General features: G+C 69.1%; 62 protein-coding genes and 1 tRNA gene (1 of these 63 only partly in view). 23 read left to right on the top strand and 40 right to left on the bottom strand.

Going from position 1 to position 53,852, the window contains the following annotated elements; translation table 11 throughout:
* Positions 1-815, bottom strand: the 5' portion of a protein-coding gene (gene miaB / locus ACWEKR_RS02235; RefSeq protein ID WP_452352886.1) for a tRNA (N6-isopentenyl adenosine(37)-C2)-methylthiotransferase MiaB. 739 nt of this gene lie to the left of the window's left edge; only the first 815 of its 1,554 coding nucleotides appear in the window; its start codon is at positions 813-815; the stop codon falls past the left edge of the window.
* Between the two features lie 260 nt (positions 816-1,075).
* Between miaB and ACWEKR_RS02230 the strand changes: the two genes are divergently transcribed.
* The 7 genes from ACWEKR_RS02230 to ACWEKR_RS02200 all read left to right on the top strand — a co-directional run bounded on the left by ACWEKR_RS02230 (position 1,076) and on the right by ACWEKR_RS02200 (position 5,927).
* Positions 1,076-1,804, top strand: coding sequence for an amino acid ABC transporter ATP-binding protein (locus ACWEKR_RS02230; protein ID WP_452353089.1), 729 nt, complete (start codon positions 1,076-1,078; stop codon positions 1,802-1,804).
* Between the two features lie 50 nt (positions 1,805-1,854).
* The gene (locus tag ACWEKR_RS02225; RefSeq protein WP_452352885.1) at positions 1,855-2,697 is read left to right on the top strand and encodes a glutamate ABC transporter substrate-binding protein; all 843 of its coding nucleotides are present in this window, start codon (positions 1,855-1,857) and stop codon (positions 2,695-2,697) included.
* Between the two features lie 88 nt (positions 2,698-2,785).
* The gene (locus tag ACWEKR_RS02220) at positions 2,786-3,466 is read left to right on the top strand and encodes an amino acid ABC transporter permease (RefSeq protein ID WP_452352884.1); all 681 of its coding nucleotides are present in this window, start codon (positions 2,786-2,788) and stop codon (positions 3,464-3,466) included.
* Positions 3,463-4,356 carry an amino acid ABC transporter permease gene (locus tag ACWEKR_RS02215; RefSeq protein WP_452352883.1) on the top strand — a complete coding sequence of 298 codons (894 nt, stop codon included), beginning with the start codon at positions 3,463-3,465 and terminating at the stop codon, positions 4,354-4,356. The genes ACWEKR_RS02220 and ACWEKR_RS02215 overlap by 4 nt, the downstream gene beginning before the upstream one ends.
* Before the next feature lie 295 nt (positions 4,357-4,651).
* Positions 4,652-4,879 carry a hypothetical protein gene (locus ACWEKR_RS02210; protein ID WP_452352882.1) on the top strand — a complete coding sequence of 76 codons (228 nt, stop codon included), beginning with the start codon at positions 4,652-4,654 and terminating at the stop codon, positions 4,877-4,879.
* Between the two features lie 255 nt (positions 4,880-5,134).
* Positions 5,135-5,470, top strand: a complete 336-nt coding sequence (locus tag ACWEKR_RS02205) for a hypothetical protein (protein ID WP_452352881.1) — start codon at positions 5,135-5,137, stop codon at positions 5,468-5,470.
* A gap of 334 nt (positions 5,471-5,804) precedes the next feature.
* The gene (locus ACWEKR_RS02200) at positions 5,805-5,927 is read left to right on the top strand and encodes a hypothetical protein (protein ID WP_452352880.1); all 123 of its coding nucleotides are present in this window, start codon (positions 5,805-5,807) and stop codon (positions 5,925-5,927) included.
* 45 nt (positions 5,928-5,972) lie between these two features.
* On the opposite strand, the gene recX is transcribed toward ACWEKR_RS02200, so the two are convergent.
* The 3 genes from recX to ACWEKR_RS02185 form a co-directional block, all read right to left on the bottom strand.
* On the bottom strand, positions 5,973-6,491 hold the full coding sequence (gene recX / locus ACWEKR_RS02195; RefSeq protein WP_452352879.1) for a recombination regulator RecX: 519 nt from the start codon (positions 6,489-6,491) through the stop codon (positions 5,973-5,975).
* Positions 6,492-6,822: 331 nt separating this feature from the next.
* Positions 6,823-7,866: a recombinase RecA gene (gene recA, locus ACWEKR_RS02190; RefSeq protein WP_043728224.1), complete on the bottom strand. Its 1,044-nt coding sequence runs from the start codon at positions 7,864-7,866 to the stop codon at positions 6,823-6,825.
* Positions 7,867-8,025: 159 nt separating this feature from the next.
* Positions 8,026-8,529, bottom strand: coding sequence for an Lrp/AsnC family transcriptional regulator (locus ACWEKR_RS02185; RefSeq protein ID WP_452352878.1), 504 nt, complete (start codon positions 8,527-8,529; stop codon positions 8,026-8,028).
* 108 nt (positions 8,530-8,637) lie between these two features.
* On the opposite strand from ACWEKR_RS02185, the gene ACWEKR_RS02180 reads away from it, so the two are divergent.
* Positions 8,638-10,047, top strand: coding sequence for an MFS transporter (locus ACWEKR_RS02180; RefSeq protein ID WP_452352877.1), 1,410 nt, complete (start codon positions 8,638-8,640; stop codon positions 10,045-10,047).
* Positions 10,048-10,124: 77 nt separating this feature from the next.
* Here the strand turns inward: ACWEKR_RS02180 and ACWEKR_RS02175 are convergent, their stop codons facing one another.
* The 3 genes from ACWEKR_RS02175 to ACWEKR_RS02165 all read right to left on the bottom strand — a co-directional run bounded on the left by ACWEKR_RS02175 (position 10,125) and on the right by ACWEKR_RS02165 (position 11,980).
* Complete coding sequence (locus tag ACWEKR_RS02175; protein ID WP_452352876.1) at positions 10,125-10,574, bottom strand: nuclear transport factor 2 family protein; 450 nt, start codon at positions 10,572-10,574, stop codon at positions 10,125-10,127.
* Positions 10,575-10,599: 25 nt separating this feature from the next.
* The gene (locus ACWEKR_RS02170; protein WP_452353088.1) at positions 10,600-11,442 is read right to left on the bottom strand and encodes a pyridoxamine 5'-phosphate oxidase family protein; all 843 of its coding nucleotides are present in this window, start codon (positions 11,440-11,442) and stop codon (positions 10,600-10,602) included.
* Positions 11,443-11,518: 76 nt separating this feature from the next.
* Complete coding sequence (locus tag ACWEKR_RS02165; protein WP_452352875.1) at positions 11,519-11,980, bottom strand: VOC family protein; 462 nt, start codon at positions 11,978-11,980, stop codon at positions 11,519-11,521.
* 156 nt (positions 11,981-12,136) lie between these two features.
* On the opposite strand from ACWEKR_RS02165, the gene ACWEKR_RS02160 reads away from it, so the two are divergent.
* Positions 12,137-12,652, top strand: coding sequence for a CGNR zinc finger domain-containing protein (locus ACWEKR_RS02160; RefSeq protein ID WP_452352874.1), 516 nt, complete (start codon positions 12,137-12,139; stop codon positions 12,650-12,652).
* 3 nt (positions 12,653-12,655) lie between these two features.
* Here ACWEKR_RS02160 and ACWEKR_RS02155 read toward each other — a convergent pair whose 3' ends face one another.
* The 4 genes from ACWEKR_RS02155 to ACWEKR_RS02140 all read right to left on the bottom strand — a co-directional run bounded on the left by ACWEKR_RS02155 (position 12,656) and on the right by ACWEKR_RS02140 (position 15,562).
* Entirely contained in the window at positions 12,656-13,900 is a 1,245-nt protein-coding gene (locus ACWEKR_RS02155; protein WP_452352873.1) for an APH(3') family aminoglycoside O-phosphotransferase, read from the bottom strand.
* Positions 13,897-14,091 (bottom strand): DUF3046 domain-containing protein, encoded by a 195-nt coding sequence (locus tag ACWEKR_RS02150; RefSeq protein WP_159838202.1) that lies wholly within the window; start codon positions 14,089-14,091, stop codon positions 13,897-13,899. The genes ACWEKR_RS02155 and ACWEKR_RS02150 overlap by 4 nt, the downstream gene beginning before the upstream one ends.
* A 60-nt stretch (positions 14,092-14,151) precedes the next feature.
* Positions 14,152-15,309 (bottom strand): glycosyltransferase, encoded by a 1,158-nt coding sequence (locus tag ACWEKR_RS02145; protein ID WP_452352872.1) that lies wholly within the window; start codon positions 15,307-15,309, stop codon positions 14,152-14,154.
* Between the two features lie 79 nt (positions 15,310-15,388).
* Positions 15,389-15,562: a hypothetical protein gene (locus tag ACWEKR_RS02140; protein WP_039799283.1), complete on the bottom strand. Its 174-nt coding sequence runs from the start codon at positions 15,560-15,562 to the stop codon at positions 15,389-15,391.
* Positions 15,563-15,942: 380 nt separating this feature from the next.
* Between ACWEKR_RS02140 and ACWEKR_RS02135 the strand changes: the two genes are divergently transcribed.
* Positions 15,943-17,616 (top strand): PucR family transcriptional regulator, encoded by a 1,674-nt coding sequence (locus tag ACWEKR_RS02135; RefSeq protein WP_452352871.1) that lies wholly within the window; start codon positions 15,943-15,945, stop codon positions 17,614-17,616.
* Positions 17,617-17,703: 87 nt separating this feature from the next.
* Here the strand turns inward: ACWEKR_RS02135 and ACWEKR_RS02130 are convergent, their stop codons facing one another.
* From ACWEKR_RS02130 to ACWEKR_RS02120, 3 genes are all read right to left on the bottom strand, one after another.
* A complete protein-coding gene (locus ACWEKR_RS02130; protein WP_452352870.1) occupies positions 17,704-18,333 on the bottom strand; it encodes a PRC-barrel domain-containing protein in 630 nt (209 codons plus the stop codon).
* A gap of 77 nt (positions 18,334-18,410) precedes the next feature.
* Positions 18,411-18,578 (bottom strand): hypothetical protein, encoded by a 168-nt coding sequence (locus ACWEKR_RS02125; protein WP_195083765.1) that lies wholly within the window; start codon positions 18,576-18,578, stop codon positions 18,411-18,413.
* Positions 18,579-18,782: 204 nt separating this feature from the next.
* Positions 18,783-20,246 (bottom strand): phosphatase PAP2 family protein, encoded by a 1,464-nt coding sequence (locus ACWEKR_RS02120; protein ID WP_452353087.1) that lies wholly within the window; start codon positions 20,244-20,246, stop codon positions 18,783-18,785.
* A 285-nt stretch (positions 20,247-20,531) separates the two neighbouring features.
* Between ACWEKR_RS02120 and ACWEKR_RS02115 the strand changes: the two genes are divergently transcribed.
* Positions 20,532-20,732, top strand: a complete 201-nt coding sequence (locus tag ACWEKR_RS02115) for a hypothetical protein (RefSeq protein WP_195083767.1) — start codon at positions 20,532-20,534, stop codon at positions 20,730-20,732.
* Positions 20,733-20,743: 11 nt separating this feature from the next.
* On the opposite strand, the gene pspM is transcribed toward ACWEKR_RS02115, so the two are convergent.
* From pspM to pgsA, 5 genes are all read right to left on the bottom strand, one after another.
* Positions 20,744-21,634 (bottom strand): phage shock envelope stress response protein PspM, encoded by an 891-nt coding sequence (gene pspM, locus ACWEKR_RS02110; RefSeq protein ID WP_452352869.1) that lies wholly within the window; start codon positions 21,632-21,634, stop codon positions 20,744-20,746.
* A 137-nt stretch (positions 21,635-21,771) separates the two neighbouring features.
* Positions 21,772-22,584, bottom strand: coding sequence for a phage shock protein PspA (gene pspA / locus ACWEKR_RS02105; protein WP_159850835.1), 813 nt, complete (start codon positions 22,582-22,584; stop codon positions 21,772-21,774).
* Between the two features lie 199 nt (positions 22,585-22,783).
* Positions 22,784-23,230 (bottom strand): helix-turn-helix domain-containing protein, encoded by a 447-nt coding sequence (locus ACWEKR_RS02100; RefSeq protein ID WP_195083768.1) that lies wholly within the window; start codon positions 23,228-23,230, stop codon positions 22,784-22,786.
* Between the two features lie 112 nt (positions 23,231-23,342).
* The gene (locus tag ACWEKR_RS02095) at positions 23,343-23,870 is read right to left on the bottom strand and encodes a CinA family protein (protein WP_159850839.1); all 528 of its coding nucleotides are present in this window, start codon (positions 23,868-23,870) and stop codon (positions 23,343-23,345) included.
* Positions 23,867-24,526, bottom strand: coding sequence for a CDP-diacylglycerol--glycerol-3-phosphate 3-phosphatidyltransferase (pgsA, locus tag ACWEKR_RS02090; protein WP_452352868.1), 660 nt, complete (start codon positions 24,524-24,526; stop codon positions 23,867-23,869). Before pgsA ends, ACWEKR_RS02095 begins: the two co-directional genes overlap by 4 nt.
* A gap of 216 nt (positions 24,527-24,742) precedes the next feature.
* Between pgsA and ACWEKR_RS02085 the strand changes: the two genes are divergently transcribed.
* A complete protein-coding gene (locus ACWEKR_RS02085) occupies positions 24,743-25,309 on the top strand; it encodes an amino-acid N-acetyltransferase (RefSeq protein WP_195083771.1) in 567 nt (188 codons plus the stop codon).
* A gap of 25 nt (positions 25,310-25,334) precedes the next feature.
* On the top strand, positions 25,335-25,619 hold the full coding sequence (locus ACWEKR_RS02080; RefSeq protein ID WP_452352867.1) for a YciI family protein: 285 nt from the start codon (positions 25,335-25,337) through the stop codon (positions 25,617-25,619).
* 4 nt (positions 25,620-25,623) lie between these two features.
* On the opposite strand, the gene ACWEKR_RS02075 is transcribed toward ACWEKR_RS02080, so the two are convergent.
* Complete coding sequence (locus tag ACWEKR_RS02075) at positions 25,624-26,604, bottom strand: TerC family protein (RefSeq protein WP_452352866.1); 981 nt, start codon at positions 26,602-26,604, stop codon at positions 25,624-25,626.
* Between the two features lie 574 nt (positions 26,605-27,178).
* Here ACWEKR_RS02075 and ACWEKR_RS02070 point away from each other — a divergent pair.
* Positions 27,179-27,255: transfer RNA gene (locus tag ACWEKR_RS02070), tRNA-Leu, on the top strand.
* Between the two features lie 6 nt (positions 27,256-27,261).
* Here ACWEKR_RS02070 and ACWEKR_RS02065 read toward each other — a convergent pair.
* Together ACWEKR_RS02065 and ACWEKR_RS02060 are read right to left on the bottom strand one after the other, a co-directional pair.
* Positions 27,262-29,850 (bottom strand): DNA translocase FtsK, encoded by a 2,589-nt coding sequence (locus tag ACWEKR_RS02065; RefSeq protein WP_452352865.1) that lies wholly within the window; start codon positions 29,848-29,850, stop codon positions 27,262-27,264.
* A gap of 116 nt (positions 29,851-29,966) precedes the next feature.
* A complete protein-coding gene (locus tag ACWEKR_RS02060; protein WP_452352864.1) occupies positions 29,967-30,590 on the bottom strand; it encodes a TIGR03085 family metal-binding protein in 624 nt (207 codons plus the stop codon).
* Positions 30,591-31,000: 410 nt separating this feature from the next.
* On the opposite strand from ACWEKR_RS02060, the gene ACWEKR_RS02055 reads away from it, so the two are divergent.
* Together ACWEKR_RS02055 and ACWEKR_RS02050 are read left to right on the top strand one after the other, a co-directional pair.
* Positions 31,001-31,381: a DUF4189 domain-containing protein gene (locus tag ACWEKR_RS02055; RefSeq protein ID WP_159850854.1), complete on the top strand. Its 381-nt coding sequence runs from the start codon at positions 31,001-31,003 to the stop codon at positions 31,379-31,381.
* Positions 31,382-31,410: 29 nt separating this feature from the next.
* Positions 31,411-31,968 carry a hypothetical protein gene (locus ACWEKR_RS02050; protein ID WP_195083777.1) on the top strand — a complete coding sequence of 186 codons (558 nt, stop codon included), beginning with the start codon at positions 31,411-31,413 and terminating at the stop codon, positions 31,966-31,968.
* Between the two features lie 63 nt (positions 31,969-32,031).
* Here ACWEKR_RS02050 and ACWEKR_RS02045 read toward each other — a convergent pair whose 3' ends face one another.
* Positions 32,032-33,831, bottom strand: a complete 1,800-nt coding sequence (locus tag ACWEKR_RS02045; protein WP_452353086.1) for a ribonuclease J — start codon at positions 33,829-33,831, stop codon at positions 32,032-32,034.
* A 185-nt stretch (positions 33,832-34,016) separates the two neighbouring features.
* On the bottom strand, positions 34,017-34,925 hold the full coding sequence (gene dapA / locus ACWEKR_RS02040; protein WP_452352863.1) for a 4-hydroxy-tetrahydrodipicolinate synthase: 909 nt from the start codon (positions 34,923-34,925) through the stop codon (positions 34,017-34,019).
* A 148-nt stretch (positions 34,926-35,073) separates the two neighbouring features.
* Between dapA and ACWEKR_RS02035 the strand changes: the two genes are divergently transcribed.
* Entirely contained in the window at positions 35,074-35,517 is a 444-nt protein-coding gene (locus ACWEKR_RS02035; RefSeq protein WP_452352862.1) for a hypothetical protein, read from the top strand.
* 10 nt (positions 35,518-35,527) lie between these two features.
* Here the strand turns inward: ACWEKR_RS02035 and ACWEKR_RS02030 are convergent, their stop codons facing one another.
* From ACWEKR_RS02030 to ACWEKR_RS01995, 8 genes are all read right to left on the bottom strand, one after another.
* Positions 35,528-36,727, bottom strand: coding sequence for a winged helix-turn-helix domain-containing protein (locus ACWEKR_RS02030; RefSeq protein ID WP_452352861.1), 1,200 nt, complete (start codon positions 36,725-36,727; stop codon positions 35,528-35,530).
* 32 nt (positions 36,728-36,759) lie between these two features.
* The gene (locus tag ACWEKR_RS02025; RefSeq protein WP_452352860.1) at positions 36,760-37,779 is read right to left on the bottom strand and encodes a hypothetical protein; all 1,020 of its coding nucleotides are present in this window, start codon (positions 37,777-37,779) and stop codon (positions 36,760-36,762) included.
* Positions 37,772-39,097, bottom strand: coding sequence for an ATP-binding protein (locus ACWEKR_RS02020; RefSeq protein WP_452352859.1), 1,326 nt, complete (start codon positions 39,095-39,097; stop codon positions 37,772-37,774). The genes ACWEKR_RS02025 and ACWEKR_RS02020 overlap by 8 nt, the downstream gene beginning before the upstream one ends.
* On the bottom strand, positions 39,061-39,747 hold the full coding sequence (locus tag ACWEKR_RS02015; protein ID WP_452352858.1) for a response regulator transcription factor: 687 nt from the start codon (positions 39,745-39,747) through the stop codon (positions 39,061-39,063). Before ACWEKR_RS02015 ends, ACWEKR_RS02020 begins: the two co-directional genes overlap by 37 nt.
* A 108-nt stretch (positions 39,748-39,855) precedes the next feature.
* Entirely contained in the window at positions 39,856-40,308 is a 453-nt protein-coding gene (locus ACWEKR_RS02010; RefSeq protein ID WP_452352857.1) for a flavodoxin family protein, read from the bottom strand.
* Between the two features lie 28 nt (positions 40,309-40,336).
* Positions 40,337-40,837: a hypothetical protein gene (locus tag ACWEKR_RS02005; RefSeq protein ID WP_452352856.1), complete on the bottom strand. Its 501-nt coding sequence runs from the start codon at positions 40,835-40,837 to the stop codon at positions 40,337-40,339.
* A 37-nt stretch (positions 40,838-40,874) separates the two neighbouring features.
* Positions 40,875-41,621, bottom strand: coding sequence for a 4-hydroxy-tetrahydrodipicolinate reductase (dapB, locus tag ACWEKR_RS02000; RefSeq protein WP_452352855.1), 747 nt, complete (start codon positions 41,619-41,621; stop codon positions 40,875-40,877).
* A gap of 114 nt (positions 41,622-41,735) precedes the next feature.
* Entirely contained in the window at positions 41,736-42,182 is a 447-nt protein-coding gene (locus ACWEKR_RS01995) for a MarR family winged helix-turn-helix transcriptional regulator (RefSeq protein WP_452352854.1), read from the bottom strand.
* A gap of 77 nt (positions 42,183-42,259) precedes the next feature.
* Between ACWEKR_RS01995 and ACWEKR_RS01990 the strand changes: the two genes are divergently transcribed.
* Positions 42,260-42,694 (top strand): MarR family winged helix-turn-helix transcriptional regulator, encoded by a 435-nt coding sequence (locus ACWEKR_RS01990; RefSeq protein ID WP_452352853.1) that lies wholly within the window; start codon positions 42,260-42,262, stop codon positions 42,692-42,694.
* Between the two features lie 41 nt (positions 42,695-42,735).
* Here the strand turns inward: ACWEKR_RS01990 and ACWEKR_RS01985 are convergent, their stop codons facing one another.
* Positions 42,736-43,848: an alcohol dehydrogenase catalytic domain-containing protein gene (locus tag ACWEKR_RS01985; protein ID WP_452352852.1), complete on the bottom strand. Its 1,113-nt coding sequence runs from the start codon at positions 43,846-43,848 to the stop codon at positions 42,736-42,738.
* A 158-nt stretch (positions 43,849-44,006) separates the two neighbouring features.
* Between ACWEKR_RS01985 and ACWEKR_RS01980 the strand changes: the two genes are divergently transcribed.
* Together ACWEKR_RS01980 and ACWEKR_RS01975 are read left to right on the top strand one after the other, a co-directional pair.
* Entirely contained in the window at positions 44,007-44,399 is a 393-nt protein-coding gene (locus ACWEKR_RS01980) for a hypothetical protein (RefSeq protein ID WP_452352851.1), read from the top strand.
* Positions 44,400-44,524: 125 nt separating this feature from the next.
* Positions 44,525-44,953 (top strand): YbaB/EbfC family nucleoid-associated protein, encoded by a 429-nt coding sequence (locus tag ACWEKR_RS01975; RefSeq protein ID WP_195083790.1) that lies wholly within the window; start codon positions 44,525-44,527, stop codon positions 44,951-44,953.
* Between the two features lie 212 nt (positions 44,954-45,165).
* On the opposite strand, the gene ACWEKR_RS01970 is transcribed toward ACWEKR_RS01975, so the two are convergent.
* The gene (locus tag ACWEKR_RS01970) at positions 45,166-45,651 is read right to left on the bottom strand and encodes an FBP domain-containing protein (RefSeq protein WP_452352850.1); all 486 of its coding nucleotides are present in this window, start codon (positions 45,649-45,651) and stop codon (positions 45,166-45,168) included.
* Positions 45,652-45,843: 192 nt separating this feature from the next.
* On the opposite strand from ACWEKR_RS01970, the gene ACWEKR_RS01965 reads away from it, so the two are divergent.
* Both ACWEKR_RS01965 and ACWEKR_RS01960 read left to right on the top strand, forming a co-directional pair.
* Positions 45,844-46,800, top strand: a complete 957-nt coding sequence (locus ACWEKR_RS01965) for a YihY/virulence factor BrkB family protein (protein WP_452352849.1) — start codon at positions 45,844-45,846, stop codon at positions 46,798-46,800.
* Between the two features lie 131 nt (positions 46,801-46,931).
* On the top strand, positions 46,932-47,357 hold the full coding sequence (locus tag ACWEKR_RS01960; RefSeq protein WP_452352848.1) for a low affinity iron permease family protein: 426 nt from the start codon (positions 46,932-46,934) through the stop codon (positions 47,355-47,357).
* A gap of 55 nt (positions 47,358-47,412) precedes the next feature.
* On the opposite strand, the gene ACWEKR_RS01955 is transcribed toward ACWEKR_RS01960, so the two are convergent.
* Positions 47,413-47,562: a hypothetical protein gene (locus ACWEKR_RS01955; protein ID WP_195083793.1), complete on the bottom strand. Its 150-nt coding sequence runs from the start codon at positions 47,560-47,562 to the stop codon at positions 47,413-47,415.
* 382 nt (positions 47,563-47,944) lie between these two features.
* Here ACWEKR_RS01955 and ACWEKR_RS01950 point away from each other — a divergent pair, with 382 nt between their 5' ends.
* Positions 47,945-48,898, top strand: coding sequence for a helix-turn-helix transcriptional regulator (locus ACWEKR_RS01950; protein WP_452352847.1), 954 nt, complete (start codon positions 47,945-47,947; stop codon positions 48,896-48,898).
* A 59-nt stretch (positions 48,899-48,957) separates the two neighbouring features.
* On the opposite strand, the gene ACWEKR_RS01945 is transcribed toward ACWEKR_RS01950, so the two are convergent.
* The 5 genes from ACWEKR_RS01945 to ACWEKR_RS01925 form a co-directional block, all read right to left on the bottom strand.
* Positions 48,958-49,779: an RNA polymerase sigma factor SigF gene (locus ACWEKR_RS01945; RefSeq protein WP_452352846.1), complete on the bottom strand. Its 822-nt coding sequence runs from the start codon at positions 49,777-49,779 to the stop codon at positions 48,958-48,960.
* Positions 49,780-49,866: 87 nt separating this feature from the next.
* Positions 49,867-50,466, bottom strand: a complete 600-nt coding sequence (locus ACWEKR_RS01940; RefSeq protein ID WP_452352845.1) for an STAS domain-containing protein — start codon at positions 50,464-50,466, stop codon at positions 49,867-49,869.
* Positions 50,467-50,603: 137 nt separating this feature from the next.
* Positions 50,604-51,257, bottom strand: coding sequence for a PAS and ANTAR domain-containing protein (locus ACWEKR_RS01935; protein WP_452352844.1), 654 nt, complete (start codon positions 51,255-51,257; stop codon positions 50,604-50,606).
* Positions 51,258-51,716: 459 nt separating this feature from the next.
* Positions 51,717-52,718, bottom strand: coding sequence for a PfkB family carbohydrate kinase (locus ACWEKR_RS01930; RefSeq protein WP_452352843.1), 1,002 nt, complete (start codon positions 52,716-52,718; stop codon positions 51,717-51,719).
* A complete protein-coding gene (locus ACWEKR_RS01925; protein ID WP_452353085.1) occupies positions 52,718-53,278 on the bottom strand; it encodes a D-sedoheptulose-7-phosphate isomerase in 561 nt (186 codons plus the stop codon). The genes ACWEKR_RS01930 and ACWEKR_RS01925 overlap by 1 nt, the downstream gene beginning before the upstream one ends.
* Positions 53,279-53,852: the final 574 nt, after the last annotated feature.

The raw sequence follows: 53,852 nt of genomic DNA, 5'->3' as shown, positions 1-53,852 counted from the left end.
GCCATCGCCTCGATCACATCGTCGGTGAACTCGGCCGGGTGCGGCGAGGTGAAGCGGACCCGTTCCAAGCCGTCGATGCGCCCGCACGCGCGCAACAGTTTGGCGAACGCGCCGCGGTCGCGCGGCTCGTTCGGATCGGCGAAGGACGCGCCGTAGGAGTTCACGTTCTGGCCGAGCAGCGTCACCTCGAGCACGCCTTGATCCACCAGCGCCTGCACCTCGGCGAGCACGTCGCCGGGGCGGCGGTCGACCTCCTTGCCGCGCAGGGCCGGAACGATGCAGAAAGTGCAGGTGTTGTTGCAGCCGACCGAGATGGAGACCCAGCCCGCGTAGGCGGACTCGCGCTTGGCGGGCAGCGTCGACGGGAACGCCTCCAGCGACTCCAGGATCTCCACCTGGGCTTCCCGGTTGTGGCGGGCCCGCTCCAACAGCACGGGCAGCGAGCCGATGTTGTGCGTGCCGAAGACCACGTCCACCCACGGCGCCTTGCGCACCACGACATCGCGGTCCTTCTGCGCCAGGCAGCCGCCGACGGCGATCTGCATGCCCGGATGGCCCGCCTTGACCGGCGCCAGATGTCCGAGCGTGCCGTAGAGCTTGTTGTCGGCGTTCTCGCGCACCGCGCAGGTGTTGAAGACGACGAGGTCGGCCGTCGCGCCGGGCGCGGCCTTCACGTAGCCCGCGTCCTCCAGCAAGCCCGACAAGCGTTCGGAATCGTGCACGTTCATCTGGCAACCGAAGGTGCGGACCTCGTAACTGCGTGCTGTGCCCTCGGCGGGAGCGGGAGCCAACACTGCCTGTCCGATCGAATCCACCCGTCCAGGGTACGGGGCGGGTGACGGTGGCTTTCGCGGGCATCGGCGCAGGCTCCGGGGCAGTCTTCGGCCGACTGCGGAGCAACCGGGAGGTTACGCCGAAGTGTCCGATCGGCGCGGCGGGACGGTGTGTCGCGGAAAGTCGGGCAAATTTCCAATTTTTGCCTAAGGTCATGACCATGACCGACGACGACGCCGCGCCCGCCACGACCGGGGACGCCTCTGCCGGGGCCGTCAACGCCGCTACAAGCGGACCGCCGATGATCTTGATGCGCAAAGTGGACAAGCACTTCGGCGACCTGCACGTACTCAAGGACATCAACCTCGAGGTGCCCAAAGGGCAGGTCGTCATCGTGCTGGGCCCCTCGGGCTCCGGGAAGTCGACGCTGTGCCGCACGATCAACCGGCTGGAGCCGATCGACTCCGGCGACATCGCCATCGACGGCATCCCGCTGCCCGCCGAGGGCCGCGCGCTGGCCGCCCTGCGCGCCGACGTCGGCATGGTCTTCCAATCCTTCAACCTGTTCGCGCACAAGACGATCGTCGAGAACGTCATGCTCGCGCCGGTCAAGGTCCGCAAAGTCAAGAAGGACGCCGCCCGCACCCGCGCGATGGAGCTGCTCGACCGGGTGGGCATCGCCGATCAGGCCGACAAGTACCCGGCCCAGCTGTCCGGCGGCCAGCAGCAGCGCGTGGCCATCGCCAGGGCGCTGGCGATGAACCCGAAGGTGATGCTGTTCGACGAGCCGACCTCCGCGCTGGACCCGGAGATGGTCAACGAGGTGCTCGAAGTGATGGTGTCGCTGGCCAAGGACGGGATGACGATGCTGGTCGTCACCCACGAGATGGGCTTCGCGCGCCGCGCGGGGAATCGGGTGCTGTTCATGGCCGATGGCCAGGTGGTGGAGGATGCGCAGCCGGACGCCTTCTTCACCGCCCCGAAGTCCGAGCGCGCGAAGGACTTCCTGGGCAAGATCTTGAGCCACTGACCTGCCGGACACAGCGGCCAGCACACCCACGGATAGGGAGAAGGAACTCGATGAGGATCAATCGCGCTCTGCGCATCGGTGTCGGAGCGATCGCCCTGACACTCGCCGCCGCGACCGCCACCGCGTGCGGCGGCGGCGACGACAAGTCCGCCCTCGACCACGCCAAGGACGGCAAGCTCACCATCGGCGTCAAGTTCGACCAGCCGGGCCTCGGCCTGCGGAACAAGGACGGGTCCTACAGCGGCTTCGATGTTGACGTCGCCCGCTACGTCGCCGAGAAGCTGGGCGTGCAGCAGGACAAGGTCACGTTCAAGGAGGCGCCGTCGCCCCAGCGAGAGACGCTGATCGAGAACGGGCAGGTCGACTTCATCGTCGCGACCTATTCCATCACCGACAAGCGCAAGGAGAAGGTGGACTTCGCCGGCCCGTACTTCATCACCGGTCAATCCCTGCTCGTCAAGAGCGGCAACACCGACATCACCGGCGTGGAATCGCTGAACGGCAACAAGAAGCTGTGCTCGGTGAAGAACTCCACTCCCGCGCAGAACGTGAAGGAGAAGTACGCCAAGGATGTCCAGCTGCAGGAATACGACACGTACTCGTTGTGCGTCGAGGCTTTGAAAGCCGGCGACGTGGACGCGGTCACCACCGACGACGTCATTCTGCGTGGTTTCGCCGCCCAGGCCCCGGATGCGCTGAAGGTGGTGGGGCAACCGTTCACCACCGAGAAGTACGGCATCGGGGTGAAGAAGGGCGATCAGCAGACCCGGGACCAGATCAACGACGCGATCGAATCGATGATCCAGAGCGGGGCCTGGAAGTCGGCACTGGAGAAGAACTTCGCCGCCACCGGCTATCAGATCCCGGCGCCGCCGCAGGTGGAGCGGTACTGAGTCGCCGTGCCGCGGCGGGGTTCCGGACAGACCGGGGTCCCGCTGCGGCGGCAGACTCTCCCCTCGAGAGGAAAGGGACGCGGCCACTGTGTTCGAGTTGATCTCGGATTATCAATCCCAGTTGCTGGACGCATTCTGGGTGACCATCAAGCTGACCGTGGTGTCGGCGATCGGGGCGCTCGTCCTGGGCACCGTGGTGGCCGCTATGCGGGTATCGCCGATACCGGTGGCACGCTGGATCGGCGCCGCCTACGTGACCGTCTTCCGCAACACGCCGCTGACGCTGATCATCGTCTTCTGCTCGCTCGGGTTGAGCACCACGCTCGGGCTCAAGCTGGCTTCTGGTGGCAGGGACGACATCGCCGAGAATAATTTCCGCTGGGCGCTCGTCGGACTCAGCGTGTACACCGCGGCGTTCGTCTGCGAATCACTGCGCGCCGGAATCAACACGGTGCCGCTCGGGCAGTCGGAGGCGGGTCGCTCGCTCGGCCTCACGTTCGGCCAGAATCTGCGCCTCATCGTGCTACCGCAAGCTTTTCGCGCGGTCATCGCCCCCCTGGGCAGTGTGCTGATCGCGCTGACGAAGAATTCCACCATCGCCTCCGCGATCGGCGTGGCCGAGGCCGCGCTGCTGATGGCGGGCATGAACGAAACCGAAGCCGCACCGCTGCAGATCGGTGCCATCTTCGCGCTCGGCTTCGTGATCCTGACCCTGCCCATGGGCCTGCTGTTCGGCTGGCTGGCCAAGCGTTTCGAGGTGGCCCGATGAGTTCTGGTGCGTCCGTCCTATTCGATGCTCCCGGGCCGAAGGCGCGGTTGCGCAACAACATTTACTCGGTGGTGTTCGTCGCCGCGATCGTCGCAGTCGGATGGTTCGTCTACCGAGGCTTCGCCGACAAGGGGCAGTTCGAGGCCGAGAAGTGGAAACCATTCGTGGAGCAGGAGGTGTGGAACACCTACCTGCTGCCCGGTTTGCGCGGTACCGTCGTCGCCGCCGTCCTGTCGATCGTCTTCGCCTTGGTAATAGGGATGATCTTCGGCGTACTCCGGTTGTCCGATCATCGGGCCGTCCGCGTGGCGGCGGGCACGATCGTCGAGTTCGCCCGGGCCATCCCGGTGCTGATTCTGATGATCTTCCTCTTCTCGGTGTACGCCGACTACAAAGTGTTCCCGTCCGACCAGCTCGCCTTGGGTGCGGTAGTGACCGCGCTGACGATCTACAACGGCTCGGTGATCGCGGAGATCGTGCGCTCGGGCATTCGCGCACTACCCAAGGGCCAGACCGAAGCGGCCGTCGCGCTGGGATTGCGCAAGGGTCAGTTCATGCGGATCATCCTGCTACCGCAGGCGATCACCGCGATGCTGCCCGCCCTCGTGTCGCAGATGGTCGTCGCGTTGAAGGATTCGGCACTCGGATACCAGATCACCTACACCGAGATCGTTCGGTCCGGACAGCAACTCGGCGCCGCCGAACAGAATGTCATCCCGGCTCTGATCGTCATCGCCGCCATCATGATCGCGCTCAACTACTCGCTCACCACCTTCGCCACCTATTTGGAGCGCCGCCTGCGCACGCGCAAGCGCGGCAGAGCCGTCGTCGCCGCGTCCTCCATCATCACCGATGCGGCCCCCGGTATGGATCTGACCAAGACACGCTGAATGCCTTGATCCTCTTGACATTCCGTGGCGCTACGTGTTGAGATTCGTTCGTTACAAACCGGGGGCGGGGGGACCGAACACGATCGAACTATTTCCGTATTCGAGCTGATAGCGATCACATCTCGCAGCGCCGCCAGCCGTGTGCGAATGAGTGTCCGACGGCTGGACAGCATCGTCGCAGAAGCAAATGCGGCGTCGAGTTCCGGCGAGCGATGCAGCGGCCACGAATGGGCAGAGTGCGGTAGCTCTCTCTCCTATTTCACACGAAACGACACGTTCACATCGGGGACTGAATATGAAATTTGTACAGAGCGCAGCCGGGGTCACCATTGCACTCGCCGGCATTTTTGCGAGCACCACCGGGACTGCTCTAGCGGATGACCCGACCAGGTTTCCCGGTTTCAAATCCGAGAACGATTGCCACGGCTGGGGACAATACTCGCTGCAGCATACTGCCTGGGTCCGCAACTACAGTTGCGTTCACGAAGGCGGCGAATGGGTGATCTACCTTTCCGACCACTGACTGATCTACATCGCCTCTCCGCAGCGGTCGCTGCCGGGTCGAGATACGGTGTCGGGACTCAAACATCTTCGATCGGTCACGGATTCGGTACTGCGCGGAGTAGGTCCACAACCCTCGTGAGTGGTTGCGCTCGAGCTGAGCGCAACACTCGTGCCCTCCGCGGTGTGGCGTCAATCTCGTAGAGACACACCGATCCCCGGTAGCCGACCGGTGGGACGGTCATCAGTGCTTCGTACCCGCGAAAGTTGACGATCGATGACCAGCCGTACCTCCGACCGCCAATTCGAAGACTCCTTCGTCTTCCCCGGGGCGATGGGCCACCCCGGGTACGCGGGCCACGCGCCGACCAAAGTGACCGGCGCGGTGCTCGATCCTGACTGCCCTCTGGTGGCCTTACAACGCCAGGACCCCTCGGACACGCTGCGGCCGCTGCTTTCGGCCACGAGTGCTTCGGGCGAACTCGGCCCAGGTTTCTCCAGCCGGGAGATCGCTGGGCGCGGAGCCGCCCCACTGCCCTTCGCCACCTGGGTGACCACGGTCGCCGAAGGCATCGAGGCCGCCGGTCTATCCGCCGACACAGGAGAGGTGTAGACCGACGATGCCGCACCCGAAACCCGCACAGCGTTGCACGTCCGCCGCAGCGGTACGAAGGGTACAGAGCTCAACGGCCGCGGGCCGAGCCCCGATCGACTGTCCGAGCAGCGACAACCAGCAAACCGACCGGAAACGTCGTAGTCGCCCGAGATTCCGCTGACCACGGGAGCTTGCGGCGCGGCAGCGGCGCCGAGCCGCCCGAGCAGGTAGCCGCGCACCGGGCAACTGTATCCCGCCGAGCCGACCGGCGTAGAGCGCAGTCGTGAGCGGGATGCGACTTTCGCCCGCACGGGCTGGATCCATTCGGCGCGGACCGGGTGCGCTCTCCGGGATGACCACGCATGGCTTCGGTAGCGGTGACGAGGCGCCGATCCGGGTGAAGTCGATGCCGCCGACGAACTCCCACGACGTCGCGCGGGTGGACGACCGCCGGCATATGAGCGCCTCGAACTGACCGGGCACGGCTCCCTATCGCCGGAAGCCACCTGAGCCGCCGAGTTCAATCGATGGACTCGTCGAAGTCGCCCTCGATCCCCCGCTCGGCCAATTCGGTCTTGACCACCCGATACGCCACGGACTGACCGTAACCACGGCGGGCCAGCATGCCGACGAGGCGGCGAATGGTCTTCTCGTGGTCCAGTTCTCGCGGGAGCGAGCGCAGTTTGCGGCGGACCAACTCGGTGGCGCGGGCCTCCTCGTCGTCGGTGGTGATGGCGTCGAGGGCGGCCGCGGCATCCGACTGCGCGACGCCCTTGCGCCGGAGTTCCTGCGCGAGGGCCTGCTTGCCCTTGCCGGAGAAGGTATGGCGGGAGTGCACCCACTGCTCCGCGAAGGCGGCATCATCGATGAGGCCCACTTCGCCGAGGCGGTCGAGCGCGCGTTCACTCACCTCGGGCGCGTACCCTTTGGCGGCCAGACGCTGGGCCAGCTCTGCCCGGCTGCGGGCACGGACGGCCAGCAAGCGGAGACACGCCTCCTTCGCCTGCTCGACCGTCCCGCCTTCGGACCCGGCCGCCACCGGATCCGCCGACCGGCCTTCGGGCCGACCGGAGTCGGTCGAGGACGAGCCGGGACGCCCCCGCGCCTCCCGGCGCCCACGACGGGACCCAGCCGGACGCGCCCGCTGCGGATCGGACGCATCCGGCCGAGTTCCCATGATGCCCGGCGCAACCGAACCACCTTCGGTTCTCCGGACGAGCTCGGAATCCTGCTGGGGTACCCGGACGCCTTCCGGCGAACCGGAGCCGGCCAGGAGTTCTTCCAATCGACGCCGCATCTCCTGCACCGCGTCGGCCCGTGGCCGCCCGGAGTCGGCCGGAGCCGTCCCGGGCGAGCGCCGGTTCGTCGGCTCAGAAATCGGCGGGCACCTCCGCGGCCGCATCGGCCGTCACGTCGGCGCCGATGCCGAGCTTCTCCTTGATCTTCTTCTCGATCTCGTCGCGGACGTCGACGTTCTCCAGCAGGAACTTGCGGGCGTTCTCCTTGCCCTGGCCGAGCTGATCGCCCTCGTAGGTGTACCAGGAGCCGGACTTGCGAATGAAGCCCTGCTCGACGCCCATGTCGATGAGCGAGCCCTCCTTGGAGATGCCGTGCCCGTAGAGGATGTCGAACTCGGCCTGCTTGAACGGCGGGGAGACCTTGTTCTTCACGACCTTCACGCGGGTGCGGTTGCCCACCGCGTCGCTGCCGTCCTTGAGCGTCTCGATACGGCGCACGTCCAGGCGCACCGACGCGTAGAACTTCAACGCCTTACCACCGGTGGTGGTCTCCGGCGAGCCGAACATCACGCCGATCTTCTCGCGGAGCTGGTTGATGAAGATCGCGGTGGTCCCGGAATTGTTCAGCGCGCTGGTCATCTTGCGCAGCGCCTGGCTCATCAGGCGGGCCTGCAGGCCGACGTGGCTGTCGCCCATCTCGCCCTCGATCTCGGCGCGCGGCACCAGCGCGGCCACCGAGTCGATGACGATGATGTCGATCGCACCGGAACGCACCAGCATGTCGGCGATCTCCAGCGCCTGCTCACCCGTGTCGGGCTGGGAGACCAGCAGCGCGTCGGTGTCGACGCCGAGCTTGCGGGCGTAGTCCGGATCGAGCGCGTGCTCGGCGTCGATGAACGCCGCCACCCCGCCCGCGGCTTGCGCGTTGGCCACCGCGTGCAGCGCCACGGTGGTCTTACCCGAGGATTCCGGACCGTAGATCTCGACGACGCGGCCGCGTGGCAGACCGCCGATGCCCAGCGCCACGTCGAGCGCGATCGAACCGGTGGGGATCACCGAGATGGGCTGGCGCGCCTCCTCGCCGAGGCGCATGACGGCGCCCTTGCCGAAGCTCTTCTCCACCTGGGCCAGCGCGAGCTCGAGCGCCTTGTCCCGGTCGTACGCCTGTGGTGCCATGTCTTGATCCCCTTTTCGACGGGTAAGTCTCGTTCTGTGGTTGGCGCCTACAGTAGAGCGCGGCACCGACAAGTTCTGGCGACCAGACTAGACGAACAAGTGTTCGAGTCAAGCGACGCGCCCGGCGCCCCCGTACCCTCCTCGGCGAACGCCGCGCGATCAAGGCACCAACGCGATTCGGTCGGTATCCAGCAGCGTCTGCGCCTGCTCAAGCACGCGCAGCGACGGCGTCACCTCCACGCCGGTGATCCCGTCCAGCGCGCCGAGCCGCTCGGTCACGTACCGGTAGAGGTCCGCGGTGTCCCGGCAGATGATCGAAGCGAACATCGTGGACGGTCCGGTGGTGGCGGCCACGAAGACGATCTCCGGGTGCGTGGCCATCGCGCGCCCCACGGCGTCCAGGTCGGCGGGACGCACGCGCAGCCACAGTGCGCCGCGCACGCCGTAACCCATCCGCTCGATCGCGAAATCGATGTCGAAGTACAGCACGCCCGCCGCGGTCAGCTCGGCCATGCGCCGCGCGACGCGCGGCGCCGTCCACCCGGTCGCGGCCGCGAGCTGGGCGTACGGAGCGCGCCCGTCCCGGCCGAGCAGCGTGAGCATCGCCGCCGTGCACGATCTGCTTGTCCAGCACATCCAGGCCGGAGGATTCTCTCGGGTCATCGTCTCGCACCGGAGGAATCTAACGCCGGTGCGGCTTCGGGTAGGGAGATCCGTCCGTCTATCACACGCTTGGCGTCGAAATCGTTCGTATTCGCCATGGAGGCTCCCGTGAGGAAATGGCTCCCCTTGTTCGCCGCGTGCCTCGGCACGCTGATGCTGCTCATCGACGTCACCATCGTGAACGTCGCCCTGCCGGACATCGCCGCCGACCTGGACACCGGATTGTCCGGCTTGCAGTGGGTGGTGGATGGATATGCCCTGGCGCTGGCCGCCTTGCTGCTGGTCCTCGGCTCGCTCGCCGACCGGGTCGGCGCGAAGCGCGCGTACCTGGCCGGGCTGGTCGTCTTCGCGGTCGCGTCCATCGGCTGCGGCATCGCCGAGTCCGCTGCGGCCCTCGTCGCGGCGCGGGCGCTGCAAGGCATCGGCGGGGCGGCCATGTTCGCCACCACGCTCTCGCTGCTGCACGCGACCTACACCGGACGCGATCGCGGCGTCGCCTTCGGCGTGTGGGGCGCGGTATCCGGTGCGGCCGCGGGCATCGGAGTGGTGCTCGGCGGCGTCCTCACCGACGCGCTGTCGTGGCGCTGGATCTTCTTCGTCAACCTGCCCATCGCCGTGCTGGCGATCGGCCTGACCGCCACCGTGTTCCCGCCCGCTCGGCGGCGGCCGGGCCGAGCCGTGGACGTGCCGGGCATGCTGGCCTTCGCGACGGCGGCCACCGCGGTCACCTACGGCGTCATCCGCGGTGGCGAGCACGGCTGGACGGAAGCGGCCGCGGTGACGGCGTTCGCGCTGGGCGCCGCCGCGGCGCTGATCTTCGTTGCCGCCGAGATGCGCAGTGCCGCCCCGATGTTCCCCTTGGTGCTGCTGCGCAACCGGGACTTCGGCGCGACCCTGTTCGGCGCGTCCGGGCAGACGTTCGCCGCGTTCGCGAGCAGCCCCCTGATCTCGCTGTGGCTGCAGCAGCAACGGCACATGTCGCCCCTGCACGCGGGGCTGGCGATGCTGCCGATGGCCGCGACCGCGTTCGTGGTGGCGGGTGTGTTCGGAAAGGTGCTGCACGACGTCGCGCCGAAGTGGACCATCGGCGGAGGACTGGTGGTCGTGGGCCTGGGCAGCTGGCTGCTGATGCTCGTCGACGCGGAGTCCTCCTGGGTCGCGCTCGTCCCCGGATTCGTGGTGATCGGCCTCGGGATCGGCGTCAACGCTCCCGCGCTGGTCTCGGTCGGCATGGCGGCCGTCGCCCCGGAGCAGGCCGGCACGGCCGCGGGTGCGGTGAACACCGCGCGGCAATTGGGCCTGGCGCTCGGCGTCGCGGTGCTCGGCACGGTGTTCCGCGGGGTGGCGACCGGCGAGCATCCGATGACCCTGCCGCACTTCGTCGCGGGGCTCGACGCCGCGTTCGGCGTCGCGGCGGCCGTGGGCGTCGGATTCGGGGTGATCTCGTTCGCGCTGTTCCCCCGGCGCCGCGCGAATGCCGGATCGGCCGAAGCCGAGCGGCAGGCCGTCGCCGCCTGAGCGCGATCCGGCGTACGAGACGGCGGCGGCCGGCCGGGCGCCGCCGTCTGCGGTGGTCGTGCGATCCCCGCCGAGCACTAACGCTGCGGCAGCACCGACTCGTCGCCCGCCTCACGCGACCCGAAGATGCGCCGCTCGGATTCCTCGATCCGGACATCGTTGATGCTGGCCTCACGCCGGGACATCAGGCCGTCCGGGGCGAACTCCCACTGCTCGTTGCCGTAACTGCGGAACCACCGGCCGGACTCGTCATGCCATTCGTACTGGAAGCGCACCGCGATGCGGTTGCCTTCGAAGGCCCACAGATCCTTGCGCAGCGCATAACCGTTCTCGATCGACCATTTCCGGGTGAGGAACTCGATGATGGCGTCGCGGCCGGTGAAGAACTCGTCGCGATTGCGCCAGACCGAGGCCTCGGTGTAGGCGGCGGCGACCCGCTTCGGATCGCGGGTGTTCCAGGCGTTTTCGGCGGCTCGCACCTTGGCCTCGGCGGATTCCGTATCGAACGGGGGTAACGGAGGTCGCATGGGATGGTTTCCTTTCCTCGAAGTTTCAGGGGTTGACGGGCGAGAGCTCTGGGTGGCCCCACCGCAGTGCTCCACTGGACCGGACCACAACCTCCTCGACGGTGAAGTCCAGGGAGCACTGCGAGCCTGCGGCGAATGTCTCGGGCGCCCAGTTCAATTCGACGGTGCCGGTGAGCTGCAACGTGGCTCCGGTGGACCAATCCGGGATCAGAATTCCGCAACGAGGATTTATCTCGAGATTGCCGAGTGTCATGAACATCGAATTGCCCCGATAGTCCGGCCAGCGCAGACGGGTGGGCGAAAGCACTTGCAGGAATCCGGGATTCCCGCCGCGGTGGGAGGCGTCGGCGTTGCCCTCCGCGTCCGCCGTCGCGACGAAGAACGTGTCGGCTGCGGCGATCGCGGCCCGCTGGTCCGCGTCGAGTTCGACGCCGCGCCGCACCGCCGGTGATCCGGCCGCGGGCGCATAGCTCTCGATATCGCGCCGCGAGATGTACTTGGGACAGTTCGAGTACACCTGATCGGTGACGATGCGCAGGCCCGCACCCTCCGGCGTCGACCTACCGTTGACCCGCATCCGCCTGCGCCGCTGTGGTTGCAGGGCGATCATGCCGACGCGGGAGGCATGCGCCAGCGCTTCGTGCAGCGGATCGGCGGCGGCCGGCCGGGTCTCGACGGTGATCGTCCGGTCGTCCACCGCTCGCACGAAACCGGGCCGCCCGACCAGCTCGCTCGCCCACAACCTGCCCGCCGCGTCGGCGGCGGCGAGCACCACCATCCGCTGTTCGGCCAGGAAGCCCGCGGCGACCGCCGGGATATCGGGGCGAATCATGCGACCGACCCGTTCGGCGATGTCCGCCTGCCCCATCCGGCGCTGGACGGCGACCTCCCCGCGGTGAAACGTCTCCCGCACGATGACTCCCTTCGGTGCGCTGACGATCCGATCAGAAGAAGCCGCAGGTGGGGGCGGCGCCACTGGGCGCGGGAGCGGTTTCGGCCCCACTGGGCGCGTAGACCTCCAGCCGGATGCCGTCGGGATCGCTGAAGAAGATTCCGCCGGAGGGCACGCCCTCGCCGTGCGCCACCACGCCGTCGTGCGCGAAGGTGACCGAGAGTTCACGCAGCACCCGTTCCACCGCGCGCACCTGGTCGATGCTGCCCACCTGGAACGAAAGGTGATGCAATCCGGGGGTGTCGGTGGAGAACGCGCCGTCGCTCTGCTCCCACAGCGTGACGACGAGTGTGCCGTCCGCACCGAGGAAGGCCCACCGGCGCTGGTCGTCGGTGCTCGCGGCGAGCTGTTCGAAACCGAGCGCGCGGCGATAGAAGTCCACCGAGCGATCAAGGTCGGAGACGTTCAGTCCGACGTGCCCGGTGGCGAGCTGCGGGGCGGCGACCGTGGTCATGATGATTCCTCCTCGGAATGTCTAACTGTCTTCTGCGGTTTTATGGGTTAGACGATACGAACAACGGAACCCCAGTGTCAACCGGTAAAATTAATTTGAACAGTTATAGGGGAGGTGGCCGCTGTGGACGGCGACGCGCACTCGATACCCTCGGGCATGCCCGATCCACGCCCCCACCTCGGTGAACCCCTGGCGCTCGATCTGCTGAACACGAGATGGATCGAGCAGGGACCCCAGGACCTGCTCACCGACGTCACCGGGCTGCGCACCTGGCTGACGTCGGCGGGACTCTCCAATCGCGCCGCCGCCGACGAGGCGACCTTGCAGGCGACGCTGGCCGCGCGGACGGCCATCTACGACGTGGTCGTGCACGCTTCGCACGCGGGGCTCAACGAGGTGCTCGACCACGGCCGCATCCGCCGCACGCTGACCGAGCCGGGCCCTGCGGACCTGGCGGACGTCGCGGATCCGGCCTGGTTGCCCGCCTGGCTGGCCGCCGACAACCTGCTGGAACTGCTGCGGACCGCGCCCGATCGAATACGTCAGTGCGCGCATCCGGAGTGCGTCCTGTTCTTCTACGACACCTCGAAGAACGGAACCCGGCGCTGGCACTCCATGGCGACCTGCGGCAACCGCACCAAAGCGGCCCGCCACTACGCGCGGAAAGTCTAGTGCTCAGAACAATTCGTCGAGCAGCCGGTAGTACGCCAAGCGACTCTCGTCCGGCTCGGCCAGTCCGTAAGCCGCGAAGAAGGCCGCCACCTCCGCTTCGCCGAAGTCCGCGCGCAGATCGCGCACGGCGAGTGCCAGATCGCGGTAGCGGTCGGCCACGCCGAGCGCGCTCACATCGAGCAGGACCTCGTTCTCCAGGACATTCGGCGGGGTGAAGTCGCCGTGCGCCACCACCAGGTCCTCACCGTCCGGCCGCTGCGCCTGCAATCGCGCGAGCACCTCCTCCGGGGTGGATCCGGAGTTGTCGTCATCGAAATCGTCGGGGTCGACGAGCCCCTCGACCACGTGGCGGCGCGCCTGCGCCAGCACGACGTCGAGCCGTCCGTCGAAGGGGCAGTCGGCGACCGGAATGCTGTGCAGTCGCCGCAGGAGCCCGCCGAGCACAGTGCCGATCGAAGCCGCGTGCGCGCTGCCGGAAGTCGTCCGCGTCGCCAGGCTGGGTGTGCCCGCGTCCAGGAGCACCAGGACGTCGTCTTCGAACGCCGCGACCTCCGGCACGGCGATCCCCCGAGCGCGCAGCCAGGTGAGCCGCTGGTACTCGGCGACCGCCTTCGGTCCGCGTTTGAGCCAGTAGGCGCCGTTGACGGACACCACTGCGCCGCTGCGGCCCTCATGCGCGTCCGACCACGTCGGCGACTCGCCGAACAGCGTCGCGACCGTGGGCGGCAACGGGATCGCCAGCTCGCCCAAAGTTTCCAGCGCGGCGCGAGTCGATTCGATCTCCTCGGGATCGCCTTCGGCGACACGCAGCCGCATCGCCTCGGCCAGCAGCGCGTGCGCCTCGGCCGGCTGATTCCGCTCGGCGAGCGCCTTGCCCAGGTGCTGCACGGCGAACGAGAGAACCTGCGGAGCGGCCGTCCGTGCGTGTTCCACCGCACGGCGGTACAACGTCTCGGCGGTGTCAGCGTCGCCGCGGTAGCGATAGACGTCGCCCAAGTTGATCCACACGCTGATCCGCCGCTGCTCGGTGTCCACCAGTTCCAGCGCGCGATCGAGGTGATCCAGCGCGTCGTCGTAGCGGCCGAGCAGCATCAACTCGATGCCGGTCTGCCGGTAGCTCGCGAAGTCGTCGGGGCGGGCCTGTGCCACCCGGACGGCCAAGCGCTGCGGGTCGTGCGGGATCATCCGCTGCCGCTCGTCGAACCGGTACAGCGGCTCGTCCCGCTCCACTTGCCCCGCGGCGCTCACCAGCGCGCCTTGGGCACGTCGAATTCGGCGCACAGGGCACGCCAGACGTCGCGGGGGTCGACCCCCGCCTCGATGGCATCGGCGCCGGTGCGCCCGCCCAGATCGGGGATGACGTGGTCGGTCAGCAGGGCGTCGCCCCGGGCCACACCGAACTCGGTATGCAACAGTTCCTGAAACTCGGTCAATCGCACCGTCCCGAACTTACTCCCATGCCGCGAGTTCCCTGGTCAGTGGCACACCCGGCCGGTCGGTCAAGGATGGACCGCGTGGCATACCCGGTGACACAGGCTGACGGGATCCGGGAACTCGGGCGTGGCGGCAGCCTGCCGGGCCGCGGCGGTGTAGCGGGGATCGGCGAGGATCTCCTGGACCGCCGCGCGAACCGCGGCGGGCGACAGCGGCCGCACGACGATCGAACTGCCTTGCCGGGCAGCGCGATTGGCCAGCTCCCACTGGTCGCCGCCGCCGGGAACGGTGACGATCGGGACGCCCGCGGACAGCGTCTTGGCGAGCAGGCCGTGACCGCCGCCGCCCACGACGACGGACGCGTGGGTCAGCAGTGCGTCTTGCCGCCCCAGCCCCGCCGTGGCCCACGGGGGAAGATCGGCCGGCGCAGCGTCCAGCATCGAAATGGCCACGCGGACACCGGTTCCGTCCAAAGCCTCCAGAACGGTCTCCGCCATGCCCGCCACACCGGTGTGAGCGGTCGACGGAGCGACCATCACGAGCGGTCCGTCACCGGGCGGGAGGTCCAGGATCGCGTCGGTCGGTTCCCACAGCAGCGGCCCGATCACATGGGCGGATTCCGGCCAGTCGGGGCGCGGCACCTCGAGCGCGGGCAGGGTGGCGACCAGTCGGGCGGCCGGGCCGGGATCGACAGCCGGGAGGCCGACGCTCTCGCGCGCCCGCTCGCGCTGGCGGCGCCCGTTCCGCAGGGCGCGTGCGGTCATGCCGCGCAATACACCGTCGCGCACCCGCCCGCGCAGACCCGCACCGGGGGCCAGTCCGCTTCCTATGGGCGGCAACCCCTTCGACGGCAGATACAGCGGATGCGGGGACAGTTCCACCCAGGGGACGCCGAGCCGCTCCGCGGCCATCCCGCCACCGGCGGTCAGCACGTCGGAGACCACCAGTTCGGGCAACATCGCGCTCAGTTCGGGCAGGATCTCGGTGGAGATGTGCGCCGCCCGCTCGTGGATGCGCTGCCCCGCGTCCGCGTCGTCGTCCACCGGCCGCGGCGCCAAGCCTTTGAGCCTGCGTACCCCGATTCCGGCGGCGAGTGCGGCGTCGAACCAGCGCGGACCCGTGAACAGGACCGCCTCGTCACCGGCATCCAGCAATCGCAAGCACAACGCGATAGCGGGGAACGCGTGACCGGGGTCGGGCCCTGCGACGACGGCTACTCGCATTCGCCTAGCCTGCCACAGGGCCGATCACACCCGCATTGCGGCGGCGGGGGTGCAACCGAGTCCGCCCGCCCGTCCGCCTCTACAGCTTGCTGACCGTCGAGTTGTCCGAACCCGAGACCGCCTTGTACAACAGGTACAACCCGAACACGATGGCGCTGATCACCAGAATCGGGAACAGACCCTTGATCAGTGCGCCGATGACGGCCAGTGCGATCCAGACGACCGCGACGATGCCGATGATCTTCCACAACATTCCGATGCCTCCCAGAAGTCCGTTTGTGCTTCGAGCATGACACTCGGGTGGGCGGGAATCACCAGGTGAAGCGGGATACCGGGGTGGAAATCAGGGTTCCCCCTGACACCAGGGCCTCCTACAGCTCCCGGCGATGGGGGTTCCCACTCGGTGCGTGCCACCCGGGCATCCGCTCGTCACGATGACATCCGGTGGCCGGGTCATCGCTTCCCCCGGCGCAGGTCACGTCAGCGGTGTAGCGTCGAGTCTGCCTGCTGCAGTACATGTCGATACGCGATCGGACCAGGCCGGACGCGCGGTAGAACGATCGACCCATCGGGCGCCCGGCATCGGAGCCCGCGATATCGGCGCACGACCTCGACGGCTACGGACCGGAGTCCATGACCCAGTACGCGAGTTCGAAAGTCGACGACGCACCGGCACCCGTATCGGCGTCGGCGCTGCTATCGGGCGATCACCGTGAACCGGACATCCTGCGGATCGCCGCGGAGGCGGTGTCCTCCGCCGGATGCTGCGACGCACTGGGCTGCTATCGACTCCTCGGGGGCGAATACCGGCTCGGCACCGGCCAGTCCGCCCCGCCCGATCTCGACGCGCAACTGCGCGCGCAGAACGGCGCAGGGCGCCTCCGGCTGCCCGGCCGCCGGTGGGCGTGGGCGCTACCCCTGAGCGACCGGTCCGGGGTGGTCGGCGCGATCGTCGTCGGCGCCGACCGCGAACCGTCGCAGGACGAGATGTTCCTGCTCACCGCGCTGACTCGGCTGGCGAGCGCCGCGCTGGCCGATGGCGTGCTGCGCGAGCGCGCTGCCGTGGCGGCCCGCGACCTGACCGCGGCCAACGAGCGCCTGTCGGCAACCGTGCTGTGGTTGCGGCGCCGCACCCACGTCCACGAAGTGCTCTCCGACGCCGCCGCGTACGGCAGCGGTGAACAAGCCATCGCGGACGCGCTGGCGCAGCTGACCGGATTGCCGGTCGCCGTCGAGGACCCGTTCGGCAATCTGCGGGCCTGGTCGGGGCCGGGCAGACCGGACCCGTATCCCAAAGCGCCGCCGCGGCAACGTGAACAGTTGCTGCGCCGTCTCGCCGCCCACAACGGCCCGCTGCGCGTGCGCGACCGGGCGATCGTCCTGGTGAAGCCGCGTACGGAGATACTCGGCACGCTCGCGTTGATCGATCCGGACGATACGGCGCTCGACGCGGAGATCTTCGCGCTCACCTACGCCGGCACGATGCTCGCCCTGGAATTGGCGCACCAGCGCAACCTTGCCGAGATCGAGCTGCGGTTGCGCCGCGAACTGGTCGACGACCTGCTGTCCGGCGCCGACGGCGACAGCGCCTTCGCTCGAGCCGAGGCCCTGGGCTACGACCTGCACGGCGAGCACTACGTGGTGCTCGTGCACGGGGTCGACAGCACGCGGATGGAGGCGGTCGCCCGGGCCGCAACGGCGCTGGAACTACCCTTCCTGCACGGCCGCCGTTCGGGCCTGGCCGTGCTGATCACCGACCGCAGGCCCGACCCCGACACGCTGCATCACACCATCCGCGCGCACCTCGACACGGCCCCGGTGACCATCGGCATCAGCGGCCGCTGCACGCGACCGGCCGATTTCGTCCGGGCGTTCGACGACGCGCGCCACGCGATCGACATCCGCCTGCGATCGCCCAGGCCCGACGGCGCGACCGCGTACGACGATCTGGGCTTCTACCGCCTGATCGACGCCGCGCGCGCGGACGGCCGAGTCGAGCGGTTCATCCGGGAATGGCTCGGCATCCTGCTCGACTACGACCGGCACCGCAACGCCGACCTGGTGTACACACTGAGTCAATACCTCGAATGCGGTGGCAATTACGACGATTCCGCCGCTGCCCTGCACATCCATCGCAGCACCCTGCGCTACCGGCTCGGCCGCATCCGGCAGCTCACCGGATTCGATCTGCGCGACGTCGACACCCGCTTCACCCTGCAAGCGGCCACGCGCGCCTGGCGATTCCTGTCCTCGACCGCGCTGCCGGACCGGTCCTCCCGCGCAACCACCCGAACGATTCCGGACTGAATGCCGACCCGCTCGCTACCGGAGCACAACGATGGTGTGCGCGTCGGATGGGACGCGCACACCATCGTCGAGGACGAGCCCGCCCGGTCAGCTCCTGGGACGCTCGGCGTCCGGCAGGTCTTCGGCCAACGGATCGTCGTCCGGCACGCCGTCCGGGCGCCGCATGCCGAGATCGGCCGTGTCGACGGCGTAGGGGTCGATCATCTGCTCACGCCCCATGGGCGACCGATCGCCGCCGCGCGGCATCCGGAGCGTCTCCTCTTCACTGCCCGGATAGAGGCGCCGCCGGGCCGCGGCGACGTCGCCCGATTCACCGGCGCGCTCTTCCGGCGGGCGGGTCATCGCGGGGCGGGCCCGCCGCGGCTGCGGCACCGGCTGCCTGCCGTAGACATCCCAGGCGGCCTGCTCCGGGTCGATCTGATAGTGATCGAACAATTCCTGCTCGGCCTGCGGACTGATCTGCCCGTTGTGGTCCAGCTGCGGCGAGGCCTTCACCGCCTCCTTCCCGACCCGGACCTGCAACACTCCCGCCTCGGGACGATGTTCGGCCCCGGCCAGCGGGACCAAGGCGTCGGTGCTGAACAGGCCGGTGGACACCGCGATCCAGGTGGGGGATCCGGAGTTGTTGTCGACATAGACCCGTTTCACCTTGCCGATCTTCTCGCCTTCGGGGCCGTACACCGAGCTGCCGATGAGCGTTTCCAGCATTTCAGTCATGGGTTCCTCCGCGGTTCGTCCCTGCGACGCGCAGCCCGGCAGAACGCGGCTGGGCACCGCGCGTGCTGAGAAAGGGTTCAATCGCTTGCGGGTCGATCGGTGGCGTCGGAGCCGTCGGCGACGCGCTGCGTCCTGCGCGACGCCCGCACCGGGTCCTCGGCGGTGTCACACGCGAAGTACCGGCTGACATCCAGCCGCTGCGTGTCCTGGTCGAGCAGCGATAGACGGTAGGAAACATCGAGCATGACGTGCTCCTGCCCTGTAGTGCATGTTCCCGCCCCCAGTCGAGGCAGGAAGTAATCAGCTACACCGTGGCAACTACCCGTACATACCGCGGTCAAACCATTCAGTTACCAGAATTCGCGGACTCACCGAAGCGTCTCCAGCATTCTAGTTATCAATCAGCTATCTTCACTGGGCACGCCGCGGCCCACCGTGGGCCACCCGGCCTACCTGGCTCCGCTTCTGATCAGCGTCAGTGCCGACGGCCCGCTGGCGAATCGGAAGTCCTTGCCGCGATGATCGACCTCTCCGTCGGTGGCCAACGAGACCGGCTCCTCGGCCACCCGCACGGTCAGACGGGAGACCCGGCGGTGCCGATAGGTGGGCGAATACGCGAGTGTGCCGGTGAACGTCGCGAAGACCAGCCGCAGCCGTGAGAACGGGACGTCGGCGCGCAGGTAACGGACATCGAGGGTGCCGCCGTGCAACTCCGGGCGCGACATGGGGATCTGGTCGGCGGGATGGTAGACGCCGTTGCCGACGAACAGCATCCACAGCGCGGTGCGGGTGTCATCGATGGTGACGTGCAGCGGCTGGGCGCGGAAGAGCACGCGCACCATGGCGAGTCCCGCCGCGGGCCATTTGCCGATCCGGCGCTCCCAGCGCTCCCGTACCCGCACGAAGTCGGGATAACCGCCGAGACTGGCGGTGTTGACGAAGACGCGCTGCTCGGCATCGTCGAAACACACCTCGGCCACGTCGACGCGCATCGCTTCGCCCGCTGCCAACCCCGCGAGGGTGATGTCGGAGTCCTCCACTCCGGCATCCCTCGCGAAGTGGTTCAGCGTGCCGCCCGCGAAGACCGCCAACGGCACCCGGTGGCGCACCGCGTACTCCGCGACGGCCGACACCGTTCCGTCTCCGCCGACCACGCCGAGAGCGACGATGTCGTCGCGTCGCAGCAGTTCGCCCACTCGCGCCTCGACATCGTCGTCGCCGCCGAGTTCGAGCACCTCGGCCGCGGGCAGCCGATCGCGCAGGGCGGCCAGCGCGTTGTCGCCGTCGCCCGATCCCGCGTGCGGATTGCCGATCAGCAACAATCCGGCGCCGTCCGGCAGCGGATCGATGTGTTCGACCGGGCCCAAGGCGGCGGGCTCGTCGTCGCGCACCGCCCACCACCGCCGGGTGACCAGCGCGACCGCGCCACCGAACAACGCGCCCACGACCACGTCGGACGGCCAATGCACGCCGATGTGGACACGGGAGTACCCGACCGCGGCGGCGACGGGGGCCACGGCGGCGGCCGCCACGGGCGACTCCAGCGCCAGGCCCGTCGCGAAGGCGGCGGCGGAAGCCGAGTGCCCGGACGGGAACGACGACGAGACCGGCGGGGCGACCAGCCTGCGCACGAACGGAACGGACTCGTCCGGCGGACGACGGCGCGGGAACAGCGGTTTGGCCACGCCGTTGGCCACGCTGCTGGCAATACTCAGTGCGAGCAGCCCGCGCACCGCGCCGCGCCGCGTCGAGCGATCTCCGGCGACGAACAGGACCGCCCCCAGGGCTATCCACAGACGGTTCTTGTCGGCGGCGGTGCTCAACGCCTTCAGCGCCCGGTCCGCCGGGGTGGCCCGCACGCGCGCACTGCGGCCGAACAGCCACCGATCCAGGCTGTTCGTCACTCCGACCATCCCACCGTCACGCCGACGAGCCGAGAGAAACCCCATCGCCGCAGCCTACCGACCACGTACGCGCCGGATCGGCGACCATCACGCACCGAGGCCCGGCCGACGCGCTCGACGGATCCCGCCATGCGCGGGGACGACCGGATCGTAGGCCAGTTCAGTGCACGGATGTACTCTGATCTTCGACGCACAGTGACGTTGCGCGACAAGAGGGAAGGGATGATCGAATGACGGAGACACACCGGTCAGCACACAGTCATGCACTGAGCCGCACGTAACGGCCGGGACTCGATGGAACAGACGAACGAGCTGGCACAAGAACTCGCGGCCGCGGCGCGGCGGCACGGCTCGGCGATCGCCGGGATCGTCGGATCCGCCGCCCGCAAGGCGTCCTGGGAGGTGCTCGACCTCATGGCCGAGAGCCGCGAACTGGTCGGCGCGGCGTTCCGCGCCAGGGCCGAGGAACTCCGCCGCAGGGACCGGTCGAGCTGAACCGGCCGGCGTCAGATCGGTGGCCGCGGCGACGCGGGCACCGATTTGTCGGCCACCTCGATGAGGGCTTGGGCCCACCCGTCCAGCCGATCGGAAGCGTGGCGCAGATCCGCCACGATGGTGTCGAAGTTGTGTCGTACCACGGTATTCTCCCCAACCGCGAGGATCCGGCCTGCCGCGGCTACGACCTGCTCGTACTCCCCGACGCCCGCATCGAGCCTGGCCAGAATCAACCGGAGGTTCTCGGTGAGCGCCACCGCGGCGGGCGAATCAGCGCTCCCCATCGCGCCGAGGCCCTGTTCCATCGCCGTGATGTCCGCGGCCAGCGCGTGCAGCGCCTCCGCGCCCGAAGCGGCGGTTTCGAGCAGGTCGGCCAGTTCGTCCTGCGGCAGCCGGTGCGAGCGAGCGATCTGGACGCCCATCCCGTGCAATGCCTTCTCCGCCCGCACCAGACGCGCGATGGCCGGGCGCGCGTTGGACCACAACGGCGGCTGCCTGCGCGGGATGAACGCCGCGTGCGGCAGGGGAGCGCCGCGCAGCCGCAGATAACGCCGAGTGCTCAGCGCCGCGCCCGTCACCAGCGCGACCGCGCCGCCGCCGACCATGACCACGGCCCAGACGGGCGCCGAAAGGACAACGAGGCCAACGGTTCCCGCTGTGGTGAGGCCGGATACGGTGCCCAGTTGGAAGCTTCGGCGCCGGGCCCTGCGCCGGCGGCGCAGTTCACGCTCCCGCGGATCGGCCCAGCGCCGCACGGCCACAAGCGCGTTCTCCCCGGCCTCGCGAAGGCTGTCCGGCAGGCTGCCCGGCTGTGGCGCGAGCGCGGCTTGTGCCCGGATCATCGCCGTGCCGCGCAGGCGCCGCGCGTCGAGCTGCCGCTCGCCGAATACCTTGCCGCTCATACCTTCTCTCCCACCGGTTGCACACTTCGGACAGGCCGAGACCCGACTCGGCCGACGGCCGGCCGGTCGGGTCCCCACGCCTTGTCTTCCAGTGAACCAGCCCCCACCGACACGTGTCGCCGAACGCCCGTCCTCGGCTACTGCTGCGCGGCCTGCCCCTTGTTCATCTGCGGCTGCGCCTGCGCCGGATTGATGGCGGACTGGGCGCCACCGGCGGGCAACTGGTCCCCGCGCATGGACGCGCGAATCTGCTCCAGCTTGCTGTGCCCGGCCATTTGGATGCTGGCCTGCTGCACCTCGAGCATGCGACCCTGCACCGAGTTCTGCGCGAGTTCCGCGGCTCCCAGCGCGTTCGCGTAGCGGCGTTCGATCTTCTCGCGCACCGCGTCCAGGCTCGGCGTGCTGCCCGGCGCGGACAGCGTCGAATCCATCTGCTGCAGCGAGGCGGAGACCTGCTCCTGCATCTTGGCCTGCTCCAGCTGGCTGAGCAGCTTGGTGCGCTCGGCGACCTTCTGCTGCAACAGCATCGCGTTCTGCTCCACGGCCTTCTTGGCCTGGGCGGCCGCCTGTAGCGACTGGTCGTGCAGGACCTTCAGGTCCTCGACGGACTGCTCGGCGGTGACCAGTTGCGCCGCGAACGCCTCGGCGGCATTGGTGTACTGGATCGCCTTCTCGGTGTCCCCCGCGGCGGTGGCCTGGTCGGCCAGCAGGACAGCTTGGCGCGCGTTGGCATTGAGCTTCTCGACTTCGTCCAGCTGCCGATTCAGCTTCATCTCCAGCTGGCGCTGGTTGCCGATGACCGACGCGGCCTGCTGTGAAAGGGCCTGGTGCTGCCGCTGGGCTTCCTCGATAGCCTGCTGAATCTGGACCTTCGGATCCGCGTGCTCCTCGATCTTCGCGTCGAAGAGGGCCATCAGGTATTTCCAGGCCTTGACGAACGGATTAGCCATCGATTGATCCCGCCTCCATCTGACATGCCGCGCTCGGGCGCGACTCCAGTGCGCGACCGTCACGCACTCGATATGTGCCTATCCTCCACCATGTGGCACCGAGCCGGGCGAACCCGGCTCAACCGACGCCTAGAGGAGAATCTATCCGCTTTCCGCACCCGCCCGCAGCGTTGCCGCCGTGGCCGCGTCTCGTTGCCCGTCACACGCCCTTCACCAGGACCAACATGTCCGAGCGCGGGGCGGGGATGACGATCCGGGTGTCCTCCGCCAGCGGCAGCGGCCGCGCGGCCGCGTCGGCCACCGACATGGTCGCCGCCGCGGGTTCGTCCTGCGCCGCGGGCTCGGCGGCCGTCTGCTCCGACGCCGCGGTCGCGGCCGCGGCGTCGCTCGCGGTCGCATCGGCGGTCGGCCCGTCGGCGCCGGCCATGATCGTGCTCACATCCCACAGCACCCGGGACAGCGGCACGTCCAGCGCTTCGCAGATGGCGGCCAGCAATTCACTGGAAGCCTCCTTGCGACCGCGCTCGACTTCGGAGAGATAGCCCAGGCTCACCCGCGCCGAGGTCGACACCTCGCGCAAGGTCCGGTTCTGGGCGAGACGCGCACGCCGCAGACTGTCCCCGATCGCCTCTCGCAGCAGCGTCATCTCGTTCTCCTTCGCTCCCGGTCGCCGGGCCGAGGCGATTCTCGACCCCACGCATGCCGTTCTTTCTGGCACAACGTCCGAGCCGGGGCGGTTGGTTCCCACCGGGGGCACCTCAGCCGCTCCACCCGACGCGATCGGCCGGGCCCGTGCCCGCCTCCCGCACACACCGCAGCAATTCCGATACCGCTGTGCGCGTCGCACCGATTCTGATCGTCCACCGGTCGCCGGGGAGTTTCAACCGCATCACTTCGGTATGCCCGGGACCTGCCAATCCGAGGAAGACCGTGCCGACCGGGTGCCCGTCCTGCGAATCGGGGCCCGCCACGCCGGTCAGACCCACGCCCCAGTCCGCGCCGCATCGGGTGCGCGCGCCCACGGCCAGCTGTTCGGCGGTGCTCGCCGCCACCGGCCCCTCGGTCGCGAGTACCTCCGCGTCCACACCGGCGAGGCTGTGTTTGAGATCGGTGGCGTACACCACCAGGCCGCCACGCAGCACAGCGCTGGCGCCAGGGACCCCGGCGATGGTCGCGGCAAGCAAGCCCGCGGTCAGGGATTCGGCGGTGGCCACGGTTTGCCGCACGGTCACCAGCGCACGGACCAGATCGATGGCCTGCACGCCTTCCACCAGCGGATCGCTCATACGCCGCGGGTCCGCCCCGGGCCACCCGCGAACCACACCCGGGCCGCCTGACCGACGTAGTCCAGCCCGGTCGCCACCGTCAGCGCGACAGCCAGGTACATCAGCAACATGCCGACACCGGCGACCCAGCCCGACAGCGGCAGCAGCAACATGGCGATGGCCAGCGACTGGACCAGGGTCTTGAGCTTGCCGCCGCGCCCGGCGGGGATGACGCCGCGTCGCACGACGAGCAGGCGCAGTAATGTGACACCGATCTCGCGCCCGCAGATCACCAGGGTGATCCACCAGGCGAGATCACCGAGCAGGGACAGCCCGATCACCGCGGACCCGATCAGCGCTTTGTCCGCGATGGGATCGGCCAGCTTGCCGAAATCGGTCACCAGGCCGTATTTGCGAGCCAGTTGCCCATCGAACCGGTCGGTGATCGCGGCGAGGCCGAACAGCGCCGCGGCGGCGATCCGCCAGCCGGTCTCGTGGCCACCTCCGACGAACAACGCCGCGACGAACAGCGGCACGATCGCGATGCGCAGCATGGTCAGCACATTCGCGATGTTCAGCAGCGGCGGCCCGGTCTCGGCCTGCGCGGGCGCGAAGCCGGGCCGGGCGGGTGCGGGCGCCACCCAAGGGCGGTCCGCCTCGTCGGGTTGCACGCTCATGCTCTGCCCCTTCCGGCATGAGCGGGGCCCTGCGTGGTCACGCTCCGCTGCCGCCTCCGGGCCTGACCGCTCACGCCTTCGCCTCACCGGCGATCGGCTCGGTCACGGCCGCCTCGGCACCGCGGCGCGCCGATCGGCGCGATGCGGTGAGCTGAACGAGTGGATCTGCGGCACACGTTCAGACTATCGGTAGCCGAGCCGACTACTGTGCACCCCATGACCTCTCGGGGACCACTAGGTGGTTCGACCAGCGACGCGCATCCGGGCGCGGCTTCGGCCGCGCGGAGTTCCCTCCCGGTTGTCCGACGCGCGCGAACCTCCGATGTGCCCGAGATCAAACGCCTCGTCGACGCCTATGCCGGCCGGATCCTGCTGGAGAAGAACCTGGTCACCCTCTACGAAGCGGTGCAGGAGTTCTGGGTCGCGGAGTTGGACGGCCGGGTCGTCGGCTGCGGCGCGCTGCACGTGCTGTGGGCCGACCTCGGGGAAGTGCGCACGGTCGCGGTGCACCCCGACGTCAAGGGCTCCGGTGTGGGCAAACTCATCGTGCAGCGGTTGATCGCGGTCGCCCGTGAACTCGAGCTGGAACGGGTGTTCGTGCTGACCTTCGAAGTGGAGTTCTTCGGCCGACACGGCTTCGTCGAGATCGACGGCACGCCGGTCACCGCCGAGGTGTATGCCGAGATGTGCCGGTCCTACGACACCGGTGTGGCCGAGTTCCTCGATCTCAGCTATGTGAAGCCCAACACCCTCGGCAATACTCGAATGCTGCTGACGCTCTGAGTCCGTTCCACAGGAAGCGATACCCGTGCCGATATTCGCCGTCCACTACGTCTACTCCCAGGCCACCGCCGCGGACCGGGACGTCCACCGTCCCGAGCACCGCGGCTGGCTGGCCGGCCTGCTCGAGTCCGGCGCCCTGCTCAGCAGCGGCCCGTACCCGGACGGGTCCGGAGCGCTGCTGATCTTCCGCTCGGAGGACGCGGGGCAATTGAAGAACCTGCTCGCCCAGGACCCGTTCGCACGGGAGAACCTGATCGACGACGTGCGCGCCGTGGAGTGGGCGCCGGTATTCGGCGCCTTCGCGTCCTGACCGGCTACCGGTCCGCTCGCACGCGCGTACGGAGCAGGCTGGCGACCGTCGCGAGGACCAGGATGCCGAGGATCACGCCCAGCGAGACGGGCGTGGAGATCTCCGGGACCGCGACGTGCTCGCCGCCGTTGACGAAGGGCAGCGTGTTCTCGTGCAGGGCGTGCAGCACCAGCTTCACGCCGATGAACGCGAGGATCGCGGCGAGCCCGTAGGACAGGTACACCAGCCGGTCGAGCAGCCCGCCGATCAGGAAGTACAGCTGTCGCAAACCCATGAGCGCGAACGCGTTGGCGGTGAACACGAGGTACGGCTGCTCGGTCAGGCCGTAGATGGCCGGGATCGAGTCCAGTGCGAAGAGCAGGTCGGCGAATCCGATGGCCAGCAGCGCCAGCAACAGCGGCGTGACCGCCCGGCGCCCATCGACCCTGGTCACCAGCTTGTCGCCGTCGTATTCGTCGGTGGTCGGAAGCACCCGTTTGGCCAACGCGACGATCCGGCTGTCTCGTTTCTCCTCGACCTCGACCTCGTGGCCGCTCTCGCGCAGCAACTTGACGGCGGTGTAGACGAGGAAGAGACCGAACAGATAGAACACCCAGCTGAACGCGCTGATCGCGGCCGCGCCGACGGCGATGAACGCACCGCGCATGACCAGGGCGAGCACGATGCCGATCAGCAGCACCTTCTGCTGGTGGATCCGTGGCACCGCGAAGGTGGACATGATGATCAGGAACACGAACAGGTTGTCCACCGAAAGCGCCTTCTCGGTGACGAAGCCCGCGTAGTACTCCCCGGCGTAGGTCGAACCCCACTGCCAGGCGACCACGCCGCCGAACAGCAGCGCCAGCCCGATGTAGACCGCGGACCAGAAACCGGATTCCCGGAACGTCGGTTCGTGCGGGGTGCGGACGTGGGCGAAGAAGTCGAAGACGAACAATCCGAGGATCACCACGACGGTGATCACCCATTCGAGTGCGGTTACGTGCATGCGGTGTGCCGATCGAGAGCGAAGATCATGATGTCCATAATGCCCGATTTGTCCGTTGCCGTGCGATAGCGGGGTGATTGCCGACCATAATTCCACATGCATTCACCCACCCGTTCGTGCCACAGTCGTTCGCGGCGACGATCACCGCCACGCTCGACCGCGCCAACGCGCTGCTCGGCCTCATGGCGGGCGGTACGGGACGGCGAGTGGCGACCGACCCGGTACTCGAAGCGGCTGCCGTCGAGCTATACCCTTCAGGCACGGAAGAACCCGGCCGGGTAGGGTCGTCGGCGAGGGAAATACGGCTCCCGGCACCGTATCCGGTGCTATCTTCTGAGCCGACGAAGATCAGATCACAGGAAGGCGAGACGATGACCGGAACGCTACGGCAAGAGTTGCCGAGCGATGCCCGGCATGCGCGCACCCACGCCGTGCTATCGCTCTCGTTCATCTCGTGGTGGATGAGCGCGCGGAGCCGCCCCTAGATCGTGTCTTTCACAGACCTATAAAGGGGTCACTCCGCGGCGAACCGCCGGGAGTGACCCCTTTTTCGTGCGGTCGAAACCCGACCCGATCCCTCGTAGCCCAATCGGTAGAGGCGCCGGACCTAGATTCCGGGAGATGCGAGTTCGAATCTCGCCGAGGGAACCACCTGGATCACGCCTTCGGCTCCGAGCCGTCGTCCTCACCGCCACCGCGGATGGACCACAGCAGTCCTTCCAGCTCATCGGGTTTCACGAGCACATCGCGCGCCTTGGAGCCCTCGCTCGGGCCGACCACGCCGCGGGTCTCCATGAGGTCCATCAGTCGTCCCGCCTTGGCGAAGCCGACCCGCAATTTGCGCTGCAGCATGGACGTGGAGCCGAACTGCGAGGTGACCACGAGTTCCACCGCCTGCAGGAAGACGTCCAGATCGTCGCCGATGTCGGGATCGACGTCCTTCTTCTCGCCTGGCTTCGCCGCGGTCACACCCTCTTGGTATTCCGGCTCGGCCTGGTTCTTGGTGAAGTCGACGACGGCGTGGATCTCCTCGTCGCTGATGAACGCGCCCTGTAACCGGGTCGGCTTGCCCGCCCCCATCGGCAGGAACAAGCCGTCGCCCATGCCGATCAGCTTCTCCGCGCCGGGCTGGTCGAGGATGACGCGGGAGTCGGTCAGCGACGAGGTCGCGAAGGCCAGGCGGGAGGGCACGTTGGTCTTGATCAGACCGGTCACCACGTCCACCGACGGCCGCTGCGTAGCCAGCACGAGATGGATCCCGGCCGCACGGGCCTTCTGGGTGATGCGGACGATGGCGTCTTCGACGTCGCGCGGAGCGGTCATCATCAGATCGGCCAGCTCGTCGACGATGGCCAGGATGTACGGGTAGGGCCGGTACACCCGTTCGCTGCCCAGCGGGGCCGTGATCGCGCCCGACTTCACCTTCTTGTTGAAGTCGTCGATGTGGCGCACCTTGTTGGCCTGCATGTCCTGGTAGCGCTGCTCCATCTCCTCGACCAGCCAGGCCAGCGCGGCCGCGGCCTTCTTCGGCTGCGTGATGATGGGCGTGATCAGGTGCGGAATGCCCTCGTACGGGGTGAGTTCCACCATCTTCGGGTCGATGAGGATCATCCGAACCTCGTCCGGCGTCGCTCGCTGCAGCAAGGACACCAGCATCGAGTTCACGAAGCTGGACTTACCCGAACCGGTGGACCCCGCGACGAGCAGGTGCGGCATCTTGGCCAGATTCGCCGAGACGAACTCGCCCTCGATGTTCTTGCCGAGGCCGATCACCAGCGGATGGTGGTCGGTGCGGGTACTGGGCGCCTTGAGCACGTCGGCCAGCCGGACCAGCTCTCGGTCGGCATTGGGCACCTCGATGCCGACGGCCGACTTGCCGGGGATCGGCGCGAGCAGCCGGACGTTCTCCGTCGCGACGGCGTAGGCGATATTGCGGGCCAGCGCGGTGATCTTCTCGACCTTCACGCCGGGCCCGAGTTCGACCTCGTAGCGCGTGACCGTCGGGCCGCGCACGAAGCCGGTCACCGCGGCGTCGATCTTGAACTGCACCAGTACCTCGGTGATCGCCTCGATCATCGATTCGTTGGCGGCACTGCGTTTCTTGGGCGGATCCCCATCGGTCAGCAGCGACAACGGCGGCAGGGTGTAATCGCCTTCGACCTCGCGATCGTTGACGAACTCCAGCTGCTGCGGCGGCGGTGGCGTCTGATCCTCCACCACCGCGGCGGGACGCTGCTTCTTCGGCTTCGGTTTCGGTGCGGGTTCTTCGACCGCGATCTGCTTGGCGTCGCGCAGCGGCGGTTCACCAAGCGCTTCGGTGACCGCGTCGGGGTCGCCGAATTCGTCGGGCGGATAGTTCTCGGCGGGGGTGCGGCCGCGCCGCTTGGCGGTGGCACGGCGCACCGGGAAGCCGTCGGCGTCGTAGTCGGCCGGATCGTAGTCCCGGTAATCGTCGAATTCGCCGTAGTCGTCGCCACCGGTCTCGGCGCCGAGGTAGCGCCGCAGCTTGGCAGGCACCTCGCGCACCGTCGTCCCGGTCACCAGCAGCGCGCCGAAGACGATGGCCAGCAGCAGGATCGGGACCGAGAGCCAGGCGGTGAGGCCGTTGGTCAGCGGCCCGCCGGCCACGAAGCCGACGAAACCGGCCGCGCGGGAACGCCCGTGCGCGTCGGTGGGGGCGCCCGCGGCGATGTGCCACAGTCCGAGGATCGGCAAGCCGATCAGCAGGCCGCCGAGCACCAGCCGCGGCCGGATCTCGGGGCGCGGTTCGGTTCGCATCAGGACGACGGCGATCCCGGAGGCGACGAACGGCAGTGCCGCGGACGCCGATCCGGAGATCGCGCGGATCACGTCCTCGACCCAGTGGCCGACCGGCCCGCCTGCCGACAACCAGACCGCCGCCGCGATCACGGCGCTCAGGCCGATCAGCGCCAGCGCGATGCCGTCGCGCCGATGCCCGTGCTCGATCTCGCCCGCCCTGCTCAACGTTCGAGTGGTCGCGCCGAGTCCGCGGGCCAGCATGGTCCAGCCGCTGCCGATACCGCGTGTGACGACCGCGAGCGGAGCCGTGTTCGATGGACGGCGCGCCGGACGCCGGGCCGGGGCGCCGCGCCTGCGTGGGGTGGCGGTCGTTCTGGGCGCCGCTGTGCGGGGCGTGGCCGCGCGAGACCGCGCCGTGGTGGTCCTCCCCCGCGCCGATCCCGCCCGCGCCCGAGTCGTCGTGGTGCTGCGGGACTTACCTGCCATGGCCCCAGGCTAGCCGCAATCGCCCCATCGGGACCATCCGCAACACTGGCACCGTCGCGCCGCTGGCGGCTTTTCCTCGCCCGTCGGCCGTTGTGACCGGGGAAGACGGGTGGTTATCAGACCGAACGGTCCGCTTCGAGTACCGCTCGGACGGCCTCCGGGGAGCCGGCGGTCTCCAGCCGGACTTCGTCCCGGCCGAAGGCGTGCAGCACCAGTTCCGATGGCTTTCCGGTCAGCGTGACGACCTCCTCGGACGCGGACCGCACCACCGTGCGCCTGCCGTCCGGCGTCGCGAGTTCGACGGTGACCGGCGCCTTGCGGTAGGCCATCCCGGCCATCTTGCGCAGGACCGACCACAGCTGGTCCTCGTCGGCGGCGGTCAGTTCGCGTGGCTGCCAACCAGGCTCGGCGCGGCGCACGTCCTCGTGATGGACGAACATCTCCGACAGATTGACCACCGCGTCCACCGGACGCAGCGGCGACCACCACGGCGGACCGGTCCGCACCTGTTCCAGCAGTTCGGGGAAGGGCTTGCGCGCCGCCTTCGCTTGCACCCGCTCGAGATACCCCGCGAACGGCTTCAGCAGGATGCCCGGCGCCGCATCGGGCCGCCGTTCGCGAACCACCAAGTGGGCGGCCAAGTCCCGCACCGTCCACGCACCGCAGAGCGTGCGCGCGTCCGGACCCGCCGCGTCCATCGCATCGACGAGCTCGCGGCGTTCCCGCTGTGCCATAGTCACCCCCCGAACATACCGACCGCCCGGCGTCGACGCCGGGCGGCACGACGCCCTGCGGTCACCGCAACCGACGCACTACCCCGGGTCCACGGGAGGAGGTCTCCGGCGACACGAGGCCGGCCACGACAGCCGAGGACGTGCCGTTATCCGGCTTCGCACCGACCCATACGCAATGCGTTGCGCTTCACCGAGATTCACCGATGATATGGGCGGCAGCAACCCCCTGTCCCCCGGTTGCGGGCGGCGCGGCCGTGGGCCACACTGGGCTCTACACCGACAACGCGCGTTCCTATCACGGTGTTCGCGTCTCCCGCTGCCGGGAAATCTCCGGCTAGCGTAATGAAGGTCGGCTCTGTACCTTGTCACTCGGTCCATCGGGTCGTGGGCCATATGACAAGAAGGGGCAAATCCTCGTGAAGAAGTTTGCTACCGGTGTGGCCGCGCTCGCGGCGGCAGGCACCGCGCTGGCTGTCAGCGCGCCCGCCGCGAACGCCTACACCAACAACTACGGCGCGATCGCGCTGTCCACCTCCACCGGTTTGATCGGGTATTCCTACGACTATCCGAACTCGTCTGCCGCACAGCAGCGCGCCATCAGCTCCTGCGGCGCGGCGGACTGCCAGTCGGTGGTCTGGTTCCGAAACGGCTGCGGCGCCGTGGCGTACTCCAGCGGCACCGGCACCTGGAGCTGGGGATATGCCTCGTCGCGGCGCAGCGCGCAGGGCCAGGCGCTGGCGCACAACGATTCCGATGCCTACATCGTGCACTGGAACTGCACGTCCAACCACGGCTGATACCCGGACTTCGAGTCGAAGGAAACAACGTGAAGCACCGCACTTTCCGGACCACCGTGGCCGTCGTCCTCACCGCACTGGCCTGCTCGCTGAGCGCCTGCGCCTCCAACGACGACTCCTCGTCCCCGAGCACCAGCGCCAACCCCAGCCACGCGGCGGGTGAGCTGGAGGGCGGCTCGGACAAGGGCGACAAGGAGGCCGGCTCGGCGCCGACCACACCCTCCTCGCCCGCCCTGGCCAAGCCTTCCGTACAGCAGCTGAACGAGCGGCTGCAGAAGGCGTTCGATCCGAACGTGCCGAACACGGAGAAGATCAGCTGGATCCAGGCCGCCGAGCAGGATCCCTACCTGGTCGCCAACCTCGTCGACGCCGCGAAGAAGCAGAAGGTCACCGTCGAGGTCATCAACGTGGGTGACCCGAAGGACGGCAAGCTCAAGGCCGACGCCAAGGTCACCATCGACGGCACCCCGGTGGACGACGCGTTCATCCAGTTCGTGTCCGAGGGCGGCCAGTGGAAGGTCGACCACACCTTCGCCTGCAACATCGTCAAGAGCGCGAAGATCGAGTCCGCGGCCTGCCAGGAGTAACCCGCTACCGCGTGGAAAGCGCCGGGCAGCTGAGCTGCCCGGCGCTTTTCGTCGGCTGGATGGTCAGACGCCGATGACGGTCGGCACGATCATCGGACGACGCCGATAGGTGTCGGCCACCCATCGACCCACCACGCGGCGCACACCCTGCGCGATCCGGTGGGTGTCGGTGACGCCTTCGCCGGCCAGGCGCAACAGTTCGGCTTCAACCAGTTCCGCCGCGTCGAGCAGTGCGGTGGGATCGTCGGAGAAGCCGCGCCCGCTCAGTTCCGGGGTGCTCACAGCCTTGCCGGTGGTCTCGTCGATGGCGACGGTGATCGCGATGAAACCGCCCTCGCCGAGCACCAGCCGGTCCGACAGCGTCGACTCCCCGACATCGCCGACCGACAGCCCGTCGACGTACACGTGGCCCACCGGCACCCGCCCGACGATCGAAGCGATGCCGTCGACCAAGTCGACCACCACGCCGTCCTCGGCGAGCACCACTCGCTCCTGCGGCACGCCGGTCGCCACCGCCAGCGCCGCGTTCGCGCGCAGGTGGCGCCATTCGCCGTGCACCGGCATCGCATTGGTCGGCCGCACCGCGTTGTACAGGTAGAGCAATTCTCCCGCCGAGGCGTGCCCGGAGACGTGCACCTTGGCGTTCTGCTGGGTGATCACCGTGGCCCCGAGCCGGGCCAGGCCGTTGACCACCGCGAACACCGAGTTCTCGTTGCCGGGGATCAGCGAGGAGGCCAGCACCACGAGGTCGTCGGGGCGGATGTTGATCTGCCGGTGGTCGCCGCGTGCCATTCGCGACAGCGCCGACAGCGGCTCACCTTGCGAACCCGTGGAGATCAGCACCAGGCGGTGGCTGGGCAGCGTGGCGGCGACGTCGAGGTCGACGACGACGCCGTCCGGCATGGTGAGATAGCCCAGGTCCTGGGCGATCTGCATATTGCGGACCATCGAGCGGCCGACGAAACACACACGGCGGCCGTACTTCTGGGCGACGTCGACGACCTGCTGGATGCGGTGCACGTGACTGGCGAAGGACGCGACGATGACCCGGCCGTTCGCCTTGCCGATGACCGTGTCCAGCACGCCGCCGATCTCGCGTTCCGGCGTGACGAAGCCGGGGACCTCGGCGTTGGTGGAGTCCACCAGGAACAGATCGACGCCCTCGTCCCCGAGCCGGGAGAATCCGGCCAGGTCGGTGAGCCGCCCGTCCAGCGGGAGCTGGTCGAGCTTGATGTCACCGGTGTGCAGAGCGACGCCCGCGGGCGTGCGGATGGCGACGGCGAGCGCGTCGGGAATGGAATGGTTGACCGCGAAGTACTCGCAACCGAACGGGCCGTGGGTGGTGTGCTGTCCCTCGGTCACTTCGATGAGTTTCGGGTGCAGGCGGTGTTCCCGGCACTTCGCGGCGACCAGCGCGAGGGTGAACCTCGATCCGACGACCGGGATATCGGGCCGCAACCGCAGCAGGAACGGCACCGCGCCGATGTGGTCCTCGTGGCCGTGGGTGAGCACGACGGCCACCACATCATCGATCCGGTCCTCGATGGGGCGGAAGTCCGGCAGGATCAGGTCGACGCCGGGCTGCTGGTCCTCCGGGAACAGCACGCCGCAGTCGATGATCAGCAGCTTGCCGCCGTACTCGAAAACCGTCATGTTCCGGCCGATTTCGCCGATACCGCCGAGCGCGAACACGCGCAGGCCGTTCTGGGGCAGTGGCGGCGGAGCGCCGAGCCGATCGTGCGCGGCGACCAGGGCCGCCTGTGCCGGAGGCTCTTCGACCCGCCGGGCGCCGGACTGCCCGCGTCCCCGGCCCCCTCGCCGGGACGCCGCGTTCTGGCCCTTGCCTTCCCGGCGCGCCCGCACGGGCGCGAGCTCCTCGGTCGTGACCGCGGGAGGGGCTTCAGCCGTCGTCTCGTCCAGAGCCGGTACGGGCCGTGCGACGGTCTCCGCTGACGCGGGGGACGGCGTCACCTGCTCCGCCGGAGTGGTGGGAGCCGGCGCTCCCGCGGGGCGGGACGCGCTGCGGCGGCGGCGGAATAGCGGTTCGCTCACGAAAGTACTCCAACCGCTCGCAGGTCTGCGGCGAGCACTTCCAGTTGCTCACCGGTCGGCATCAGCTGCGGCAGCCGCGGCTCGCCGACCTCCACGCCCAGCAGCCGCAGGCCGCCCTTGCTCATCGCGACGCCGCCGAGCCGGGCCATCGCGGCGTGCAGCGGCAGCAGCGTGGTGTTGATCTCGCGGGCGCGCACCACCTCCCCCGCCGTGTACGCCTCCAGCAGCGCGCGCAATCGTTCGGGCACGAGATGTCCGATGACGCTGATGAATCCGGCCGCGCCGACCGACAGCCAGGGCAGGTTGAGCGCGTCGTCGCCGGAGTAGAACGTCAGGCCGGTGCTCGCGATCAGTTCCGCGCCCATGTTCAGATCGCCCTTGGCGTCCTTGACCGCGACGATGCGCGGGTGCTCGGCGAGCTTGCGGACGGTGTCGCTGGCGATCGGCACCACCGAACGCCCAGGAATGTCGTACAGGGTGACGGGCAGGTCGGTGGCGTCCGCGACGGCGGTGAAATGCGCGATCAGCCCCTCCTGGGAGGGCCGGGAGTAGTACGGCGTCACCACGAGCAAACCGTGTGCACCCGCCCGCTGCGCATTGCGCGCGAGTTCGATCGAATGCGCGGTGTCGTAGGTGCCCGCGCCCGCGATCACGGTCGCGCGCTTACCGACGGCGTCGACGACGGCGCGCAGCAGATCGGCCTTCTCCGACTCGGTGGTGGTCGGCGATTCACCGGTGGTTCCAGAGATCGCGAGCAGGTCGACGCCGCGGTCGACCAGGCGGGCCGCGAGCGCGACCCCGGCATCGACGTCGAGCTTGCCGTCGGCGCTGAAGGGGGTCACCATCGCGACACCTACCGTGCCGGACGCACGCAGCTCCGTTGGCGTCGATTCACCGTTCTTCATGGTCAGAAAGGCTACCCGGTCGAAGACACGCCCTCGACACCGTCGTCGGCGATCAGGCCGCAACAAAGACGCGAATCCATCTCGATGACAACCTGATGATGCCATCGTGCCGCTTGCCCGACATCAAGAATGACGTCAGACTGGCGTCATGGATTTGAACAAGTACACCAGCCAACTGCGTGCGAACCTGATCGCCGCCGCGGCGCTCGGCGACGAGAAGACGCAGGCCACGGCGGCGGCACTGGCCGCGGCGACGGAAGGGCCTGCCCGCCTGGTACTGCTCGCCGCGCTGTCGGACCTCGCCGCCGAGGTCAGCGCCGCACTCGGCGACCGAACGGTGCACGTTTCGGTCGACGGCACCGACGCGTCCATCGATGTGCGCAAGAGCACGGCGGGCGAGGAGCAGCCCACTTTCGAGGAGATGACCGGAGACATCAGCAGGGTCACGCTGCGACTGGTGGAACAGATGAAGGCGCGTGCGGAAGAGGCTGCCGCACAGAGCGGTCAGTCCCTGAACTCGTGGCTGTCCAGCGCCGTCCACGGGGCTTTGCGCGACCAGATGCGCGGGTACGGGCCCAAACGCGACAGCTGACCCACTAGCGCTACAGCAACGCGGCGAGATTGCCGCGCTCGCCGATGACGACCTCGTCCAGTTCGAGCCAATCGGCCATCTCGCGCAGCGCGCCGGCGAGGGCGTGCGCGGTGGCCGGAGTGTCGTATCCGGGTTCGGCGAACGCGGCGGGGACCCACAACCGGCCGTTCGCGCGCTCGGCGCGCAGATCGACACGGCCGACCAGTTCACCGTCGAGCAGGAACGGGAAGACGTAATAGCCGTGCACCCGTTTGTGCTCAGGGGTGTAGATCTCGATGCGGTAGTGGAAGTCGAAGATGCGCTCCGTGCGGGCGCGGAAGAAGATGAGCGGGTCGAACGGACACAGCAACGCGGCGCCTTCGACGCGGCGCGGCGTCGGGGCGCCCGCCCGCAGATAGGCTGGTTTCTCCCAGCCCGCCACCTGCACCGGGATCAGCTCTCCGGCGTCCACCAGATCGGCGATGGCCGGTTCGGTCTGGGCGCGCTGCAGCCGGTAGTAGTCGCGCAGATCGGCTTCGGTGCCGATGCCGTGCGCGGTGGCGGCGCGCAGCACCAGCGCACGGACGGCGTCCGGTTCGGCGACGTCGCGGGACAGCACCTCCGCGGGCAGTACCCGCTCGGTCAGGTCGTAGTGCCTGGTGAATCCCACGCGCGTGGCCACCGACAGCGCGCCCGCCGCGAAGAGCTGCTCGCAGATCATCTTCGTATCGCTGAGGTTCCACCAGGAGCCCTTCGGCCGCGGCTTGTCCAGCTCCAAATGGCGCTCCACTTCACCGGCGGTGGCCGCGCCCACCGACGTGATCACATCCAGGATGTCCTTGCCCAACGTCGGATTGCGCTCGACCACCTTGCGCATGCCCGACCAGCGCCCGTGCTCGTACCGCCGCATCCGCCAGCGCAGCAGCGGCCAGTCCTCCACCGGGATGAGCGCGGCCTCGTGCGCCCAGTACTCGACCAGCGTGCGCGGGCGCCGCGCGCCGTTGCTCCAGGCGGCCTGATCCAGCAGCGTGCGATCGTAGGACCCGATGCGACTGAACACCGGCGCGTAGTGCGCTCGCACCACCGCCGACACCGAATCCAGTTGCAGTAGCTTGGTCCGGTCCAGCACACCGAGCACCGTCCGCCGCGTCGCGCGGCCAGACCTGCGTACCCCGAAACCCTGCGCCGCCAAAGCCGTTCGCCGTGCCGCCGCGGCACCCATCTTCCGCATAGCAGGCAACGATGCCACGACCCACCGACACGTCAGGTCGAGACGGTGACCGTGCCGGTGGTGTCGATCTCGGTGCGGCGGTCTCGGTCGGACGCGGTGGCCAGGACGGTGGCCAGGATGCGGCGACCGGCGGGCAGGATACGGACGGTGACCGAGCCGTCGTTCGCGGCGTCCAGCTCCCGGGTGGCGGCGTCGATCACTTGCCTGCGCAAGTGATGTGGCACGCCCGCGAAGCCGCCGTCGTCGAGCAAGATCACTTCGACGCCGCGGGAGCGAGCGCCACGAGCGGCGCTGCTGAGCTGATCGGTGGCCAGGTGCGGAGCCCGGAGGCCGTCGCGCAGTTCGGCTTCCAGGAGCCTGCATTGCTCCCGCTCCGCCGCGGTGAGCTCCGCGCCGTCGGCGATGCGTTCCAGGATCGGGCGCGCCACCGCGTCCAGCCGGGCCAGCTGACGGGTGCGTTCGGAGTTCTCCGCCGCCATCGCGGCCTCGGCGGCGGCGCGCATGGCCGCCTCCTCACGCAGCAGCCGCAGCGAACGCTGGGTGGGCCGCATGATCGCCGCGAACAGGGAGACCCCCGCCACCGTGGCGACCGGCACGATCGAACCGACCACGACGCCGATCCGCAGCCCGGCCACCACACCGACCACGGCGATCACCACACCGATGCCCGCGACGCCGAGCCAGGCGGCGGCCAAGCGTCCGCGCAGCACCAGCACGGCGAGCACGTACGACGCGGCGAACGCCGTCCACACCTGCTTGGACCAGCCGTGTTCGACGTCGAACGAGGTCAAGGTCGTGGCCAGCGGCCCGGACGCGGCGACGAACACGGTCGCGGCCCAGGGCAGCGGATCGGTGGGAACGACCAGGACGACCACACCGGCCAGCGCCAGCACGACCAGCGCCGCGACGGCGGCGGCCACCGGCGATTCCGAGAAGTTCCGGATCATGTACAGCACGATGGTCGCTTCGAGCACGACCAGGAACAGCCACGCCGCGCGGTCGCGCAGCCCGAGCAGATCACGCAGCCCGAATTCGGAGTCCGGCTCAGCCATTTCCGCCCCAGACCAGCGTCACGGTCGTTCCCTCACCCGGTTCGGATTCCACGAACCCGGCGCCACCGGAGAGCTGACGCATGCGGCCGAGGATGCTCACCGAGATGCCGAGCCGGTCGACGGGCACTCGGCTCAGGTCGAAACCCGCGCCGTCGTCCCGGAATACCACGCGGATTCCCCCGGCGCTGATCGTCACTGTGACGGCGCGGCGCACCTCCCGCCCGGCGACGGTGGCGTGACGCAGACTGTTGCGTACGGCCTCGGCCAGCGCGGCCGCGATCGTACTGGCGGCGTCCACCGGCAGGTGCAGATCGTCGAATCCGGCCCACCGCCGTGTGGTGAACCTGATGCCGGGATTCACCTCGTGTACGGCCGAGCGGAGGAAGCCGATCGCGGATTGCGCGTCCAGCCGGTCGGGTTCGGTCTCGGCCACCCGGCACTCGTCGAGTTGTTCGAGGGTGCGTTCGGCCTGACGGCGCAGCACCGGTGATTCGGTCCCGGCTCGCGAGGCATCCAGCAGGGTGGACAGCACCGCGTCGTGGATCAGCGCGGCGAACCGCGCGCGTTCCCGCTCCCGGGCCGCCGCACCCGCGACCGCCGCCGCGCGGCTGCTCTCGATCGCCGACTCGCGATCCACGCGCGCGGCCGCCGCCCTGGCATAGACCACGCACCACAGGAACAGCGCGCTCAACCCGGCCGCTCTGGCGAAATCGCCGAGCAACGCGAGCGCGGTGGTCTCCCGCAACACGACCAGATTCGCCAGCGCGCTGAACGCCGAGCCCACCACCAGGTACGTCACGGCGAACGGCGGACGCCAAGCGAGCACGGCCGCGAGCACACCCAGCGCCAGTACCCGGTACAGCCAGACGGAGGCCGTCCCTTCGGCATCCGGCACGGCATACGCCACGGGGACCACCGCCATCGCCCCGAGGAAACTGACCGCCGCCGCACCGGCGACCCGTTGGATCACGCGCCGGCTCATGCCGATCGAGACGAGCGCGAGCACCGGGAACAGTCCGAACGCCAGCACCACCTCCACCACCGTCCACCGGACGGGCACGAAGCGGCTCTGATCGGCGATCTCGGGCAACTCGATGATCGCGGCGATCACGCCCGCGATGCCGATGGCGAGCCCGAACCGCCGCAGGATGCGATCGGCGGCTCCTTCGGAGGCTTTCTCCGTGGACAACGCGACGACTCCGCGGCGCCAACGGCTCGCGCGCGGCCGGTCGAGCGGGAGGGAGTGCGAGTGCGACGGGGTGTCCAGCATGCTGGACGCGATCATCCGCGCGGCTGCCGCTCGGGGACCGGCAGCCACCCGTCTTCCACCGCCCGCTTGTACAGGTCGGTCTTGGTCGGCGCCGGACGGCCGGCGTCGGCGTACTTCTGGCGGATGCGGCCGAGATAATCGTTGACCGTCTGCTCGGACAGACCCGTCAGCCGCGCGACCCGGGATGCTTTCTCCCCGGACGCGTAGAGCGTGAGCACTTCCTCCTGACGCGGGCTCAGGCCCACGTTGGACAGCTGCGGATCGCCGTCGATGGCGGCGGCCCAGTCGGTGGTGACGACCTGCTCGCCGCTGGCCGCCCGGCGCACGGCGGCGACGACGGTCGGCACGTCCTCGGATTTGCGCACCACACCCAAGACACCCGCACGCGCGGCGGCACGCACCAGGAAGGCGTTGTCCGCGCCCGTGAAGACCAGCACCTCCATGCCGCGGGCACGCAGGGCGCGCACGTTGTCCTCCGGTGCGGATCCGTCGGCCAGCCGCAGATCCAATACCACCAGATCCAGCGGTGGCGCACCATCGGCGGCGGCCAGCAGCTCCGGCACGGTGCCCGCGGTCAGCACCAGATCCAGATCGGTCTCCGGCGCCAGCATCGCGGCGAGACCGATCGCGACCGATTCGTGGTCCTCCACCAATCCGATTCGGCGCGGGGCGTGCCCATTCCCTTCGGCCCAGGTCACCTGGCTCTCCCATCCCGAGCTACTCGTTCACATCCCCACCGCGACAACAACCGCACACAGTATGCCGGGCAATGGTGCGCGAGGGTCAGACACCAGAATTCGGGGGCCTCAGGCCATCAGCCCGGCCGCGAGTGTGGCCCCGAGTTCCCAGCAGCGCCGCAGGTCGTCTTTGCCGGGCGGGCCGGACACGACCACCGCGGCGGCGGCCTGCTCCCAGCCCAGTCCCGTGGTAATGCTCCCCACCCCGCGCTCGGCGCCCTCGGTGCCCTCGTTGCCGTGCAGGTACACGCCGTACGGACGACCGCGGGTGGAATCCAGGCACGGGTAGTAGATCGTGTCGAACGCGTGCTTGAGCGCACCGCTCATGTATCCCAGGTTCGCCGGGCTGCCCAGCAGGTATCCGTCGGCGGCCAGGACGTCGGGGGCGGTGACGGCCAGTGCGGCGCGGCGCACGACTTCCACGCCTTCGATCTCGGGGTCGGTGGCCCCGGAGACGACGGCCTCGAACATCGCCTGCATGTGCGGGGACGGCGTGTGATGGATGATCAGCAACCGGGCCACCCTGCGATGGTATCGGCCCGCGCGGCCGTCAGGCGGTGTCGCGCTCGTGCCGTTCCAGCGCGACCGCGCGGCGCATGGTCTCGCGGGCTCGGGTGCGGTCACCCGCGTAGTCGTAGGCGCGCGCGAGGCGGTAGGAGACGCGCCAGTTGTCCGGATCGGCCTCCCACTCGGCTTTGACCTCCGCGAACAACTCGTCGGCGGCCGCGCGCTGGATACGGCCGGACGGCAGCCGCGGTAACGCGGAGGTGTCGAGTTCCAGGCCCTCGTCGTGGATCCGCCGCGCCAGGTGCTGATGCGCCAGGGCGGCGCGCACGGTGGCTACGACGATCCAGACGCCCAGCAGCGGCAGGATGAGCACGCCGACACCGATCACGATCGCCGCCACCTCGCCGGAACCGATCAAGCCGACCGCGATTCGGCCCAGCAGCAGGAAATAGAAGCCGAGCACCAGGACGAGGACCGCGATGAACGCGACCACCTTGACGACTTCTCCGCCGCCTTTGCGATCGTCGCGCTCCGCGCCGCTCACGGTCGCGCTCCGTCGCGGTGCGGCTGCCGACGCTCGATCACAGATCCAGGAACGGGTCGAGCCCGACGGTGAGACCGGGGCGCTTGGCGATCTCCCGGACCCCGAGCAGCACCCCGGGGGCGAAGGAGGAGCGATCGATCGAGTCGTGCCGGATGGTGAGCGTCTCGCCCTGCGTGCCGAACAGGACCTCCTGGTGGGCGACCAAGCCGGCCAGGCGCACCGAGTGCACCCGGACCCCGTCCACATCGGCGCCGCGCGCGCCCTCCAGCTCTGTCGTGGTCGCGTCGGGACTGCGGTCGAGGCCCGCTTTGTCCCGGGCCGCGGCGATCAGTCCCGCGGTGCGGTAGGCGGTGCCGGACGGTGCGTCGGCCTTGTTCGGGTGGTGCAACTCGATGACCTCCACCGATTCGAAGAATCGGGCGGCCTGCTCGGCGAAGCGCATGGACAGCACCGCGCCGATGGCGAAGTTCGGCGCGATCAGCACGCCGACCTCGGGACGCTCGGCCAACCAGCCGCGTACCTCCGCCAGCCGGGACTCGTCGAACCCGGTGGTGCCCACCACCGCGTGAATGCCGTGCTCCACCAGGAACCGGAGGTTTCCCATCACCACGTCCGGGTGCGTGAAATCGACGACGACCTGGGTTTTCGCCGCGGTGAACGACTCGAGCGAATCGTCCTTGTCGACGGCGGCGACCAGTTCCAGATCGCCTGCCGCGGTCACCGCCGCGCAGATCGCCTGTCCGACTTTGCCACGCGCTCCCAGCACTCCGACCCGAATGGTCACCGCACCTCCTCGTTCCGCCTCGGTCGGGATCAGCCTAGTGGGGCGCACCGACCGCGATCCCGGCGCGGCCCGACTGTGCCCGGCCACCGCGAAGCAACCACAGGATCGGCGCGCTCACCGCGCCGGCTGTGGTTCGCCGACCGCCGGGCTCGCCGCGCCACCGAGGTTCGCGACCATCCGTCGCAGGATCCGCAGGGTCTCGGCGAACTGCTCGTCGGTGATCCCGTCGGCCATCTGCGCTCTGCGCCGGGCGATCCGGACGAAGGCGGCGTCATGGGCGCCGCGGCCCTTGCCGGTCAGCGACAACATGCCCGCGTCGTCGGCGACCAGCCCGTCGGCGACGAGTCCGGCCAGTTCGGTGGACCATTCGGCGTCGTCGGTCCAGAAGGCGTCGAGCGCGTCGCGGATGTCGTCGGCGCGCTGCGGTCCGTCGGCCAGCGAGTGGGTCACCTGCCAGCGTCTGCGACTGAAACCGCCGGAGGCGAGGTCTTCGTCGAAGCGCTCGTTGATCAATCGATCGAGCTCTACGAGCCAATATCCGATGCCGCGCCGGATGGCCATGACCACACTCCTCGATATGCCCAGAAACAACTACATGCATTCTTACATACAAATATCGGGCATGACAGAGTGGACGGATGGATCAGCACGACGCGATCACCGTCGCCGTGGAAGCGGCGATGGTCCGGATCCGGCGCAGACAGACGCGCGGCGCGCTGAGCGACGGCGCGATCCCCGTCGCCGTGTTCCGCGCGCTCGACGCCGTGGCCGACGGCGCGGCCGACACGGTAGGCGCGCTCGCCCCCGCCCTCGGCGTCGATCAGCCGAGGGCCAGTCGCCTGGTGGCGCAGGCGGTGTCCGCCGGATTGCTGGAACGAGTCGCCGATCAGCGCGACGGACGGCGTTCGGTCCTACGCCTGACCACCGCGGGCAACCGGGCGGTGGCCGAGGCCAGAGCGGGCAGGCGTGACGCCATGGCCGCCGCCATGGCGGATTGGACGCCCGCCGAGCGCGCCGAGTTCGCCCGTCTGCTGGCGCGTTTCGTCGACGGGCTGGACCGCCCCGCCGGATGAGCGACGCGGCGCGCCTGCCGAGCCAGGATTCGGCGGCCGAGTCAGTCGAAGACGATGACCTGACGCAAGGCGTGGCCCGCTGCGAGTTCGTCCATGGCACGGTTGATCTCGTCGAGCCCCACATGCGCCGAGACGAGCCGCTCCACCGGCAGCCGTCCCGACCGCCACATCCGGACGTACTCGGGAATGTCCCGGGACGGCACCGCGGAGCCGAGATAGCTGCCCACGATGGAACGTCCCTGCGCGACCAAGGCCAGCGGCGAGATAGCCGCCCGGGCATCGGGAGCGGGCAGTCCGACGGTGACGGTCGTGCCCCCGAGCGCGGTCGCGGCGACGGCGGTCTCGAAGGCGCGGACGTTGCCCGCCGCTTCGACCACCACCTCGGCCTGCACCCCGAGTTCGGCGACCTCGGCCGGGGTATATGCGGCGTGCGCGCCGAACTCCTGCGCGAGAGCGAGCTTGTCCGCCACGGTGTCGACCGCGATCACCTCGTGCCCCTCGGCGGCGAGCGACACCGCCACCAGCACTGCCGCCATACCGACGCCGCCCAGGCCGACGACCATGATCCGGTCCCCCGGGCCCGGACGCGCCGAATTCAGCAGAGCGCCACCGCCGGTCAGCACCGCGCAGCCGAGGACCGCGGCCACCTCGGGCGGCACGTCGTCATCGACCGGCACCACCGACCTGCGGTCCACCACCGCGTGCGTGGCGAAAGCGGAGACGCCCAAGTGGTGGTGCACCTCGGCGCCGTTCCGGAACAGCCGCCGCCCACCGCTGAGCAACTCACCCGCGTTGTTGGCGGCACTGCCGGGCACGCACGGTGTGCGTCCGTCGGTCGCGCAGCCCGCGCACTCGCCGCACCGCGGCAAGAAGGTCATGATCACGCGCTGCCCGACCGCGATATCGCCGTCGCCGGGGCCGAGCGCTTCCACCCGCCCCGCCGCCTCGTGGCCCAGCAGCATGGGCACCGGGCGGACCCGGTTGCCGTCCACCACGGACAGGTCCGAGTGGCACAGGCCCGCCGCCTCGATCCGGACCAGCAGCTCACCGGGCCCCGGCTCGCGCAGCTCCAGATCGCACACGGTGATCGGCGCCGACTCGGCGAACGGCGCCGGCGCTGCGATCCGCTCCAGGACCGCTCCACGAATCTTCATTCCGCCGACGCTACCGCTAGGGGTGGTCCGCACCCCACCACAGTGGCCGCACCTGCCTCGCTGTCGCACCGCTCGGACCGGCCGCCGCCGGTCCGCGTCACGTCGCGGTGTGCAGCGGTCACGCCACGCCGGACGCGGGCCTGCGTACGATGCCGCGTATGGGTGTGGATCTGGGCGATGTGGTCGAGCGCTTGCACGCCGACCTGGGGAGGTGGCTCGGGTCGGAAGCGCCGGTCGAGGTGTTCGAGCGGTTCGCGGCGGCGCAGCACGAGCGGTTCAGCATGGTGACGACCGATGGCGAAGTACTCGGGCGCAGCGCGTTGCTCGCCGGCCTCCGTGGCGCGCGCAATGCCGTGCCCGGCCTGACCATCGAGGTGTCCGATATCGAAGAGCTCTCGTGGTCGGAAGGCATCGCGGTAGTGCGCTTCCTGGAGACGCACCGGGCGGCGGGAAACCTCACTCGCCGCTGGGTGACCGCCGTGCTGACGACCGAGGACCCAGGCGCGGTGCGCTGGCTGACGGTGCACGAAACCGCTACGGCATCAGCCTGACTCTTCCCAGCACGGGGACGGGCGCGCTGCGCCGACGCCCGGTCTGCCGGACAATTTCCGCCTTGTTCTCGGACGGCTGCCACCCGGCGACCGTCCCGGGGAACGATGTGTACTCGAGGAGGCCGGTGCCGGTGGATCGGTGGGAACGCGACGGTCTGCGCTCCGCCAACAGCGGAATCCGCAACCAGGTGGACTACATCCTGGACGCGCTCGCCGAGCAGCGCACCCATCTGGCAGAGGTGCGCGACAAGCTGTCCGCGCTGCGGTGCACGGCCGAGTCGGCGGACAAGCTGGTGACGGTGACCGTAGACGCGGCGGGCGTGCTCGTCGACGTGCGGTTTACGCCGGCCGCCTTGCGCAGCACGCCGGAACAGCTGGGCCGTTCGGTGACCGAAGCGGGCAGGCAGGCGGCGCGGCTGGCCCGCGACCAGCACGCGGCGATCATCGCCCCGCTCGTCGCCGACGCCGAAGCGGTGCCCGACCTGCCCGATCTCGTCCCGGGCGCACCCAGTCTGCGTGCGGTGTGGGAGCCTGCGGACGACTCGACCGGCTAGCGCGCTCGGCGGCAGCGGTGCCTCCTCGCCGGACGGGACGCTCCGGGCCGATCCGGACCGACTCGACCGGCGAGGAATGCACCGCCACCCCCGAATCCGCCGCGCTGCCGAACGGTTCGGGGTGGCGGGAAACGAGTGGTTCTCGAGTGTCGGCACATGGCAGCGACCTCCGTTCGGGGTGGGCAGCCTCGGCTGCCTGAGGGATGAGGCGATCAGTACAGCTTGGCGAGGAACGCGGAGAGATTCTCGCGCACCCGCTGGACCTTCTCTTCGGGCGTGAGATCCTCGCGGTACCGGCTTCCGAGCGCAGGCCGCTTCTTGTTCCGCGCGTACAGCGAGCAGGCGAGATCGGTGCACATATAGGTGCCGACCGAGTTGCCCCGGCGCCCGGACTCGCCGGCTTTGTGCGCGGTCATCAGCGCGACCCCGCCGCCGGTGTGGGTGGTCAGGCAGATCGTGCACATCTGTGCCCGGCCGGTGCCGCCGGTGGCGTACCGCAACGCGACGCCGACCAGACGATCGTCCTGCGGGACGACCAGATAGCCGCGTCCCGGCAGGGACGGATCGCTCCAGCCGAGGAAGTCCAGATCTGCCCAGGGCCGCTCGTCGAGGTCCTTGGGCACGGGCAGCCGCTTGGCGTCTCCTTTCGAACAGTTGACGAACGACGACCTGATGTCGCGTTCGGTGACAGGTTCCATGAGGGAGATCTCCTTCGGTCGATCGGTGGACAAACCCAAGCGACGTTACGGTCCCGCCGCGCCGGGAACAACGGAAATTCCCTGTGCGCTCAGCGCTGCGCGCGACACTTCCGGCAGCACCGAATGCTTCGGGCGCGGAGCGGGTTTCGGGACCGGCACGGCGGGTATCCGCCGCCAGCGGGAGGTGTGAGTGTGGCGCAAGACATGCAGAAGAGGTTCGCGCCGCGCCGTCGGTTGCGCGGCCCGGCCGACCTGCCGGGACGGTCGTGGTGGGGCGTGGTCACCCGATCGGTCGCCGAGTTCCAACGCGACAATCTCACCGACTGGGCCGCGGCATTGACGTATTACAGCGTGCTGTCGCTCTTTCCGGGTTTGATCGTATTGACCGCCGGACTGGGCATGCTGGGACGCGACGACACCCGGGCGCTGGTGGACACCCTCCGCGAGATCGGCCCGGGCAGCGGGACAGATCTGCTCGTGGACGCGGTGAACGGCATCGCGGAAGCGCAGAGCCCGGCCGGACCGCTGGCGTTGGTCGGGTTGGCGTCGGCGCTGTGGACCGCGTCCGCGTACATCGGGGCGTTCATGCGGGCGACCAATGCGATCTACGACATCCAGGAGGGGCGGCCGATCTGGAAGACCGTGCCGGTGCGGGTGGCCCTGACCGCCGCGGTGGTGGTCCTGCTGGGCGTCTGCACGGTCGGCGTGGTCGTCAGCGGTTCGCTCGCCGACCACCTCGGCCGCTGGCTCGGACTGGCGCAGGCGACGATCACGGTGTGGGGCATCGTCAAGTGGCCGGTGATGATGGCGCTGATCAGCCTGGTATTCGCCCTGCTGTATTGGGCGGCGCCCAATGTGCGCCAACCGGGATTCCGGTGGCTGACTCCGGGCAGCGCGCTGGCCGTCGTGCTCTGGGCGGGCGCGTCCTGGGGGTTCGCCTTCTATGTCGGTCACTTCGGCTCCTACAACCGGGTCTACGGTTCCCTGGGTGGCGTCGTCGTCTTCCTTGTCTGGCTGTGGATCTCGAACATCGCGGTGCTGCTGGGCGCGGAGCTGGACGCCGAGCTGGCGCGGGCGCGCAACATCGCCCATGGCCATCCGGAAGATGCCGAACCCTATCTGCCGCCGCGCGACGAACCCGACGAATGATCAACGGGATCAGGGGATTCGCGTCGCGATCACACCGGCGGCAGCCCCTCCCGCCGACCGCCCTGACCGTTTCAGCGTGACCGGGAGCGGTATCCGAAGCCCGACTGGATCGGTATTCGGAGAGGACTCCCATGACTCAGCACGCTGAACACGCCGCCGCCGAACCCGCGACCATGCCCTCGGATGTCAGCGGGAAATTGTCGGTGTTCGACCGATTCGCGACAGCGGCCAGCGCACTGGCCTCCAAGGCGGGATTCTTCGTCTTCTGTGTGCTTCTGGTGCTGGTCTGGGCGCCGACGATCTTCTTGCTTCCGAGCGTGGACACCTGGCAATTGGTCATCAACACCGCGACGACGATCATCACGTTCCTGCTCGTCGCGCTGCTACAGAACACCCAGAGCCGCTCCGACGCCGCGGTCCAGCAGAAGCTCAACGCCGTCGCCGACGGATTGGCCGATCTCATGAGCGAGTTGAGCTCCGAACACCCGGAACTGCGGCGTCACCGGCGGGAACTCGCCGAGGCTGTCGGGCTGGAGAATCGGGAGAGCGCCGGGTGACCGGCGCGAAGACCGGTGGCGTCGCACGCCGCCGGCCTCCGCGTGCACCGATTCGTCACGGCTGCCCGGGCTCGGCGCTCTTTCCTGCCTCCCGGACCGCTTCGGCCAGCTCCCGGCGCAAACGCTCGGCGTTCGCTTCGTCACCCGCGTCCTCCGCGGTGGTGATGTCCTGGCGCAATTGCGCGATCGTGTCCTGCGAAACCATAGGACCTCCTCATCTCTTCGGACGGTTTCGTATGAGAGGGCGACCCGGCCCCCGTGGACAGGGTGGCCGCTGAGTCGAGGACGAAACACTCACGAGCCCCGGCCTGCGGGCAGCGGATCGGAAAGCGCTGGTCGGCTCGACGCGCATGCCGCGAAGGTAGAGTGGAATCGGTTCTCGACGATTGGGCCCGGCTGCGGTGGGTACTCCCCGCTGCGGTGTGACGGGATGCGAATCGCCGACACATCTGGGGTACCGAACCGCTCCTACCTGGCTGAACGACGACGGTTGAGTGGCCGGTCCGTACGCCGAGCAGCGTGGCTCGGAAACCTCTACGACGTACTGGGCGGGATGCCGTATCCGGAAGAGCAGGAGTGTCGCAGCGATGGAGTCATTGGCCTTCCACAGCGACAGTTTGGGTGATACCGAAGAGTTCCTCAATATCAACTACACGAGGATGCGGATCGGCAACAACACCGGTATCCCCGTCCGGACGGACATCACCCGGACGATGCTCGGTCCGGTGAGCTTGGACGACCTCGACCTGAGCTTCGACATGCGGTACGACGCCCAGCCGCTGGGCAAGATATGCCTGTGCGAGGTCGACTCGGGGACGATCGAAGAGAACTACGCCGACGGCAGCACCGACTTCTTCCGGCCCGGCGAGCTGGGGCTGCTCACTCCGCCGGACCTGCCGTATTCCGGAGTGATCCACCACGCCCGCTACAGCATCACGATGTTCGATCCCGCGCTGCTGACCCAGGTCGCGGCCGCGGCCCCGGACCACGACCTGGAGCCGGTCCGGCTCACGGGCCATCGGCCCGTATCGCAGGCCGCCGCGCGGCATCTGGCCGGCGTGCTCGAGCACATGCGTGATCTCGCCACCGATCGCGCGGTACGCGAGCAGCCGCTGATCACCTCCACCGCCGCGCAGTATCTGGCCGCCACCGTGCTGCATGCTCTGCCGAGCACCGCGCACACCGATCCGACGGCGACCGACCGCAACGACGCCCACCCCGAGACGGTCCGACGCGCGCTGGCCTACGTCGAGTCGCACCTCAGCGAGGACATCACCGTCGCCGATATCGCCGCGGCCTCCTATGTCACCGTCCGCGCCTTGCAACTGGCGTTTCGTCGCCATCTCGACACCACGCCCATGGCGTATCTGCGGCGGCTTCGCCTACGTGCCGCGCACGAACAGCTGCGCGACTTCTCGTCCGACGACGGCCACACCGTGACCTCGATCGCCGCGGCGTGGGGCTTCGCCCATCCCGGACGCTTCGCCAGCGCGTACCGCGAGGCATACGGCCGATCTCCGCACACCACGCTCATCGCGTAATCCGCTGGGGCTCAGTCCCGCACGAGGGCTCGGCCATGGACTGCACTGGACAGCGGCGATCAATCGCGCAGGGCACGCTCCCGCAGATCGGCGAGGGTTCGCGACAAGACGCGCGAGATGTGCATCTGCGAGACGCCCAGCACGGCGGCGATCTGGGCTTGGGTACGCCCCTCGAAGAAGCGCATGCGCAGCACGCGCCGCTCTCGCTCGGGCAGTTCGGCGAGCAACGGGGCGACCGCGAGTGCCTCGTCGGTCAGGTCGTAGGAGGGATCCTCCTCGCCGAACGTCTCCGCGACGCGCACCGGGGCGCCGCCGCTGTCGTCGTCCTCGATGACCGCGTCGATCGAATTCGTGGAGTAGGCGTTGCCTGCCAGCAACGCTTGGGTGACTTCGGTCAGGTCGATGCCGAGTTCGACCGCGATCTCCAGCGCGGTGGGCATCCGTTCCAGTCGCTGGGAGAGCCGCTCCACTGCCGGGCCGATGGTCAACTGGATCTCCTTGATCCGGCGCGGCACGCGCACCGCCCAGCTGTGATCACGGAAGTGGCGGCGTACCTCGCCCATGATGGTGGGCACCGCGAACGACAGGAACGACGGTCCCCGCGCCGGGTCGAAGCGGTCCACCGCGAGCACCAACCCCACGGCGGCGATCTGGTACAGATCGTCGTAGTTCTCCCCGCGGCCCACGAAACGGCGGGCGATGTGCTCGGCCAGCGGCAGGCACCGGCGCAGGACCGCTTCCCGCAGTCGCGGCCGTTCGGGATCGTTCTCGTCCATCGCGGCCAATTTCTCGAGCCATGGTTCGATGCCGTCGTAGCTGTCTGCTCCGCGCCGCGTCCGGCGCGGCGTGGCGGTCCTGCGGTTGGCGGTCGCGAGTGACATGAACTTCCTCATTCCCGTTCTCCAGCGGTCGCCGCGCTCGCCCGGCAGAGGGCGGCGACGATCGCCGTATACCGCCCGACGGTTGCGTCAAGCGTTCGTGGGCGGTCTTGTTCGTATTTCGGACGGGCGCCGGTGCCCAGGTGCGTTCTCGGGATCGCCCGCCCGCCCGGGCTGGCGAGACCGGGTCGCGCCACCGGAGACATACGGGCGGTGAACAGCTTCCGGGGAGATCCGCCGATGCGCTTCCGGACCACCGCCGGCCCGCCCCGTCACATCACCCGTGACGACAGCGCCGGATGAACGGCACTCACGCGACGGATAGCCGGCGTCGTGCACCCCGGATGCCGGGCACGCGACCACCGGCACACTGCTGCGCACTCCCAGCACATCCACGATGCGCCGCACGGGTCCGTCGTCCGGCACGGTCATTCCGACCGGGACACCTGCTCGCGCGCCCCACCTCGCCAGCCGCAGCACCACACGTACGCCCGCACAGGAGAGGAAACGCACGGCACACAGGTCGATGACGACCGATGCCGGAGTCGGGGTTGTGCGCCAATGCTGTTCGACCGTTTCGGCCATCTCGGTGTAGCACTCGTCGGCGGTCGCCGCATCCAGCTCACCGTGCGCGACGAGGAGCAAGCCGTCATCGGTCGGGACGCCGTCCACGCCGTTCTGAAAGGTCATGCGTACCTCCGGCGGCCGGGTATCGGCACGAGACCGCATAGTCGAGCCTGGCAGTCGATTCCGGTGGTGTCAGTGCGACAGACGAAGTCCGCCGGGGCATCGGTCCGAAAAACGAAACGCCGTCGCCTCCCGCACGGTCACTCCCGGGGGATGCGGTGGTGGACGGTCAGCAGGATGTGGTCGAACGCGGCGACCAGATCCGGCGGCGGCGGTGGCACCTGAGGAAGTTCCGCGAGCAGCTGCTGGGCCAGCGCGCGCAACTTGACGTTGGTTTCCTGCGATCGCCAGCGCAGGATCTGGAACGCTTGCTCGGCGCTGATCTGGTAGACGCGCATGAGCACGCCCTTGGCCTGCTCGATCACCGCGCGATTCTCGTAGAGCCCGGGCAGCGTCGCGGCGAGCATGGCCTGGTGCGCCTCGGCCAGGGTGTCGGACAGGTCGACGTAGAAGCCCGCGGTGCCGACCGCGGCGCCCCGGTCGTCGAGAATTCGATCGGCGACGACGAGCACGGTGTGTTCCTGGCCGGACAGGTCGATGAACCGGTGCCTGCTCGAGAAAGGCTCGCCGTGATCTATGGCACGTGTGATGGTCTCGGCGACGTGCGTGCGATCGTCTGGGTGCTTGTGCGCGAGCAGCAGCTGTGTGGTCGGCTCGATCTCGCCCGGCTGGTAGCCGTGCATGCGATAGACCTCGGCGGACCATTCCCAACGGCGGGTGGCGAACCAGAACCGGAAGCTTCCGACAGTAGGTTGCTCGGATGATGCCGAATCGGCAGCGGTTACGGCGGACATGCAGGGCTGCATACGTTGAGTCATGGATGCAAGGCCTCTCCGAGGACAAGGGGCGCACAGCGCAACGCGACCCACGGGCCGTCTTTCCCTCGGCGGGGTCATGTAGGCGCGGGCACGCTCGGCCGACAATCCGCTGTTGACTCAACGGCCGGCGCCCGCGCACATCAGTGGCGACAGCCGGTGACCTACGACCCAGTATGTCATCTGCGCCGGATCCAGGCGTGACAAGGCTCGGCAGCTATCCGAAAAACGAAGCGCCGGCAGGTTCCACGCACCCGGTGATCTTCTGGCAGAGAACCGCTTCGACGCGGACGACAGCGGAGCGTGGACCGGTGCGGTCCGTCACTCCCGAACCCACTCGGGCACAGTGCGACTCGCGCCTCGCACCACCACCTGCCCGGGCGGGGCGCGGTGGAGCGAGGGTGTCGCGGCTGCGGACTCGAGCGCGCATGGCACTGATCACAACCACGCGCTGTCCGCCTGCGCGGTCCCTCCGGACATCGGGGCCGGTTCCGATTCGGCGAACACGGCGGCGGCCCCGCAGCCGACGAACTCGGCCGCCGCCAGCACCGCACGGCGAACCGCCCGCTCCGGTCCGCTGCCCTCGCCCACGTGGGCTGTCGCGGCGACAGCGAAACTGTCCCCTGCTCCGCAGGTGTCACTGCCGCCGGGCGCCTTGGCCGCGACCGGAAGCGGGATGCGCGAACGTTTGCCGGACGCGCGCAGGCAGAGCAGGGCACCCTCCGGTCCGAGGGTCACCGCGATGGCGTCGACGGCCCACCCTTTCGCGAGTTTCCACAGATCAGGCCCGTCGTCGAGCCGCCCGGACAGCAGGGTGAGCGCTTCCGCGCGATTCGGGGTGACCAGTGCCGCGCCGGGGATCGGCACGGGTCCGTGCGGGTGGGGGTCCCAGACGACCGGAACGTGGCGGGCCTGCGCACGCAGGAGCGCACGGATCTGCGGGTGGGCCGCGATGCCGCGACCGTAGTCGGAGACCAGCACCGCCTGCGCCGCCGCGAGCACGGCCTGCGCCTCGTCCGGCAGCGGGTCGGCGCTCGCTCGTCCGGTGCCGGAATCGATTCTGGTGATCAGGATGGGCCGCCGGGGTTCCTTGGCGCGAACGTGCCCGTTCCTGCGGGCCCACGGGCCGATCGCGCGCACCCGCTGCTTGCAGATCGTCGATCCGTGCAGGGGTAGCGCGATGATCCGTACGTGTCCGTCCAGCAACCCGCGCAGCCGGGCGCCCGCTTCATCGGCCGCGAAACCGGCGATCAGGACGACTTCCCGGTCGCCCGCCGCCGCGAGCCGGGCCGCCAATCCCGCCCCACCCGGACGGAACGTGCGGTGCGCGACGTCGACGACCGGGGCTGCCGCCTCCGCGCTGCATCGGTCGGCGCGACCGTCGAGGTCGATGTCGAGCAGCGCGTCCCCGATCACGACGAGCGGATCGCCCGCGGCCATCACTCCCGCTCCAGCGCGGCTTCCAACGCCGTGCACAGCCCGTGCACCAGCAACAAGTGCATCTCCTGCACCGTCGCGACGGTTTCGGCCTCGATGCTGATCGCGTCGTCGCACAGCAACGCCAGCGGATTCGGCGACGGTCCGGTCATCGCCCAGGTGGTCAGCCCGATGTCGTGGGCGGTCTTGGCGGTGGCGATCACGTTCGGGCTCGATCCGCTGGTCGACAACGCGATCAGCACGTCACCGGGCCTGCCGTGCGCGCGTAACTGGCGTGCGAACATCTCCTCGATGCCGTAATCGTTGGCGATCGCGGTGGTGCTGGAGGTGTCGCAGTGCAAGGCGATCGCCGACAGCGGGCGCCGTTCCAGCTGGAAGCGACCGGTCAATTCGGCCGACAGGTGCTGGGCTTCGGCGGCGCTGCCCCCGTTCCCGCAGGTGAACAAGCGCCCGCCGGATGCGTAGACGCGGGCGAGGTCCGCACCCCAGGCCCACAGCCGCGCGAGGACGAGGGCGCGGTTGCGTTCGAGCGCGGTGGTCAGCGCGTCGAAATGGCGCGTCAGGACGGCCTCCGGGCCGGGCGCGCCGCTGTGGGCCGGATCGGTGTCCGAACCTGTCACGGTAGGTCGTCCTTCCTCGTCGCCGATGCGGCGGTCATACCGGGTTCACTTCGGAAACCACCTGATCGTCCGGCGTGACCTCCGATGGGTGTCCCTCCGGCTCCGGCGAGCCGTCCACCTGATGTCGCGCCGGCGGTGACACCGAACAGTCGGTGCCGAGGGTCACGACGCAGTCGATGCCAGCTATGTGTAGCGGCAGGACCCGTGGCGGCAGCCGCCGCACGATGGTGCGGCCGGGACAGGTCGGAGGCAGTCATCACATCGGGACAGAAGCCGTAGCGCCGGGTATGGGCGACGCAGTGTTCACGCGTCGATGTGACCACCGCGCCGGACTCGGCCGGCGGACCGGCGTGCTCGAACACCGTGGGGACCTTCACTGCAGCTCCGTTCGCCGAGGACGACTGGATCACACGCGCAGTACCGATCCGGGCCGCACACCGAAGCCCGCACGGGCTGACATGCCCCACTCGACCGCGCCGAAACATCCGTGCTGCGCTGCCCGCACCGTTTGTGCGCC

This window comes from Nocardia sp. NPDC004573, from assembly GCF_053602135.1.
This window is presented reverse-complemented; position numbering and strand designations above follow the sequence as displayed.

What these genes read in the sequence shown, in the direction of transcription:
- ACWEKR_RS02230 (WP_452353089.1), top strand. Translation starts at nt 1,076, where the DNA reads ATGATCTTGATGCGCAAAGTGGACAAGCACTTCGGCGACCTGCACGTA.
- ACWEKR_RS02225 (WP_452352885.1), top strand. Translation starts at nt 1,855, where the DNA reads ATGAGGATCAATCGCGCTCTGCGCATCGGTGTCGGAGCGATCGCCCTG.
- ACWEKR_RS02215 (WP_452352883.1), top strand. Translation starts at nt 3,463, where the DNA reads ATGAGTTCTGGTGCGTCCGTCCTATTCGATGCTCCCGGGCCGAAGGCG.
- ACWEKR_RS02210 (WP_452352882.1), top strand. Translation starts at nt 4,652, where the DNA reads ATGAAATTTGTACAGAGCGCAGCCGGGGTCACCATTGCACTCGCCGGC.
- ACWEKR_RS02205 (WP_452352881.1), top strand. Translation starts at nt 5,135, where the DNA reads ATGACCAGCCGTACCTCCGACCGCCAATTCGAAGACTCCTTCGTCTTC.
- ACWEKR_RS02200 (WP_452352880.1), top strand. Translation starts at nt 5,805, where the DNA reads ATGACCACGCATGGCTTCGGTAGCGGTGACGAGGCGCCGATCCGGGTG.
- recA (WP_043728224.1), bottom strand. Translation starts at nt 7,866, where the DNA reads ATGGCACCACAGGCGTACGACCGGGACAAGGCGCTCGAGCTCGCGCTG.
- ACWEKR_RS02185 (WP_452352878.1), bottom strand. Translation starts at nt 8,529, where the DNA reads ATGACCCGAGAGAATCCTCCGGCCTGGATGTGCTGGACAAGCAGATCG.
- ACWEKR_RS02175 (WP_452352876.1), bottom strand. Translation starts at nt 10,574, where the DNA reads ATGCGACCTCCGTTACCCCCGTTCGATACGGAATCCGCCGAGGCCAAG.
- ACWEKR_RS02170 (WP_452353088.1), bottom strand. Translation starts at nt 11,442, where the DNA reads ATGGGGCAGGCGGACATCGCCGAACGGGTCGGTCGCATGATTCGCCCC.
- ACWEKR_RS02165 (WP_452352875.1), bottom strand. Translation starts at nt 11,980, where the DNA reads ATGACCACGGTCGCCGCCCCGCAGCTCGCCACCGGGCACGTCGGACTG.
- ACWEKR_RS02160 (WP_452352874.1), top strand. Translation starts at nt 12,137, where the DNA reads ATGCCCGATCCACGCCCCCACCTCGGTGAACCCCTGGCGCTCGATCTG.
- ACWEKR_RS02145 (WP_452352872.1), bottom strand. Translation starts at nt 15,309, where the DNA reads ATGCGAGTAGCCGTCGTCGCAGGGCCCGACCCCGGTCACGCGTTCCCC.
- ACWEKR_RS02140 (WP_039799283.1), bottom strand. Translation starts at nt 15,562, where the DNA reads ATGTTGTGGAAGATCATCGGCATCGTCGCGGTCGTCTGGATCGCACTG.
- ACWEKR_RS02135 (WP_452352871.1), top strand. Translation starts at nt 15,943, where the DNA reads ATGACCCAGTACGCGAGTTCGAAAGTCGACGACGCACCGGCACCCGTA.
- ACWEKR_RS02130 (WP_452352870.1), bottom strand. Translation starts at nt 18,333, where the DNA reads ATGACTGAAATGCTGGAAACGCTCATCGGCAGCTCGGTGTACGGCCCC.
- ACWEKR_RS02125 (WP_195083765.1), bottom strand. Translation starts at nt 18,578, where the DNA reads ATGCTCGATGTTTCCTACCGTCTATCGCTGCTCGACCAGGACACGCAG.
- ACWEKR_RS02120 (WP_452353087.1), bottom strand. Translation starts at nt 20,246, where the DNA reads ATGGTCGGAGTGACGAACAGCCTGGATCGGTGGCTGTTCGGCCGCAGT.
- ACWEKR_RS02115 (WP_195083767.1), top strand. Translation starts at nt 20,532, where the DNA reads ATGGAACAGACGAACGAGCTGGCACAAGAACTCGCGGCCGCGGCGCGG.
- pspM (WP_452352869.1), bottom strand. Translation starts at nt 21,634, where the DNA reads ATGAGCGGCAAGGTATTCGGCGAGCGGCAGCTCGACGCGCGGCGCCTG.
- pspA (WP_159850835.1), bottom strand. Translation starts at nt 22,584, where the DNA reads ATGGCTAATCCGTTCGTCAAGGCCTGGAAATACCTGATGGCCCTCTTC.
- ACWEKR_RS02100 (WP_195083768.1), bottom strand. Translation starts at nt 23,230, where the DNA reads ATGACGCTGCTGCGAGAGGCGATCGGGGACAGTCTGCGGCGTGCGCGT.
- ACWEKR_RS02095 (WP_159850839.1), bottom strand. Translation starts at nt 23,870, where the DNA reads ATGAGCGATCCGCTGGTGGAAGGCGTGCAGGCCATCGATCTGGTCCGT.
- pgsA (WP_452352868.1), bottom strand. Translation starts at nt 24,526, where the DNA reads ATGAGCGTGCAACCCGACGAGGCGGACCGCCCTTGGGTGGCGCCCGCA.
- ACWEKR_RS02085 (WP_195083771.1), top strand. Translation starts at nt 24,743, where the DNA reads ATGACCTCTCGGGGACCACTAGGTGGTTCGACCAGCGACGCGCATCCG.
- ACWEKR_RS02075 (WP_452352866.1), bottom strand. Translation starts at nt 26,604, where the DNA reads ATGCACGTAACCGCACTCGAATGGGTGATCACCGTCGTGGTGATCCTC.
- ACWEKR_RS02065 (WP_452352865.1), bottom strand. Translation starts at nt 29,850, where the DNA reads ATGGCAGGTAAGTCCCGCAGCACCACGACGACTCGGGCGCGGGCGGGA.
- dapA (WP_452352863.1), bottom strand. Translation starts at nt 34,925, where the DNA reads ATGAAGAACGGTGAATCGACGCCAACGGAGCTGCGTGCGTCCGGCACG.
- ACWEKR_RS02035 (WP_452352862.1), top strand. Translation starts at nt 35,074, where the DNA reads ATGGATTTGAACAAGTACACCAGCCAACTGCGTGCGAACCTGATCGCC.
- ACWEKR_RS02030 (WP_452352861.1), bottom strand. Translation starts at nt 36,727, where the DNA reads ATGCGGAAGATGGGTGCCGCGGCGGCACGGCGAACGGCTTTGGCGGCG.
- ACWEKR_RS02025 (WP_452352860.1), bottom strand. Translation starts at nt 37,779, where the DNA reads ATGGCTGAGCCGGACTCCGAATTCGGGCTGCGTGATCTGCTCGGGCTG.
- ACWEKR_RS01995 (WP_452352854.1), bottom strand. Translation starts at nt 42,182, where the DNA reads ATGGCCATCCGGCGCGGCATCGGATATTGGCTCGTAGAGCTCGATCGA.
- ACWEKR_RS01990 (WP_452352853.1), top strand. Translation starts at nt 42,260, where the DNA reads ATGGATCAGCACGACGCGATCACCGTCGCCGTGGAAGCGGCGATGGTC.
- ACWEKR_RS01985 (WP_452352852.1), bottom strand. Translation starts at nt 43,848, where the DNA reads ATGAAGATTCGTGGAGCGGTCCTGGAGCGGATCGCAGCGCCGGCGCCG.
- ACWEKR_RS01980 (WP_452352851.1), top strand. Translation starts at nt 44,007, where the DNA reads ATGGGTGTGGATCTGGGCGATGTGGTCGAGCGCTTGCACGCCGACCTG.
- ACWEKR_RS01970 (WP_452352850.1), bottom strand. Translation starts at nt 45,651, where the DNA reads ATGGAACCTGTCACCGAACGCGACATCAGGTCGTCGTTCGTCAACTGT.
- ACWEKR_RS01960 (WP_452352848.1), top strand. Translation starts at nt 46,932, where the DNA reads ATGACTCAGCACGCTGAACACGCCGCCGCCGAACCCGCGACCATGCCC.
- ACWEKR_RS01955 (WP_195083793.1), bottom strand. Translation starts at nt 47,562, where the DNA reads ATGGTTTCGCAGGACACGATCGCGCAATTGCGCCAGGACATCACCACC.
- ACWEKR_RS01950 (WP_452352847.1), top strand. Translation starts at nt 47,945, where the DNA reads ATGGAGTCATTGGCCTTCCACAGCGACAGTTTGGGTGATACCGAAGAG.
- ACWEKR_RS01945 (WP_452352846.1), bottom strand. Translation starts at nt 49,779, where the DNA reads ATGTCACTCGCGACCGCCAACCGCAGGACCGCCACGCCGCGCCGGACG.
- ACWEKR_RS01940 (WP_452352845.1), bottom strand. Translation starts at nt 50,466, where the DNA reads ATGACCTTTCAGAACGGCGTGGACGGCGTCCCGACCGATGACGGCTTG.
- ACWEKR_RS01935 (WP_452352844.1), bottom strand. Translation starts at nt 51,257, where the DNA reads ATGTCCGCCGTAACCGCTGCCGATTCGGCATCATCCGAGCAACCTACT.
- ACWEKR_RS01930 (WP_452352843.1), bottom strand. Translation starts at nt 52,718, where the DNA reads ATGGCCGCGGGCGATCCGCTCGTCGTGATCGGGGACGCGCTGCTCGAC.